The organism is Streptomyces humidus, from assembly GCF_014649655.1.
GTDB classification, from domain to species: domain Bacteria; phylum Actinomycetota; class Actinomycetes; order Streptomycetales; family Streptomycetaceae; genus Streptomyces; species Streptomyces humidus.
On sequence record NZ_BMTL01000028.1, the window covers coordinates 1 to 57,671 of the forward strand.

Annotated in this window: 47 protein-coding genes, 1 pseudogene and 1 riboswitch (1 of these 49 running past the window's edge); of the genes and pseudogenes, 14 read left to right on the plus strand and 34 right to left on the minus strand. The window is 71.6% G+C overall.

Annotation, left to right across the window (positions count from 1 at the left end; genetic code table 11):
• A pseudogene (locus IE239_RS28910) lies at positions 1 to 102 on the plus strand (IS481 family transposase); the annotation flags it as partial.
• Positions 103 to 408: 306 nt separating this feature from the next.
• On the plus strand, positions 409 to 1,362 hold the full coding sequence (locus IE239_RS28915; RefSeq protein WP_190152365.1) for a M28 family metallopeptidase: 954 nt from the start codon (positions 409 to 411) through the stop codon (positions 1,360 to 1,362).
• 169 nt (positions 1,363 to 1,531) lie between these two features.
• Here IE239_RS28915 and IE239_RS28920 read toward each other — a convergent pair whose 3' ends face one another.
• Positions 1,532 to 3,133, minus strand: a complete 1,602-nt coding sequence (locus IE239_RS28920) for a tetratricopeptide repeat protein (RefSeq protein ID WP_190152366.1) — start codon at positions 3,131 to 3,133, stop codon at positions 1,532 to 1,534.
• Between the two features lie 217 nt (positions 3,134 to 3,350).
• Between IE239_RS28920 and IE239_RS28925 the strand changes: the two genes are divergently transcribed.
• Together IE239_RS28925 and IE239_RS28930 are read left to right on the plus strand one after the other, a co-directional pair.
• Positions 3,351 to 3,884 carry a DUF6668 family protein gene (locus tag IE239_RS28925; protein WP_190152367.1) on the plus strand — a complete coding sequence of 178 codons (534 nt, stop codon included), beginning with the start codon at positions 3,351 to 3,353 and terminating at the stop codon, positions 3,882 to 3,884.
• A gap of 160 nt (positions 3,885 to 4,044) precedes the next feature.
• On the plus strand, positions 4,045 to 5,241 hold the full coding sequence (locus IE239_RS28930; protein ID WP_190152368.1) for an amidase: 1,197 nt from the start codon (positions 4,045 to 4,047) through the stop codon (positions 5,239 to 5,241).
• Positions 5,242 to 5,352: 111 nt separating this feature from the next.
• Here IE239_RS28930 and IE239_RS28935 read toward each other — a convergent pair whose 3' ends face one another.
• From IE239_RS28935 to IE239_RS28950, 4 genes are all read right to left on the minus strand, one after another.
• On the minus strand, positions 5,353 to 6,303 hold the full coding sequence (locus tag IE239_RS28935; RefSeq protein WP_373308163.1) for an ABC transporter permease: 951 nt from the start codon (positions 6,301 to 6,303) through the stop codon (positions 5,353 to 5,355).
• A gap of 136 nt (positions 6,304 to 6,439) precedes the next feature.
• Positions 6,440 to 7,384: an ABC transporter ATP-binding protein gene (locus IE239_RS28940; protein ID WP_190152473.1), complete on the minus strand. Its 945-nt coding sequence runs from the start codon at positions 7,382 to 7,384 to the stop codon at positions 6,440 to 6,442.
• Positions 7,385 to 7,480: 96 nt separating this feature from the next.
• Positions 7,481 to 8,803: a LolA family protein gene (locus tag IE239_RS28945; protein ID WP_190152369.1), complete on the minus strand. Its 1,323-nt coding sequence runs from the start codon at positions 8,801 to 8,803 to the stop codon at positions 7,481 to 7,483.
• 549 nt (positions 8,804 to 9,352) lie between these two features.
• Complete coding sequence (locus IE239_RS28950; RefSeq protein ID WP_190152370.1) at positions 9,353 to 10,363, minus strand: polyprenyl synthetase family protein; 1,011 nt, start codon at positions 10,361 to 10,363, stop codon at positions 9,353 to 9,355.
• A gap of 937 nt (positions 10,364 to 11,300) precedes the next feature.
• Positions 11,301 to 11,503: riboswitch (cyclic di-AMP (ydaO/yuaA leader) on the plus strand.
• A gap of 3 nt (positions 11,504 to 11,506) precedes the next feature.
• Between IE239_RS28950 and IE239_RS28955 the strand changes: the two genes are divergently transcribed.
• Positions 11,507 to 11,986, plus strand: coding sequence for a transglycosylase SLT domain-containing protein (locus IE239_RS28955; RefSeq protein WP_190152371.1), 480 nt, complete (start codon positions 11,507 to 11,509; stop codon positions 11,984 to 11,986).
• Positions 11,987 to 12,064: 78 nt separating this feature from the next.
• On the opposite strand, the gene IE239_RS28960 is transcribed toward IE239_RS28955, so the two are convergent.
• Positions 12,065 to 12,889: an HAD family hydrolase gene (locus IE239_RS28960; RefSeq protein WP_190152372.1), complete on the minus strand. Its 825-nt coding sequence runs from the start codon at positions 12,887 to 12,889 to the stop codon at positions 12,065 to 12,067.
• Between the two features lie 500 nt (positions 12,890 to 13,389).
• On the opposite strand from IE239_RS28960, the gene fahA reads away from it, so the two are divergent.
• Both fahA and IE239_RS28970 read left to right on the plus strand, forming a co-directional pair.
• Entirely contained in the window at positions 13,390 to 14,601 is a 1,212-nt protein-coding gene (gene fahA, locus IE239_RS28965) for a fumarylacetoacetase (protein ID WP_190152373.1), read from the plus strand.
• 671 nt (positions 14,602 to 15,272) lie between these two features.
• Positions 15,273 to 16,211 carry a M56 family metallopeptidase gene (locus IE239_RS28970; protein ID WP_190152374.1) on the plus strand — a complete coding sequence of 313 codons (939 nt, stop codon included), beginning with the start codon at positions 15,273 to 15,275 and terminating at the stop codon, positions 16,209 to 16,211.
• Positions 16,212 to 16,258: 47 nt separating this feature from the next.
• On the opposite strand, the gene recQ is transcribed toward IE239_RS28970, so the two are convergent.
• From recQ to IE239_RS29045, 15 genes are all read right to left on the minus strand, one after another.
• A complete protein-coding gene (recQ, locus tag IE239_RS28975; RefSeq protein ID WP_190152474.1) occupies positions 16,259 to 18,310 on the minus strand; it encodes a DNA helicase RecQ in 2,052 nt (683 codons plus the stop codon).
• A 332-nt stretch (positions 18,311 to 18,642) separates the two neighbouring features.
• Positions 18,643 to 20,301 (minus strand): NADH-quinone oxidoreductase subunit NuoN, encoded by a 1,659-nt coding sequence (gene nuoN, locus IE239_RS28980; RefSeq protein WP_190152375.1) that lies wholly within the window; start codon positions 20,299 to 20,301, stop codon positions 18,643 to 18,645.
• Positions 20,298 to 21,869: an NADH-quinone oxidoreductase subunit M gene (locus IE239_RS28985; RefSeq protein WP_190152376.1), complete on the minus strand. Its 1,572-nt coding sequence runs from the start codon at positions 21,867 to 21,869 to the stop codon at positions 20,298 to 20,300. The genes nuoN and IE239_RS28985 overlap by 4 nt, the downstream gene beginning before the upstream one ends.
• A 5-nt stretch (positions 21,870 to 21,874) precedes the next feature.
• Positions 21,875 to 23,839: an NADH-quinone oxidoreductase subunit L gene (nuoL, locus tag IE239_RS28990; protein WP_190152377.1), complete on the minus strand. Its 1,965-nt coding sequence runs from the start codon at positions 23,837 to 23,839 to the stop codon at positions 21,875 to 21,877.
• 15 nt (positions 23,840 to 23,854) lie between these two features.
• Positions 23,855 to 24,154, minus strand: a complete 300-nt coding sequence (nuoK, locus tag IE239_RS28995; RefSeq protein WP_020130147.1) for an NADH-quinone oxidoreductase subunit NuoK — start codon at positions 24,152 to 24,154, stop codon at positions 23,855 to 23,857.
• Positions 24,151 to 24,993 (minus strand): NADH-quinone oxidoreductase subunit J, encoded by an 843-nt coding sequence (locus IE239_RS29000; protein ID WP_190152378.1) that lies wholly within the window; start codon positions 24,991 to 24,993, stop codon positions 24,151 to 24,153. Before IE239_RS29000 ends, nuoK begins: the two co-directional genes overlap by 4 nt.
• Entirely contained in the window at positions 24,990 to 25,640 is a 651-nt protein-coding gene (gene nuoI / locus IE239_RS29005; protein WP_190152379.1) for an NADH-quinone oxidoreductase subunit NuoI, read from the minus strand. The genes IE239_RS29000 and nuoI overlap by 4 nt, the downstream gene beginning before the upstream one ends.
• A complete protein-coding gene (nuoH, locus tag IE239_RS29010; RefSeq protein WP_190152380.1) occupies positions 25,633 to 26,994 on the minus strand; it encodes an NADH-quinone oxidoreductase subunit NuoH in 1,362 nt (453 codons plus the stop codon). The genes nuoI and nuoH overlap by 8 nt, the downstream gene beginning before the upstream one ends.
• A complete protein-coding gene (locus IE239_RS29015) occupies positions 26,991 to 29,489 on the minus strand; it encodes an NADH-quinone oxidoreductase subunit G (protein ID WP_190152381.1) in 2,499 nt (832 codons plus the stop codon). The genes nuoH and IE239_RS29015 overlap by 4 nt, the downstream gene beginning before the upstream one ends.
• Complete coding sequence (gene nuoF / locus IE239_RS29020) at positions 29,486 to 30,838, minus strand: NADH-quinone oxidoreductase subunit NuoF (RefSeq protein WP_190152382.1); 1,353 nt, start codon at positions 30,836 to 30,838, stop codon at positions 29,486 to 29,488. The genes IE239_RS29015 and nuoF overlap by 4 nt, the downstream gene beginning before the upstream one ends.
• The gene (nuoE, locus tag IE239_RS29025; RefSeq protein ID WP_190152383.1) at positions 30,835 to 31,773 is read right to left on the minus strand and encodes an NADH-quinone oxidoreductase subunit NuoE; all 939 of its coding nucleotides are present in this window, start codon (positions 31,771 to 31,773) and stop codon (positions 30,835 to 30,837) included. Before nuoE ends, nuoF begins: the two co-directional genes overlap by 4 nt.
• Entirely contained in the window at positions 31,770 to 33,146 is a 1,377-nt protein-coding gene (locus IE239_RS29030) for an NADH-quinone oxidoreductase subunit D (protein WP_190152384.1), read from the minus strand. The genes nuoE and IE239_RS29030 overlap by 4 nt, the downstream gene beginning before the upstream one ends.
• Positions 33,143 to 33,907, minus strand: coding sequence for an NADH-quinone oxidoreductase subunit C (locus tag IE239_RS29035; RefSeq protein ID WP_190152385.1), 765 nt, complete (start codon positions 33,905 to 33,907; stop codon positions 33,143 to 33,145). Before IE239_RS29035 ends, IE239_RS29030 begins: the two co-directional genes overlap by 4 nt.
• Positions 33,904 to 34,458: a NuoB/complex I 20 kDa subunit family protein gene (locus IE239_RS29040; protein WP_069769172.1), complete on the minus strand. Its 555-nt coding sequence runs from the start codon at positions 34,456 to 34,458 to the stop codon at positions 33,904 to 33,906. Before IE239_RS29040 ends, IE239_RS29035 begins: the two co-directional genes overlap by 4 nt.
• 14 nt (positions 34,459 to 34,472) lie before the next feature.
• On the minus strand, positions 34,473 to 34,832 hold the full coding sequence (locus IE239_RS29045) for an NADH-quinone oxidoreductase subunit A (RefSeq protein WP_007383963.1): 360 nt from the start codon (positions 34,830 to 34,832) through the stop codon (positions 34,473 to 34,475).
• 742 nt (positions 34,833 to 35,574) lie between these two features.
• On the opposite strand from IE239_RS29045, the gene IE239_RS29050 reads away from it, so the two are divergent.
• On the plus strand, positions 35,575 to 36,378 hold the full coding sequence (locus tag IE239_RS29050; RefSeq protein ID WP_190152386.1) for a C40 family peptidase: 804 nt from the start codon (positions 35,575 to 35,577) through the stop codon (positions 36,376 to 36,378).
• Between the two features lie 457 nt (positions 36,379 to 36,835).
• On the opposite strand, the gene IE239_RS29055 is transcribed toward IE239_RS29050, so the two are convergent.
• Complete coding sequence (locus IE239_RS29055; RefSeq protein WP_370745778.1) at positions 36,836 to 38,143, minus strand: geranylgeranyl reductase family protein; 1,308 nt, start codon at positions 38,141 to 38,143, stop codon at positions 36,836 to 36,838.
• A gap of 97 nt (positions 38,144 to 38,240) precedes the next feature.
• Between IE239_RS29055 and IE239_RS29060 the strand changes: the two genes are divergently transcribed.
• Positions 38,241 to 38,747, plus strand: coding sequence for a GNAT family N-acetyltransferase (locus tag IE239_RS29060; RefSeq protein WP_190152387.1), 507 nt, complete (start codon positions 38,241 to 38,243; stop codon positions 38,745 to 38,747).
• A 441-nt stretch (positions 38,748 to 39,188) separates the two neighbouring features.
• Here the strand turns inward: IE239_RS29060 and IE239_RS29065 are convergent, their stop codons facing one another.
• Positions 39,189 to 39,884, minus strand: a complete 696-nt coding sequence (locus IE239_RS29065; RefSeq protein WP_190152388.1) for a demethylmenaquinone methyltransferase — start codon at positions 39,882 to 39,884, stop codon at positions 39,189 to 39,191.
• 812 nt (positions 39,885 to 40,696) lie between these two features.
• Here IE239_RS29065 and IE239_RS29070 point away from each other — a divergent pair.
• On the plus strand, positions 40,697 to 41,773 hold the full coding sequence (locus IE239_RS29070; protein WP_190152389.1) for a chitinase: 1,077 nt from the start codon (positions 40,697 to 40,699) through the stop codon (positions 41,771 to 41,773).
• 17 nt (positions 41,774 to 41,790) lie between these two features.
• On the opposite strand, the gene IE239_RS29075 is transcribed toward IE239_RS29070, so the two are convergent.
• From IE239_RS29075 to IE239_RS29095, 5 genes are all read right to left on the minus strand, one after another.
• Positions 41,791 to 42,396: an amidohydrolase family protein gene (locus IE239_RS29075; protein WP_190152390.1), complete on the minus strand. Its 606-nt coding sequence runs from the start codon at positions 42,394 to 42,396 to the stop codon at positions 41,791 to 41,793.
• A 7-nt stretch (positions 42,397 to 42,403) separates the two neighbouring features.
• Positions 42,404 to 43,603, minus strand: coding sequence for a cyclic dehypoxanthinyl futalosine synthase (gene mqnC, locus IE239_RS29080; RefSeq protein ID WP_190152391.1), 1,200 nt, complete (start codon positions 43,601 to 43,603; stop codon positions 42,404 to 42,406).
• Between the two features lie 91 nt (positions 43,604 to 43,694).
• On the minus strand, positions 43,695 to 44,645 hold the full coding sequence (locus IE239_RS29085; RefSeq protein WP_190152392.1) for a prepilin peptidase: 951 nt from the start codon (positions 44,643 to 44,645) through the stop codon (positions 43,695 to 43,697).
• A 176-nt stretch (positions 44,646 to 44,821) separates the two neighbouring features.
• A complete protein-coding gene (locus tag IE239_RS29090) occupies positions 44,822 to 46,771 on the minus strand; it encodes a serine/threonine-protein kinase (RefSeq protein WP_190152393.1) in 1,950 nt (649 codons plus the stop codon).
• A 125-nt stretch (positions 46,772 to 46,896) separates the two neighbouring features.
• Positions 46,897 to 47,754, minus strand: coding sequence for a menaquinone biosynthetic enzyme MqnA/MqnD family protein (locus IE239_RS29095; protein WP_190152394.1), 858 nt, complete (start codon positions 47,752 to 47,754; stop codon positions 46,897 to 46,899).
• Positions 47,755 to 48,041: 287 nt separating this feature from the next.
• On the opposite strand from IE239_RS29095, the gene IE239_RS29100 reads away from it, so the two are divergent.
• Both IE239_RS29100 and IE239_RS29105 read left to right on the plus strand, forming a co-directional pair.
• A complete protein-coding gene (locus tag IE239_RS29100) occupies positions 48,042 to 48,245 on the plus strand; it encodes a cold-shock protein (protein ID WP_003974443.1) in 204 nt (67 codons plus the stop codon).
• Positions 48,246 to 48,425: 180 nt separating this feature from the next.
• Positions 48,426 to 49,112 carry a class I SAM-dependent DNA methyltransferase gene (locus tag IE239_RS29105; RefSeq protein ID WP_190152395.1) on the plus strand — a complete coding sequence of 229 codons (687 nt, stop codon included), beginning with the start codon at positions 48,426 to 48,428 and terminating at the stop codon, positions 49,110 to 49,112.
• Positions 49,113 to 49,312: 200 nt separating this feature from the next.
• Here the strand turns inward: IE239_RS29105 and IE239_RS29110 are convergent, their stop codons facing one another.
• The 3 genes from IE239_RS29110 to IE239_RS29120 all read right to left on the minus strand — a co-directional run bounded on the left by IE239_RS29110 (position 49,313) and on the right by IE239_RS29120 (position 53,339).
• On the minus strand, positions 49,313 to 49,798 hold the full coding sequence (locus tag IE239_RS29110; protein ID WP_229878377.1) for a hypothetical protein: 486 nt from the start codon (positions 49,796 to 49,798) through the stop codon (positions 49,313 to 49,315).
• A 73-nt stretch (positions 49,799 to 49,871) separates the two neighbouring features.
• Positions 49,872 to 51,794, minus strand: a complete 1,923-nt coding sequence (locus IE239_RS29115; RefSeq protein WP_190152397.1) for an AMP-dependent synthetase/ligase — start codon at positions 51,792 to 51,794, stop codon at positions 49,872 to 49,874.
• 210 nt (positions 51,795 to 52,004) lie between these two features.
• Complete coding sequence (locus tag IE239_RS29120) at positions 52,005 to 53,339, minus strand: acetyl-CoA C-acetyltransferase (protein WP_229878378.1); 1,335 nt, start codon at positions 53,337 to 53,339, stop codon at positions 52,005 to 52,007.
• Between the two features lie 102 nt (positions 53,340 to 53,441).
• Between IE239_RS29120 and IE239_RS29125 the strand changes: the two genes are divergently transcribed.
• Positions 53,442 to 54,785, plus strand: coding sequence for a 3-oxoacyl-ACP reductase (locus IE239_RS29125; RefSeq protein ID WP_190152476.1), 1,344 nt, complete (start codon positions 53,442 to 53,444; stop codon positions 54,783 to 54,785).
• 248 nt (positions 54,786 to 55,033) lie between these two features.
• Entirely contained in the window at positions 55,034 to 55,999 is a 966-nt protein-coding gene (locus IE239_RS29130) for a MaoC family dehydratase (RefSeq protein WP_190152477.1), read from the plus strand.
• Between the two features lie 122 nt (positions 56,000 to 56,121).
• On the opposite strand, the gene IE239_RS29135 is transcribed toward IE239_RS29130, so the two are convergent.
• From IE239_RS29135 to IE239_RS29145, 3 genes are all read right to left on the minus strand, one after another.
• Entirely contained in the window at positions 56,122 to 56,802 is a 681-nt protein-coding gene (locus IE239_RS29135) for a TetR/AcrR family transcriptional regulator (RefSeq protein ID WP_190152398.1), read from the minus strand.
• A gap of 73 nt (positions 56,803 to 56,875) precedes the next feature.
• Positions 56,876 to 57,265: an SgcJ/EcaC family oxidoreductase gene (locus IE239_RS29140; RefSeq protein ID WP_190152399.1), complete on the minus strand. Its 390-nt coding sequence runs from the start codon at positions 57,263 to 57,265 to the stop codon at positions 56,876 to 56,878.
• Positions 57,266 to 57,375: 110 nt separating this feature from the next.
• A protein-coding gene (locus IE239_RS29145) for a DUF4229 domain-containing protein (protein WP_190152400.1) crosses the window boundary here: on the minus strand, positions 57,376 to 57,671 show its 3' portion. Its footprint extends 13 nt past the window's final position; the window shows 296 of its 309 coding nt (coding positions 14-309); the start codon falls outside the window, past its right edge; it ends in the stop codon at positions 57,376 to 57,378.

Sequence of the window (57,671 nt, forward strand, 5' to 3'; positions counted from 1 at the left end):
GCAGACTTCCTGCACACCTACAACCACCATCGCTGCCACACCGCACTCGGCGGCCAGCCACCCATCAGCCGTGTGAACAACCCTGCGGGTCAATACACCTAGACCGTCGGGCAGCTTCCCCTCCGTCCGTCGGCTGGATCCGGCGGGCGGATTCCGCCGGTTGCGCCGGTGGGCGGATTCCGTAGGTGGACCCGGTGGGCGGAACCGTAGGTGGATCCGGTGGCGCCTTCCGTAGGTGGACGCGGCAGGCGGAACCCGTGGGTTGACCCGCGGATGGATCCCCTAGGTGGACCGGGTGTCCGGTTGACGCTCTTGACGTGAAGTCAGTGGCCAGTTCACCATCCTGGAACCCCACTCACCGTGGATCACCGCGACCCGGTGATTCCCGAGCCATTCGGAGCACCCCACATGAAGCTCCCCTTCTCCCGGCGTACGGCGGTCGCCGGCGGCGTCTCGATTGTCATGCTCCTGACTGGAGGATCCATAGCAGGGGCGGCCTCCGCGCCCGAGTCCGCCGCGCTCGCCGCCGCTCCCGACATCCCCCTGGCCAACGTCAAGGCGCATCTGGCCCAGCTGCAGTCCATCGCCACCGCCAACGGCGGCAACCGCGCCCACGGCCGCGCCGGCTACAAGGCCTCGCTCGACTACGTGAAGGCCAAGCTGGACGCGGCCGGCTTCACCACCACGGTCCAGCAGTTCACGTCGTCCGGCCGCACCGGCTACAACCTGGTCGCCGACTGGCCCGGCGGCGACGCCGACCACGTCGTCATGGCCGGCTCACACCTCGACAGCGTCACGGCCGGTGCGGGCATCAACGACAACGGCTCCGGTTCGGCGGCGGTGCTGGAGACGGCCCTCGCCGTGTCCCGGGCCGGCTATCACCCGACCAAGCATCTGCGGTTCGCCTGGTGGGGAGCGGAGGAGCTGGGCCTGGTCGGATCGCGCTACTACGTCAACAACCTGTCCTCCGCGAACCGCGCCCGCATCAGCGGCTACCTCAACTTCGACATGATCGGCTCGCCGAACCCCGGCTACTTCGTCTACGACGACGACCCGACCATCGAGAAGACGTTCAAGGACTACTTCACCGGCCTCGGCATATCAACGGAGATCGAGACCGAGGGCGACGGCCGTTCCGACCACGCCCCCTTCAAGAACGCGGGCGTTCCGGTGGGCGGCTTGTTCAGCGGCGCCGACTACATCAAGACGGCGGCGCAGGCGGCCAAGTGGGGCGGCACGGCCGGCCAGGCCTTCGACCGCTGCTACCACTCCTCCTGCGACACCAGCGCCAACATCAACGACACCGCCCTGAACCGCAACGCGGACGCCGTCGCCTACGCGCTCTGGACGCTGTCCTCCTGAGCCCCGGTTTCTGCCCCCGGCCAACCCAACCGACCACCTGACCAACCGCCCCCTGGCCAACGCCCTCCTGGCCAACCGGCCTCATGAACACAGGCCGGGGGCAGGGGGGACAGGGCGGGCAGGGCGGGCAGGGCGGCCGAGGGTCCCGGCCGCTTCGGGGTCTCGGGCCCTACGCGCCTGCCTTGCGGGCGCGTTCGGCCAGCCGGAGCATGCGTGCGCGGGCCGAATCCAGTTCCTCGACGTCGTCGGCGGCGGGCCCCTCCTCGGCGGTGAGCTCCGTCCACAGGCCGAGGAGTTCGGTCCCCAGGTTCAGCCCCTGCAGCGGGTCGCGCACGGCACGCCAGGCCGTCGCCGCGCTCTGGACGTTGCCGTACGCCGCCTCCGCGTCGCAGGCCCGGCGACGGATGCGTGCCAGATCGAGGGAGACGTGGAAGGCGCGCACCGGGTCGCCTCCCAAGTAGGCGATGTACGCCATGAGTTCACGCAGCCGGAGCACTTCGGGGTGCTCCGGCCCCAGCGTCCCTGACGCCTCCAGCACGGTGCGCTCCGCGAGCGCGGCCGCGACGTCCGTCCGGCCCGCCCGCACCGCCTCGTTGATCTGCGCCATCGGCTCCCCGAGAAGAGGGGGCGCTACCCCGACGCCGTGCAGGGTACGCGGATCGTCCCCCAGCACCGCCTCCGCGACGGCGTCGAAGCCGCGGGCGGGCGTGGGCTTGAAGTCCGGGTCGGGCTCGGAGACGAGCCCTTCGGGAAGGAACGGGGTGGGAGCGGGTGCCGGAGCGACCACGAGGGCGGCGGCCGAGGCGGAGAGGGGGGCGGAGGCCGACGCGGCCGGGGTGCCGGGTCCCGGTACGGGCAGCGGGAGCGGAGTCGGGTCGCAGACGGGGGGCGTCGGGGGCGGAGTCGGGGTCGAAACCGGGGTCGGGGTCGCGGTCGGGATCCGGGTGACGTCGGGGGTCGCATCGGGGTAGGGCTGCTCGTCCATCGCCGGGGGCGGACCGAACACGCCGGTCGGGGCGGAGACCGTACCGAGCGCGAGCATGCCGTCCTGGACGGCTGGTTGCGACGCCTGTGACCGCGTCGGCTCCGGTGCCTGTGCCTGTGCCGGCTCCGGTGCCGGTGCCGGTGCCGGTGCCGGTGTCGCGCCGGGTGCCGGTGCCTGCTCCGGTGCCGTCTCAGGCACCGCGCGCAGCGGAAAGGTCGGGGTCGCGTCCCGCACCGGGTCGGACACCTGACGCAGGAAGTGCGTGGGCTCGTCGTGGCGCGGCTGGGAGAGCTGGGAGAGCTGGTCCTGCTGGGGCAATGAGGGCTTTTGGGGCACAGGGGGCTGCTGGGGCAGCTCGTCGGAGACGGCGGCCACGGGGTGGACGCTTCGCCCGTCCGAGACCGTCTCCCGCGCGTCGGCATGCGCCGGAGCGGGAGGCGTGGCCAGAGCCGGGGGCGTGACCGGAGCGGGAGGCGTGACCGGCGTGGGGAGGGGCTCTGCGGTGAAGTGGCTGGAGCCGTCGGTTTCCACGCGCAGGGGAACGACGTAGCCGATGCGTTCGTCGCGGACCGCGGCGAGGACCGGGTGGCCGGTGGCGAGGGCGATGCGGTGGAGGTGGTCCAGCACGGCGCGCTGGATCTCCTCACCTTCGGCCGCCACGACGGGTACGCCGCCTATGGTCGCCGTCCCGCCCCCGCGGACGTGGACGTCGAGCGGCGCCACCACGGCGGCCGTACGGCCGGCGTGCTTCAGTTCCCGCTTCTTCTCACGGCTGAGTCGAGACATCGGTTCCTCACTCGGATGCGTCGTCACGATCCGGTCGTCCGTTTCCGTGTACCTGTACACGTAGTGTTGAGTCTCTCCGAGCGCTCCCGGTCCTCACGTCACCGCGACGTCACAGCCTCGTTCCAGGAACCGACGTCCCTGTCCCGGGGGCCTTCCGGGAAGCGCCGGGATCAGGGGGCGTCCCGCAGGGACGGCGACGACTGGGAGGAACACCGGGATGGGCGCGACGGACGGGCTGCGGGGACCGGAGATCTGGATCCGCGGACCGGTCACCGTACCGGATCCCGGCCCGGCGCCGACACCGGCGCCGTACGCCTCCACCACCGCGACGCCCCGGAGGTTCTCGTGGGTGGCCGCGCACGGCGGAGCCGGCAGTTCCACGCTCGCCGCGGTGTACGGGGGCCACGACAGCGGCCGTGCGTGGCCCGGCGCCGGCGATCCGCCCTCCGTGCTGCTGGTCGCCCGCACCCATGCGGCCGGGCTTGAGTCCGTCCTGCGGACCCTGGAGGTCTTCCGGCGCGGCGAGGCCCCGGCAGGGCTCGACCTGGACTCGGTGGTGCTCGTGGCGGACGCGCCGGGCCGGTTGCCCAGGCCGCTCGCGCAGCGGGTCCGGACGATCGAGTCCATCATCGACGTGTACCGGGTCCCGTGGGTGACCGACTGGCGCCTCGGCGACCTGGGCGGAAGCCCGCCGCGAGAGACGGCCCCGCTGACCCGGCTCACCGGAGCGGCGGGCGGAACGGCGCGCTGACGGCCGGGAACACGGACCAGGACAACGTCGGGGGCGGGGTCGGGGTGAGGGCAGGGGTGGGGCAGGGGTGGGGGCAGGGGTGGGGGCAGCAGGAGGGGACGCGATCGGGGGCGGGTCAGGGCCGGTGATTCGGACGGGCTCCCTGGAGTGGCCTCCGGCCGTGCACATCGCCGCGGACGTGCGAGCGGGACGCCTGCGCGCCGTGGACGTCGTCGACGAGGCACTCGTGCGGATCGCCCGGGTCGACCCGCTCCTGTGCGCCTTCGCCGAGGTGTGGGAGGAGCGGGCGCGCGGATGGGCCCGCGAGGTCGACCTCCGGGTCGCCGCGGGCGAACGGCTGCCGCTGGCCGGTGTGCCGATCGGTGTGAAGGGACGTCACGGGCTACGCGAGGCGGGGCCGTTGGCCGCCGCCGGATGCGTTCCCGTGGGGGCGACCTCCGTGCCGGGACCGGGCACTTCCTGGCAGACCTGGGGCCTGGGCGCCCACGGCCGAACCGTCAACCCCTGGCGCGCCGACCGCACACCGGGAGGCTCCTCGGCCGGCTCGGCGGCAGCGGTGGCCGCCGGCCTGGTCCCCCTGGCGACCGGCAGCGACGGCGCGGGCTCGGTGCGCATCCCGGCCGCCTGGTGCGGTGTGCTCGGCCTGAAGACCACGAACGGACGTCCGGCGCCCCCGAGCCCGGCGAGCGCAGCGAGCCCCCCGGCCCCGGTGACCCCTGCGGACCGTACGGGACTGGCCTCGGCCGGTGTGCTGGCACGGCACGCGGTGGACGCTGAGGCGTACTGGCAGGTCATGGCCCCGAAGGGCGAGCGCCCGGAGCGGGAGACCGCGGGGCCGCCCACCGCCGTCTTCTCCCCCGACCTCGGTTTCGCCGATGCGGATCCCGAGCCGCTCGCCCTCGCCCGCGTCGCCGCCCGGCGCCTCGCCGACGCCGGGGTCGTCAGGCTGCTGCCGCTGTCCGACCCGCCGCTGCGGCTGGAGGATCCGGCGCCTGCCTGGCTGGCACTGCGCACCCCGGGCGCGGACCTCCGTGCGGCAGAACGGGTGCGGGAGGTGAACGACCGTGCGCTGGCCGGGTTCTTCGCCGGCGCGGATCTGCTGCTGACGCCCACGACACCGAACGCGGCGCACGGCCACGAGGGTCCGGGCGACCGCTTCTCGACGGCGCTGACCTGGGCGTTCAACCTGAGCGGGCACCCGGCGCTCAGCGTCCCGGCAGGGCTCGGCGCGGACGGCTGTCCGGTGGGACTGCAGATCGTCGCACCCTGGGGCGAGGAGATGTCGCTGCTGACGACCGCCCGAGCCGCCGAGACGACGTGCCCGGTCGGAGGGCAGCCGAAGCCTCGTGACCCGTGACCCGTGACCCGTGACCTGTGACCTGTGACCTGTGACCTGCGACCACGGATAAGTGCTTGAATGCACGGTCCCGAGATCCACAGGTCCCGACGGCCGCAGTCAGCCATGCCGCTACGCCATGACGTCCTTCGCGGTGAAGCGCGCCCAGGCCGCCGAGCCGAAGACCGCCGCGTAGAGGGCCTGAAGGCCGAGGTTCTTCTGCAGGTCGTCCCAGTAGACGGGCTCGCGCATGAGGTCGGCGAAGGACAGCCAGTAGTGCGGGAAGAAGTACGGTTGCAGGGCGTGGAGCTGCGGGATCTGGTCGAGGATCTGAACCGTGATCAGCAGGCCGACGGTCGTCGCCATCGCCGCGATGCCGCTGCTCGTGAGCGTGGAGACGAACAGCCCGAGCGCGGCGACGCCCGTCAACGACGCGGCGACGACCAGGGCGATCAGCAGTGCCCGGAGCAGGCCGTCCGCGAGGTCGATCCGGGTGCCGGAGATCGTCGTCAGGTCGCCCAGCGGGAAGAGCAGCGCCCCCACGGTGAGTGCCGAGAGCGCGACCACGAGCGTGGCCGCCAGACAGAAGCTCATGACGGTCGCGAACTTGGCCAGCAGCAGGCGGGTGCGGCCGGCCGGGGCGGTCAGGAGGTAGCGCAGGGTGCCGGCGTTCGCCTCACCGGCGATCGCGTCACCCGCGACGACGCCGATGGCCATCGGCAGGAAGAACGGCAGGGTCACCGCCAACGCGGTGAAGACCAGGAACAGGCCGTTGTTGGTGACCTGCGAGATGAACGCGGGTCCCGCGCCGCCGCCTCCGCCGCGCCCGGTGGACGATCCGTCGCTCGTCTCGATCTTCACGGCGATCCCGACCAGGATCGGCACGGCCGCCAGCACCCCCAGCAGGGCGAGGGTGCGCCAGCGCCGGAAGGTGGTCAGCAGTTCGCTGCGCAGGATCCCGAAGGTCCAGGTCCAGGTCAGGGTCCGGATCCGGGTCCAGGCCCGGGTCGGGGTCGGGGGCCCGGCCGGGGTCGGGGGCCCGGTCGGGGTCGGGGGCCCGGTCGGGGTCGGGGTCCGGGAAATCGGGGGAGTCTGGGGGATCCCGGCGGCCCCGGAGGTCGTCCCGGAGGTATCGGGACCGGGTCCGGGACCGGGTCCGGGTCCGGGACCGATCCCGGTCGACGCCGAGGACGTGTTCCCGTCGTCCGCCACCGCGGCTTCAGCCCGCGACATCGAATCCCTCCCCGGTGAGAGCCACGAACGCGTCCTCCAGGGAGGCGCGTTCGACGGAGAAGCCGCGCACGCGCACGCCCGCCTTCACCAACGCACTGTTCAGATCGGCGAGTTCGCGGTCCGCGGACGGCGCCTCCGCGCTGACCCGTTCCTCCGCCAGGACGACATCGGCCACGCCCTGTTCCTTCAGCACGCGGGCCGCGTCCGCGGGGTCCGGAGTCGTCACGACCAGCCGGCCCCGGGCGCCGGCCGCGAGGTCCGCCACCGGACCCTGGACGATCAGCCGGCCCTGCGCCATCACGGCCGCGTGCGTGCACACCTGCTCGATCTCGTCGAGCAGGTGAGAGGAGAGGAACACGGTCGTGCCCTCCGCTGCCAGCTCACGGACCAGCGAGCGGATCTCCCGCATGCCCTGCGGGTCCAGGCCGTTGGTCGGCTCGTCGAGGACGAGCAGGCGGCGGGGCCGGAGCAGGGCGGCGGCGAGGCCCAGCCGCTGTTTCATGCCGAGCGAGTACGCCTTCGCCTTCTTCCCGGCGGCGGCCGTCAGCCCCACCCGTTCCAGCGCGGCCGTGACCCTCGCCCGGCGCGTGCGAGGGTCGGCGGTCGGGTCGGCGGCGTCGTAACGGAGCAGGTTGTCGCGACCGGAGAGGAAGCCGTACAGGGCCGGGCCCTCGATGAGCGCCCCGACGTGCGGCAGTACGGCGCGCGCGGCCCGCGGCATGGGGTGTCCCAGGACGCGGGCCGAGCCTGCCGTGGGCTCGATGAGCCCCATCAGCATGCGGATGGTGGTGGTCTTGCCCGAGCCGTTGGGACCGAGGAAGCCGAAGACACTGCCCGCCGGGACGGTCAGGTCGAGGCCGTCGACGGCGAGCTGGCCGCCGCGGTAGCGCTTGGTGAGGGCGCGGGTGCGGATCACGGCGCCGTCGTCCACGGACTCCACCACGGACTCCACCGTGGACTCCACCACGGGCTCCCGCACCGACCCCGTCACCCTCTGCCTCCCTTCACCGGACCTCCGGTCCGGTCGTCACTTGCCGGTGTTCGCCGCCTTCACGAGCGCGTCCTTGGTGACCGCGCCGGCGTAGACCTTGCCGTCGTCCGTGATCAGGGCGTTGATCAACCGGGTGGAGAAGACGGTTCCGGAGCCGAAGTCGCCGCTCACCTTGTCGCCGAGGGAGCCCAGGAAGCCGCCGAAGCCACCGAGGTCGCCGCCGGCCCCGGAGCCCGAGGGCGCGCCCTCGCCGCCCGTGTCGAAGGTCGCGACGGCCGTCCAGCCCTCGCCGATGACATTGAGGCCCTCGGGACCGGCCGAGCCGCCGAAGCCCTCGCCGAAGCCCTCGGCCCCGCCGTGGCCGGGAGCCTTCCCGGCTCCCTTGTCACCCTTGGCGCCCTCGTCGTCGCCCTCGCCGGCCGTGTCGCCCTCGGTGACCTTCGCTCCCTTGGGGGCGGTGAAGTCGAAGGTGGACGCGGCGGGCTTGGCGAAGCTGACCTGGGTGAAGCCAGCGTCGACAACCGCGGAGCCGCCGCTCGCCGGGGTCAGCGTGAACTTCAGCGGCAGGCCCGTCTCGGCGTCCACGGCCACGCTGATCGCACCGACCGTGGAGCCGGACTGCTTCGGCTTGACGAGCAGCTTGTAGGCGTCACGGCCCGCGACCTGGACGGTCCCGTCGACGGTCACGGAGGTCGTGCCGTCGACCGCCTTGAGGGCGTCCTCGGTGAGGTCCTTGGGCGTGGCGGGGACCGGGGTCCCGTCCTTGCCGGAGCCCATGCCGAAGCCCTCGCCCGAGCCCTTGCCGGAGCCCTGGCCCGGGGTCTCGTCGACGGTGGAGTGGTAGACCTCGTTGGAGGCGCTGTCGTACCCCCACACGTTCTTGCCGTTGTGGATGACGCTGTACTCGGCGGCGTGCTCCAGCAGCGAGACCTTCTGCCGGTCCGGTCCGTCGGCGGCGACGCGCAGGGTGTGTGTGCCGGAGGCGAGCTCGGTGAGCTTGGCCGAGGGGTCGGCGGACGAACCGTCACCGCCCTTTGCGGCTCCGGAGAGCAGCCCGCTCTCCAGCCCGCCGAGGTCGGGCAGCCCGAGGTCGGTGGTGATCTTCACCGTGCCGGACAGCTGCTCCACGTCCGAGGCGGCGATCTTGTCGAGGAGCTGCTGTGCGGTGATCTTCGGCAGGTCGGGGTCGCCGGAGTCGGCGAGCGCCGGGACGAGCCCGATCGTCGCCGCCGCGACACCGATCACGGTGACCGGAACGACGTACCGTGCCGCCTTGCGGCGTCGGAGGCGCGGGTCGTCGGCTTCCCCGACGGTCGCCTCCCCGCCGGTCATGGTGTCGTCGGATGCCTTCGGTGCCATGTGTGCCTTACCTCCGTCGTCGGCGGCGGCTGGTCATCTCGGGCTGCGTTTTCCCCGCCCCGAGCCGCCATTCTCACCCGAATCGGTGAGGAGTGGTGTTTTTCCGTAGTCCCCATCTGACCAAATCAGCCGGTCGTAAGCGTCAACCCGAGGGCTCAACTCCGCCTACGCCTACGGTATGACGCGACCCCGACGCGACAGCGCCCACCCGTAGGGGTGCCGAGGGAGAGGACGCCCCGGCGGCCCAGGGACATACGGAGAGGCGCACCGAGAGGCACACCGAGAGGCGTCCTCAGGGAGGTGCGGAGGTGGACAGGGAGGAGAAGCGGGAGGGGGAGGCCAAACCGGGAGGTCGGGCAGGGGAACGGGAGGTCAGGCAGTCGCGGGAGGTCGGGCAGGGGACCGGCGAGCCGGAGCCCGCGCGGCCACCCCGAGTGAGTCGGTTCGCACCCCAGCCTCGGCCAGGCTCAGCCCGCGCGGCCACCACCCGGCAGGCTCAGCCCGCGCGGCCACCTCGGCGGCTCAGCCCGCGCGGCCCCGACCGGCGGGTCAGCCCGCCCGGTGGACCACCGCGTCGCAGAGCTCCATCAGCGCGGCCTTCGCGTCGCACTCCCGCAACGGCGCCAGCGCGGCGCGTGCGTCCTTGGCGTACCGCACCGTGTCCTTACGGGCCTGCTCCAGCGCCGGGTGGGCCCGGAGCGCCTCCAGTGCCTCGTCGAGCCGGGCGTCGTCGCTCAGGTCGGAGTCCAGCAGCTCGCACAGCGCGATGTCCTCGGGCAGCGCCAGCCGCGCCGCCCGCTCCCGCAGCCGCAGCACCGGCAGCGTGGGGACGCCCTCGCGAAGGTCCGTGCCGGGCGTCTTGCCCGACTCGCGCGAGTCGGACGCGATGTCCAGGACGTCGTCCGCCAGCTGGAACGCGACGCCCAGCCGCTCGCCGTACTGCGTCAGGACGTCGACGACCGTCTCGTCGGCGCCCGACATCATCGCTCCGAACCGGCAGGCCACCGCGACCAGCGAGCCGGTCTTGCCGGCCAGGACGTCGAGGTAGTGCTCGACCGGGTCTCGGCCGTCGGTCGGGCCCGCCGTCTCCAGGATCTGGCCCGTGACCAGCCGCTCGAACGCCTCCGCCTGCACCCGCACCGCCTCCGGACCGAGGTCGGCCAGGATGTGGGAGGCGCGGGCGAAGAGGAAGTCGCCCGTGAGGACGGCGACGGAGTTCCCCCAGCGCGCGTTGGCACTGGGCACCCCGCGCCGGACGGCCGCCTCGTCCATCACGTCGTCGTGGTACAGGGTGGCCAGGTGGGTCAGTTCCACCACCACGGCCGACGGGACGACACCCGGCGCGTGCCTGTCCCCGAACTGGGAGGCGAGCACCACGAGCAGCGGCCGGAACCGCTTCCCGCCCGCCCGCACCAGGTGCTGGGCGGCCTCCGTGATGAAGGGGACCTCGCTCTTGGTGGCCTCGAGCAAGCCTTCCTCGACAGCCGCCAATCCGGCCTGGACATCGGCTTCCAGAGCCTGGTCCCGCACGCTCAGCCCGAACGGCCCGACGACGGTCACGAGGGGTCTCCTGTCTGCTGGTGTCTACTGGCGATTACGCGGTTTGTCGATAGGTCGCTGCCCTCACTCAAGTCAGCGTATCCGGTCACGTTTCGATCACCGATAGCCCCCAGGTCCCCCGGGCTCGAATGGGCTCGCCCGGGAGGCGTCTCCATCAGGCCAGGGCGTGTCGGATTCCACCCGCCGAGTTCCTGATCAGCTCACATCGTCGGACATCCACCGGATTACCCGGGGGTAGCGTTTCATGCTCCCGGACCCCGCACACAGCCTGCCGACCCCCGGCCTGGCCGACGCCGGGCCGGGCAGGCCGCGAAACCCGGCATTCCACGCCGACGCAGCCTCCGGGCAGGACCCCCATCCACGGAGACCCGGCACGCCTGCACGCCCGGTCGCCCGTCCGCCCGACCCCGCGCACCCCCGACCAGCACGGCCCCCCACCCCCTCGCCCCACCCGACCCGAACCCGACCCGACCCGGACCTCACCCGACCCGGACCTCACCCGACCCGGACCCACCCGGGCTCCACCCGACGTGACGACCGTCACGTGCACCACCCCAGGGGCTTGCCCCCTGGGGAGCGGGACGAGCGTGACGAGGCCGCATGTCGCGTCCACCGGACGGGCGGCGCGAGACGCCGGCGCGGACGGCGACCCATCCACGCTCCTTTGACTATGAGTTGGGCTTAATGCCCGTTTCGCCACCCTTGTGAACGCGGGTGAGTTGGCTCACTCCCCCGGACCGGCCGCCGCCGATCCGGCCTTCACCGATCCTCCGTATTCCTCAAGCAAGTTGACCCTTTGCACCCACAAAGGATCAAGCGCCCCATAGGCCACAGACCAAGGTCAATAGGGGTGATCTGTGAATCCGCCACTTGTTCTGGACATGTGCTCTCGCATACGTTCCCGGCCTGTCGGGCGGACGCCTAATCCTGCCGCCGCCCATGACACCCACCGAGAACGCACGGCAGGAGCGGGGGAACCAGGTAGGTCGCCGCAACGGATGCTCCTGACGTCACGGTCGTTTCCTGACGTTTCGGACAGTCCGTCGCGGCTTGGGGTGAAGTCGCGCCCGTCAGGACGCGACCGGGCAGCTCCCCGCCCGAACCCGACAGCTCACCTCGCAGGCGCTGGAGAGGAAAACAGTCATGCCCGCTGCCGCTCACCGCCGCACCCGCACCGCCCGCCTCGCCCGCAAACTCGCCGTCGCCGGCACCGGAGTCGCCGTACTGGCGCTCCCGCTGATCGGCGCCACCAGCGCCTCCGCCGCGACCCCGACCGTCGTCACCGCCACCAGCCTGGGGTACGCCAACAACCTCGACGGGTGGATCCGCGCCTCGCTCCAGGTCATGGGGCAGCACGGCATCCCGGGGACGTACAACGGCATCTACCGCAACGTCATCCGTGAGTCCTCCGGCAACCCCTACGCCATCAACCTCTGGGACTCCAACGCTGCCGCGGGCATCCCGTCCAAGGGCCTGCTGCAGGTCATCGACCCCACCTTCCGCGCCTACCACGTCGACGGCACGTCATGGGACTCGTACGACCCGGTCGCGAACATCACCGCCGCCTGCAACTACGCGGCCGACCGCTACGGCTCCATCGACAACGTGTTCAGCGCGTACTGAGCCGTCCCGCGCTCAGCGCGCTGAGCGCAGCGCACAGCGCGTGCCGAGCGCGCTGAGCGTCCGGGATCGGGATCGGGCTCACGGAAACAGTCTTTCGAGGACGACGGCCACGCCGTCGTCCTCGTTCGACGTCGTGACCTCGTCGGCCACCGCCTTGAGTTCCGGGTGCGCGTTGGCCATCGCGACACCACGCGCCGCCCAGTCGAACATCGGGATGTCGTTGGGCATGTCCCCGAAGGCGACGGTGTCCTCGGGCCGCAGGCCCAGGTGTTCGGCGGCCAGCGCCAGCCCCGTCGCCTTGGTGATCCCGCAGGGCTGGAGCTCCACCGTCCCCGGCCCGGACATCGTCACGGTGGCGAGCGAGCCGACCACCGAGCGGGCCGTCGCCGCCAACTCGTCGTCGGACAGGAAGGGATGGCGCAGCAGCACCTTGCTGACCGGCTCGCACCACAGGTCGTCGCGCCGGTCGACGCGCAGAGCGGGCAGCGTGGGGTGCGGCATCCGGTAGCCCGGCTCGATGAGCGTCAGCCCGTCGACGCCGTCCTGGTCGACGGCCGCGTACAACTGTCCGACCTCCGCCTCGATCTTGCCGAGCGCGGTCTCGGCCAGCTCCCGGTCCAGGGTGACCGACCACAGGAGACGATCCGCGCCGGCGTCGTACAGCTGCGCGCCCTGTCCGCACACGGCGAGCCCCCTGCTGTGCAGACGGTCGAGCAGCGGCCGCACGCGGGGGGCTGGGCGTCCCGTCACCACCAGATGGCGTGCGCCGGCGACCGCCACCCGCGCGAGCGCGTCGAGCGACCGGTCGGAGAAGGTGTCGTCGCCGCGAAGCAGCGTTCCGTCCAGGTCGGTGGCGATGAGGGAGTACGCGGTGCGCGCGGCATATGCGGTGGGTGCGGCCATGATCAGAGAATACGGATCCCGTACCCCTGGGGTTCGACGAGAACCGAACAGCGGCCAGGTCCCGCCCGGTTCTGCCAACTCCCCTTCGGCTGCTGACTGACGGTGGTTGACGACTGGCTCAAAGAAACGGCTTTCTGGCCCACCACCTCGTAGGAGAGGCTTGAAGGCTTCCATGCGGGTTGGGCGCTTCTTGACACGTCGTCTGCCGTAATGCCGGGATGGGGAGTTATCACCCGAATACCCCTAGGGGGCGCGACCGGGGGGGCAGGTCGAACAGCGGGCGCGTTCGCGATCCTCCGTACACGCAGCGCCGCCATCCTGACCGCCCCGACGGCCCCGCCCCCGTGTCGCTTCCCCGAGGTCGGCCGTAACGTGTGGCGCGGCTCGGCGCACCCGCGCGACATCCGCTCGGCGCCGACGAGCACACCTGGCGAGCACACAGGCACACAGGCACACAGGCACACAGGCACACAGAGCGCACGAAAGAGAGGCAGTACCCGATGCCCCCCTTCGACCTTGCCGAGAGCGATCCCTTCGGTCCGCACAACCTGCCGTACGGCGTCTTCTCGCTGCCGGGCTCCGTCGAGCGGTCCGTGGGCGTCCGGCTCGGCGACCACGTCCTCGACGCGGGCGCTGCGGCCCGCGCGCTCGGCTCGCCCCACGCCGGGCTGCTCGCGGCGCCGACCCTCGGCCCGCTGCTGGCGGCCGGCCGTACGGTCTGGACGCAGGTGCGCCGCGAGCTGAGGGAGTGGGTGACGAGCCCGTCGCACCGGGCCACCGTCGAGCCGCTCTTCCGTCCCCTCTCCGCGGTGACGCTGCACCTCCCCTTCGAGGTCGCCGACTACGTCGACTTCTACTCCTCCGAGCACCACGCCCGGAACGTCGGCGCGATCTTCCGCCCGGACACGGCCGACACCCTGCTGCCCAACTGGAAGCACCTGCCCATCGGTTACCACGGACGGTCCGGCACGGTCGTCGTCTCCGGCACGGACGTCGTACGGCCCTCGGGGCAGCGCAAGGCGCCCTCCGACCCGGCCCCCGTCTTCGGCCCGTCCGTGCGGCTCGACATCGAGGCGGAGGTCGGTTTCGTGGTCGGCGTGCCCTCGCGGCAGGGCAGTCCGGTCGCGATGAGCGACTTCCGGGAGCATGTGTTCGGCCTGTGCCTGCTCAACGACTGGTCGGCCCGTGACCTCCAGGCGTGGGAGTACGTGCCTCTCGGGCCGTTCCTCGCCAAGTCGTTCGCCACCTCGGTCTCGGCGTGGATCACCCCGCTGGAGGCGCTGGACGACGCGCGAGTGGCTCCCCCGGCCCGCACCCACGCACTCCTCCCCTACCTGGACGACGCGTCCGCCGAGCCCGCCGGCTACGACCTGCGGATCTCCGTCGCGATCAACGGCCACACGGTCTCCGAGCCCCCCTTCGCCACGATGTACTGGACGGCAGCCCAGCAACTCGCCCACCTCACCGTCAACGGCGCGTCGCTGCGCACCGGCGACCTGTACGGCTCGGGCACGGTGAGCGGCCCGGAGCCGGACCAGCGCGGTTCCCTCCTGGAGCTGACCTGGAACGGCCGCGACCCGCTGGAACTCCCCGACGGCAAGAGGACGTTCCTGGAGGACGGCGACGTGGTGACCCTCTCGGCCTGGGCCCCCGGACCCGACGGCGTGCCGGTGGGCCTGGGCGAGGTGAGCGGCCGCGTGATCGCCGGATGACGCCACGGGGCTGATCCCCTGGCCCGACGCCCGGGCGGTGATCCCCGGATGCGGTGCCGAGACGATGGGCCCCGCGGCACGGCGGCAGCTGCTCCGACGCCCGGACGGCACCGAACCCGGCGGCACCGGAACCCGGCAGCACCCGTGTCCGAGCGGTCTCGGCGTCCATACGCCACGGGGAACCAGGCAGCACCGGTGCGGGCGGAACCCGGAAGGCCAGCGGCACAGACGGCCGGGCAGCGACGGAGACCGGGCGGCACCCGGAACCAGGCAGCGACGACACCACGCAGCACGGGAACCGGGCAGCACCGGAGCCAGGCTGCACCGGGACCGGGCAGTCTAGGAACCGAGCGGCACAGGTGACCGTTCGACTCCGGGCCAGGCAGCTCCCGGGCCATGCAGCTCCCGGCCCGGGCATCCGGGGCCCGGCCGATCCCGGGCCGGGCCGGGGCCGGTCCGCTCCGGGGCCGGCTGTCCAAGCCCCGCCGGGGCTGAATCGGAGCGCCGTCGTGGGCTGACTCCCGGAGTAACCGCCGTCATACTGGCGGCGGGCACGGTCCTCGGGCCGAGCCCGCCGCCCGTGGCGGAGCCGCGCGTATGTGAGCGGGCGGTACGCCTCGCGCGCGAACGGCACACCCCTTCCCGACCGACCAGGATCCGGAGCCCGTGGGATGACCCTCTGCCTGCTCCTGCTGAGCGTCGTCGCCCTGACGGCCGCCGTGCCGGTCCCGCGTGCGCTCACCCGTTCCGCCTGGCCGGAGCGGGAGCCGGTGCTGGGACTGTGGGTGTGGCAGTGCCTGGTCGCCACCGTGCTGCTGTGCTGCCTGACCGCCCTGGTGCTGGGCGCCGCGGCCGTCTTCCACACCGTCCGCGCGCGGGTCTTCGCTCCCGCGCCGCCCTCGGTCACCGAGGCGTACGACTTGTCCGCCACCCCGCTGTGGGCGGCGGTGCTGACCCTGCTGCTGGCCTGCGGGGCCGCCTGGACCACCGCGATGCTGGCCCGCGAGCTGTTCGAGGCACGCCGGCGTCGTAGCCGGGCCAGGGCGCTGCTGCGGGAACGCGCCCCCGACCTGCCCGCCGGGCTGCCGTCGGCCCGCGGCCCGCTCCTCGTCCTGGAGGACGAGTACCCCGACGCATGGTGGATGCCCGGCAGCCCGGCCCAGTTGATCGTCACGACCGGCGCCCTGCACCGCCTCACCTCCCACCAGCTGGACGCCGTCCTCACCCACGAGCGTGGCCACGCCCGCGCCCACCACGACTGGCTGCTCCATCTGTCCACCGCCCTCGCCACCGGCTTCCCCCGCATCCCGCTCTTCTCCCACTTCTGCGACCAGACCCACCGCCTGGTCGAGCTCGCCGCCGACGACACGGCGTCGCGGCGCTGCGGTCACCTGACGACGGCGCTGGCCCTCATCGAGCTGAACCAGCACCGGGGCGTGCTGTCCTGCGCCTCCAGCCGCCGTCTCCTCGGAGAGCGGGTCGACCGCCTCCTCCAGCCGCCCCCGCGCCTGCTGCGCAGACAGCGCGCGCTGACGACCACGGCGGCCGCGCTGGTGCCCCTGCTGCCCCTGCTGATCACGTTCGTCCCCGGCCTGGCCGCGCTGTCCTGAGCCGACGGAGCACGGTCCCGAGCCAACGGAGCGCGCTCGACGATCCGCTATATCCAGTCCTCGGGCTCCGGCTCCCCGTCCATCTCGGGCCAGTGGTCAGGATCTCCTGGATCGCCCGGAGCGCCCGAATCCGTGTGCACGCGAGCCTCGGCTTCGGGACCGGGTCCCGCGGCGGGGGGTACGGCGGCCGTGTCGGGTGGGCCGGCCAGCGAGGCCAGCACCGCGAGGACGCCCTCCCCGTACGTCACCAGCTTCTTCTCGCCGACGCCGCTGACACCGCCGAGCTGCTCCACGGACGTCGGCCACGCCGTGGCGATCTCCCGCAGCGTCGCGTCGTGGAAGATGACGTACGCCGGGACGCCCTGCTCACGGGCCTGCTCGGCACGCCAGGCGCGCAGCGCCTCGAAGGCGGGCAGCAGCTTCTCGGGCAGCTCGGCCACGGCTGCCTTGCCCTTGCCGCGGCCGGACGAGGAGGAGCCCGACGCCTTCGACGTCACCGGCTTCTTCGGCTCCTTGCGCAGCGGGACGTCCCGCTCCCGGCGCAGCACGGCCCCGCTGGCCTCTGTCAGCACCAGGGTGCCGTACTCCCCCTCGACCGCCAGCAGCCCCTGGGCCAGCAACTGCCGGACGACTCCGCGCCACTCGCCCTCGGTGAGTTCCTCGCCGATGCCGAACACCGACAACTGGTCGTGGTCGAACTGGATCACCTTCGCGGTGCGCTTGCCCATCAGGATGTCGATGATCTGCACCGCGCCGAACTTCTGACCGCGCTCCCGCTGCAGCCGCACGATCGTCGACAGCACCTTCTGGGCGGCCACTGTGCCGTCCCAGGTCTCCGGCGGGGTGAGGCAGGTGTCGCAGTTGCCGCAGCCCGCCGCGTCCGGCTCCTGGCCGAAGTAGGCGAGGAGCTGTCCGCGCCGGCACCGGACGGTCTCGCACAGCGCCAGCATCGACTCCAGGTGGGCGCCGGCCCGCCGGCGGAACGCCTCGTCGCCCTCACCGGTCTGGATCAGTTTGCGCTGCTGTATGACGTCGTTGAGGCCGTAGGCCATCCATGCGGTGGAGGGCAGGCCGTCGCGCCCGCCACGCCCCGTCTCCTGGTAGTAGCCCTCGATCGACTTGGGCAGGTCGAGGTGGGCGACGAACCGGACGTCCGGCTTGTCGATGCCCATGCCGAACGCGATGGTCGCGCACACGACCAGGCCGTCCTCGCGGAGGAACCGCGACTGATGCGCCGCGCGCGTGCCCGCGTCCAGACCCGCGTGGTAGGGCACCGCCTCGACGCCGTTGCGGGAGAGGAACTCGGCCGTCTTCTCCACGGAGTTGCGCGAGAGGCAGTACACGATGCCCGCGTCGCCCGCGTGCTCCTCGCGCAGAAAGCTCAGGAGCTGCTTCTTGGGGTCCGCCTTGGGCACGATGCGGTACTGGATGTTGGGCCGGTCGAAGCTCGCCACGAAGTGCCGGGCCGTCGGCATGTTCAGCCGCTGGGTGATCTCCTGGTGCGTGGCATCGGTGGCCGTCGCGGTGAGCGCGATCCGCGGGACGTCCGGCCAGCGCTCGCCGAGCAGGGAGAGGGACAGGTAGTCGGGGCGGAAGTCGTGACCCCACTGGGACACGCAGTGCGCCTCGTCGATCGCGAACACCGCGATCTTGCCGCGGGCGAGGAGGTCGAGGGTGGACTGGAGCCGCAGTCGCTCCGGCGCCAGATACAGCAGGTCCAGCTCGCCTGCGAGGAACTCGGCCTCGACCACGCGCCGCTCGTCGAAGTCCTGCGTCGAGTTGACGAAGCCCGCGCGCACGCCGAGCGCCCGCAGCGCGTCCACCTGGTCCTGCATCAGCGCGATCAGCGGGGAGACGACGATGCCCGTGCCGGGTCTGACCAGGGCGGGGATCTGGTAGCACAGCGACTTGCCGCCGCCGGTGGGCATGAGGACGACCGCGTCCCCGCCGGCCACGACGTGCTCGATGACCGCTTCCTGCTCGCCGCGGAAGGCGTCGTATCCGAAGACCCGGTGCAGCGCGGCCAGGGCCTCGCTCTCGGTCCGCTCCGGTGTCCCGGTGATACCTGTCATCTCGCTGATCCCGCCCGTCCCGCCCATCGACTGGTCCCCCGTACGTCGTCCCTCGACCACTGCCTCCACGATAGGGGTCCGGACTGACAGCGCCGGAGTTGTCCACAGGCTCGTTTCGGTGACGTCACGTGACGACCCGCGACTTCTCGTGGCATCCCGTGATGGCCCGTGATGGCCCGCGGAAACCGGCTGCCGGGCCCGGGCGCGGGAAGACACCGGTCAAGTCGCCCGTGGGCGCAGGCGGGCTCCCACGCCGGTGGGCCCGGCCCCCCTCTCGGGGATGCTGTTGTTCGATCAGCATCCCGCTCGGGGAACCGGGCCCACCCTGCGAACCGGCCGCAGGCCGGCGGCGCTGCGGCTCAGCGCACGAACACTCCCGCCTGGTTCGCCAGGTCCAGGAAGTACTGCGGTGCCACGCCGAGCACCAGCGTGACCGCCACTCCCACTCCGATCGCCATCACCGTCAGCGGCGACGGAACGGCGACGGTCGGGCCGTCGGGCCTCGGCTCGCTGAAGAACATGAGCACGATCACCCGGATGTAGAAGAAGGCGGCGATCGCCGAGGAGATCACGCCGACCACGACGAGCGGGGCCGCGCCGCCCTCCGCAGCCGCCTTGAAGACGGCGAACTTCCCGGCGAACCCGGAGGTCAGCGGGATGCCGGCGAAAGCCAGCAGGAACACCGCGAGCACGGCCGCCACCAGGGGCGACCTGCGCCCGAGCCCCGCCCACTTGGACAGGTGCGTGGCCTCGCCGCCGGCGTCGCGCACGAGCGTGACCACGGCGAACGCGCCGATCGTCACGAACGAGTAGGCGGCCAGGTAGAAGAGGACCGACGAGACGCCGTCCGGGGTGGTCGCGATGACGCCCGCGAGGATGAATCCGGCGTGCGCGATGGACGAGTACGCCAGCAGCCGCTTGATGTCGGTCTGGGTGATCGCGACGATCGCGCCGCCCAGCATCGTGATGATCGCGACGCCCCACATGACCGGGCGCCAGTCCCAGCGCAGCCCCGGCAGGACCACGTAGAGGAGGCGCAGCAGCGCGCCGAAGGCGGCCACCTTGGTCGCCGCGGCCATGAAGCCGGTCACCGGGGTGGGCGCGCCCTGGTAGACATCGGGCGTCCACATGTGGAACGGCACCGCGCCCACCTTGAACAGCAGTCCCATGACGATCAACGCGGCGCCGACGAGGAGCAGCGCGTCGTTGCCCATGGTGTCGGCGAGCGCCGGGTTCACGTTCTGGACGGTGCCGTCGACGACCTGCGCGATCGTGCCGTACGACACCGAGCCCGCGTACCCGTACAGCAGGGCGATGCCGAAGAGGGTGAACGCGGAGGCGAACGCGCCGAGGAGGAAGTACTTGACCGCGGCCTCCTGCGACATGAGCCGCTTGCGGCGGGCGAGCGCGCACAGGAGGTACAGGGGCAGCGAGAAGACTTCCAGGGCGATGAAGAGCGTCAGCAGGTCGTTGGCCGAAGGGAAGACCAGCATCCCCGCGACCGCGAACAGCAGCAGCGGGAAGACCTCGGTCGTCGTGAACCCGGCCTTGACCGCGGCCTGTTCGCTCTCGCTGCCGGGCACGGAGGCCGCCTGGGCGGCGAAGGAGTCGACGCGGGTGCCGTGCGCCTCGGGGTCGAGGCGCCGTTCGGCGAAGGTGAACAGGCCGACCAGGGCGGCCAGCAGGATCGTGCCCTGGAGGAAGAGGGCCGGTCCGTCGACCGCGATCGCGCCCATGGCCGCGATGCGCGCCTTCGTGGTGCCGTAGCCGTCCGCCGCCAGCATGACCACGGCGACGAACGCGACGATCAACGCGGCTGTGGACAGGATCAGTTGGGCGTGGTAGCGGTACTTGCGCGGCACGAACGCCTCGACCAGCACCCCTGCGATCGCCGCGCCCACGACGATCAGTGTGGGCGACAATTGCCCGTATTCGATCTTCGGTGTGTCGATCTTCGAGATCGGGTCGGCCGCAGTTGCCGCCGTTGTCCACAGGCTGTGGACGGCTGATGCGCTCACTTGGCCGCCTCCACCTCGGGCTTGGGGTCCTTCTTGTGTACGTCGGACAGCGTCTGCTTGACCGCCGGGTTCACGATGTCGGTGACGGGCTTCGGGTAGACGCCCAGGAAGATCAACAGCACGATCAGCGGGGTGACCACCACGAGTTCACGGGCGCGCAGGTCCGGCATCGCCGAGACCTCGGGTTTCACCGGACCCGTCATCGTCCGCTGGTAGAGCACCAGCGTGTAGAGCGCGGCGAGCACGATGCCGAAGGTGGCGATGATGCCGATCGCCGGGTAGCGCGCGAACGTGCCGACCAGGACCAGGAACTCGCTCACGAAGGGCGCGAGTCCCGGCAGCGACAGCGTCGCCAGACCGCCGATCAGGAACGTGCCGGCGAGTACCGGAGCGACCTTCTGCACTCCGCCGTAGTCGGCGATGAGCCGCGAGCCGCGCCGCGAGATCAGGAACCCGGCGACCAGCATCAGGGCGGCCGTCGAGATGCCGTGGTTGACCATGTACAGCGTCGCGCCCGACTGGCCCTGGCTGGTCATCGCGAAGATGCCCAGGATGATGAACCCGAAGTGCGAGATCGACGCGTACGCCACCAGCCGCTTGATGTCGCGCTGGCCCACGGCCAGCAGCGCGCCGTAGACGATGCTGATCACCGCGAGGACGAGGATGACGGGCGTCGCCCACTTGCTGGCCTCCGGGAAGAGCTGGAGGCAGAAGCGGAGCATCGCGAAGGTGCCCACCTTGTCGACGACCGCCGTGATGAGGACGGCGACGGGCGCGGTGGCCTCGCCCATGGCGTTCGGCAGCCAGGTGTGCAGCGGCCACAGCGGCGCCTTCACCGCGAAGGCGAAGAAGAACCCGAGGAACAGCCAGCGCTCGGTGCTCGTCGCCATGTGGAGCGTGCCGTCGGCGCGGGCCTGGGCGATCTCCGCGAGCGAGAAGTTCCCCGCGACCACGTAGAGGCCGATCACCGCGGCCAGCATGATCAGACCGCCGACCAGGTTGTACAGGAGGAACTTCACGGCCGCGTACGACCGTTGCGTGGACGCCGCCTCCTCGCCGTGCTCGTGGGCGCGGTCCCCGAAGCCGCCGATGAGGAAGTACATCGGGATGAGCATGGCTTCGAAGAAGATGTAGAAGAGGAAGACGTCGGTGGCCTCGAAGGAGAGGATCACCATCGCCTCGACGGCCAGGATCAGGGCGAAGAAGCCCTGCGTCGGCCGCCAGCGCTTGCTGCCCGTCTCCAGCGGGTCGGCGTCGTGCCAGCCCGCGAGGATGACGAACGGGATCAGCAGCGCGGTCAGCGCGACGAGTGCGACCCCGATGCCGTCCACACCCAGCTCGTACCTGACGCCGAACTCCGCGATCCAGGAGTGGGATTCGGTGAGCTGGTAGCGGGCGCCGCCCGGGTCGAAGCGGACCAGGACGACGATCGCGAGGGCCAGCGTCACGAGGGAGAACAGCAGGGCCAGTGCTTTGGCGGCGTTGCGCCGGGCGGCCGGGACGGCGGCCGTGGCGACCGCCCCGATCGCGGGGAGCACCGCCGTCGCTGTCAGCAGAGGAAAGGACATCGGTATCAGACCGCCCTCATCAGCAGGGTCGCGGCGACGAGGACCGCCGCACCGCCGAACATCGAGACCGCGTACGACCGCGCGAAGCCGTTCTGCAGTCGGCGCAGCCGCCCGGAGAGGCCGCCGACCGAGGCCGCCGTGCCGTTGACGACGCCGTCGACCAGGGTGTGGTCGACGTAGACCAGGGAGCGCGTGAGGTGCTCGCCGCCGCGCACCAGGACGACGTGGTTGAAGTCGTCCTGGAGCAGGTCCCGCCGGGCGGCCCGGGTGAGCAGCGACCCGCGCGGGGCGACGACCGGGACGGGACGGCGGCCGTACTGCGCGTAGGCGATGCCGACACCGATGACCAGACAGACCATGGTCGCCCCGGTGACCGCCGCCACGCTGAGCGGGGAATCGCCCTCGCTGTGCCCGGTGACGGGCTCCAGCCAGTGCAGGAAGCGGTCGCCGATGCTGAAGAACCCGCCGGCGAAGACCGACCCGAACGCCAGGACGATCATGGGGATCGTCATGACCTTGGGCGACTCGTGCGGATGCGGTTCCGCATGCTCGCCGTGGTGTGCGGCGGCGGGCTCCGCGCTCGGCGCCTCGGGCGAGCGGGTGGGCTGGTTCTTCCAGCGCTCCTCGCCGAAGAACGTCATCAGCATCACGCGCGTCATGTAGTACGCGGTGATGGCCGCGCCGAGCAGGGCGCAGCCACCGAGGATCCAGCCCTCGGCGCCGCCCTTGGCGAACGCCGCCTCGATGATCTTGTCCTTGGAGAAGAAGCCGGACAGTCCCGGGAAACCGATGATCGCCAGGTAGCCGAGGCCGAAGGTGACGAAGGTGACCGGCATGTACTTGCGCAGGCCGCCGTACTTGCGCATGTCGACCTCGTCGTTCATGCCGTGCATGACCGAACCGGCGCCGAGGAACAGTCCGGCCTTGAAGAAGCCGTGCGTCACCAGGTGCATGATCGCGAAGACGTAGCCGATGGGGCCGAGGCCCGCGGCCAGCACCATGTAGCCGATCTGCGACATGGTCGAGCCGGCCAGCGCCTTCTTGATGTCGTCCTTCGCGCAACCGACGATCGCACCGAACAGGAGCGTGACCGCGCCGACGACCGTGACGACCAGCTGCGCGTCGGGAGCCCCGTTGAAGATCGCGGCGGACCGGACGATCAGGTACACGCCCGCGGTCACCATCGTGGCCGCGTGGATGAGGGCCGAGACCGGGGTCGGGCCCTCCATCGCGTCCCCGAGCCAGGACTGCAGCGGCACCTGGGCGGACTTGCCGCAGGCGGCGAGCAGCAGCATCAGGGCGATGGCCGTGAGCTTGCCCTCCGAGGCGTCACCGGCGATGCCCTGCTGCCCCTCCGCCCCGAGCAGCGGGCCGAACGCGAACGTGCCGAAGGTGGTGAACATCAGCATGATCGCGATGGACAGGCCCATGTCGCCGACGCGGTTGACCAGGAAGGCCTTCTTCGCGGCGGTGGCGGCGCTGGGCTTGTGCTGCCAGAAGCCGATGAGCAGATAGGACGCGAGACCCACGCCCTCCCAGCCGACGTACAGCAGAAGGTAGTTGTCGGCGAGGACGAGCAGCAGCATCGCCGCGAGGAACAGGTTCAGATAGCCGAAGAAGCGGCGGCGCCGCTCGTCGTGCTCCATGTACCCGACCGAGTACAGGTGGATCAGCGAGCCGACGCCCGTGATCAGCAGCACGAACGTCATCGACAGCTGGTCGAGACGGAAGCCGACGTCCGCCTGGAAGCCCTCGACCGGGATCCAGCTGAACAGGTGCTGCGTCAGCGTCCGGTCCTCGGCGCTCCTGCCCAGCAGGTCGCCGAACAGGACCAGACCGAGCACGAAGGACACGGTCGACAGGAGCGTGCCGACCCATTGGCCGACGGCGTCGAGCCGACGGCCGCCGACCAGCAGGACGGCCGCTCCGAGCAGGGGCGCCGCGATCAGCAGCGCGATCAGGTTCTCCACGATTCTTCCGACCCCTTACAGCTTCATCAGGCTGGCGTCGTCGACCGAGGCCGAGTGGCGGGAACGGAACAGCGACACGATGATCGCGAGTCCGACCACGACCTCCGCGGCGGCGACGACCATCGTGAAGAAGGCGATGATCTGGCCGTCGAGATTGCCGTGCATCCGGGAGAAGGTGACGAACGCGAGGTTGCAGGCGTTGAGCATGAGCTCGATGCACATGAAGACGACGATCGCGTTGCGCCTGATCAGCACGCCCGTCGCACCGATCGTGAACAACAGGGCCGCCAGATAGAGGTAGTTGACGGGATTCACTTCGACGCCTCCTCCGTCCGCTTCAGGTGCGGCGGCTCGATCGCGGCCCGCTCCAGGCGCTCCTCGGCGCGCTGCTCCAGGGCCTTGAGGTCGTTGAGCGCCGCGGCGGACACGTCCCGGATCTGACCGCGCTCACGCAGCGTCCTGCTGACCGTGAGCTCCGAGGGCGTGCCGTCGGGCAGGAGACCCTGGACGTCCACGGCGTTGTGCCGCGCGTACACGCCCGGCGCCGGCAGCGGCGGCACGTGCTTGCCTTCGCGCACCCGCCGCTCGGCCAGCTCGCGCTGGGTCGGGGCGTGCTCGGTGCGCTCGCGGTGGGTGAGCACCATGGCGCCGACGGCGGCCGTGATGAGCAGCGCGCCGGTGATCTCGAAGGCGAAGACGTACTTGGTGAAGATGAGGGCGGCGAGGCCCTCCACGTTGCCTTTCGCGTTCGCCTGGGTGAGACCGGTGAACTCCGTCAGGGAGGCGTGGCCGATGCCGGCGATCAGCAGGACGCCGAAGCCGAGGCCGCTGAGAAGGGCCAGCCAGCGCTGCCCCTTGATGGTCTCCTTCAAGGAGTCCGCCGCGGTGACGCCGACCAGCATCACCACGAACAGGAACAGCATCATGATCGCGCCGGTGTAGACGACGATCTGCACGATGCCCAGGAAGTAGGCGCCGTTGGCGAGGTAGAAGATCGCCAGGACGATCATGGTTCCGGCGAGACAGAGCGCGCTGTGCACGGCCTTCTTCATGAAGACGGTGCACAGGGCGCCGATCACCGCGACGGTGCCGAGCACCCAGAACTGGAAGGCCTCACCGTTGGAGGTGGAGTAGGCGGCGAGCTGCGCGCTCATCGGCGGCTCACCTCCTCCGAGGCGGGCTCGTCCCCACCGGACGTGGAGGCGGCCTCCTGCGGGGTCTCGCCCTTGGAGAGGGCCACCTGGCGCTCCGTGCCGGGCGCGGCCTCCGTCACCAGGCCCCGGTAGTAGTCCTGTTCGTCCGTGCCGGGGTAGATGGCGTGGGGGGAGTCCACCATGCCGTCCTCGAGGCCCGCGAGCAGCTGCTCCTTGGTGTAGATCAGGTTGGCGCGGCTGGAGTCGGCGAGCTCGAACTCGTTCGTCATCGTCAACGCGCGTGTGGGGCACGCCTCGATGCACAGGCCGCACAGGATGCACCGGGCGTAGTTGATCTGATAGACCCGCCCGTACCGCTCGCCCGGCGAGTAGCGCTCCTCGTCGGTGTTGTCGGCGCCCTCCACGTAGATGGCGTCGGCGGGGCAGGCCCAGGCGCACAGCTCACAGCCGACGCACTTCTCCAGGCCGTCCGGATGGCGGTTGAGCTGATGCCGTCCGTGGAACCGGGGAGCCGTGGTCTTCTCCTGCTCCGGGTACTGCTCGGTCAGCCGCTTCTTGAACATGGCCTTGAAGGTCACGCCGAAGCCGGCCACCGGGTTCTGGAAACCGGGCGTCGTCTGCCCGGCCTCCTTGGGCTCCTCAGCCATCGGACGCCTCCTTTCCATCCATCGATCCGTCACTCACAGTGTCCACCGCACCACTGACAATCAGCTCCCGATCCCGGCGCGGGCCGCGCCTGGGCACCGGCGGAAGCTCCTGGCCCGGCAGCGGCGGGACGGGGAACCCGCCCGCCATGGGGTCGAACGCGACCGGCTCGGCCGGCGCCTGCGCGCTCTTCTCGCCGCCGCGGAACGTGTCCACGACGAAGGAGAGCAACAGCAGGAGCAGAACGCCGCCGCCGACGTACAGGAAGATGTCGGCGAAGTCGTAGTGCTCGTTACGCAGCGTCCGTACGGTCGCCACGAGCATCAGCCACGTCACCGAGACGGGGATCAGGACCTTCCAGCCCAGCTTCATCAACTGGTCGTAGCGGACACGGGGAAGCGTGCCGCGCAGCCAGATGAAGAAGAACAGCAGCAGCTGCACCTTGACGACGAACCAGAGCATCGGCCACCAGCCGTGGTTCGCGCCCTCCCAGAAGGTGCTGATCGGCCAGGGAGCCCGCCAGCCACCGAGGAAGAGCGTGGTCGACACGGCGGAGACCGTCACCATGTTCACGTACTCGGCGAGCATGAACATCGCGAACTTGATCGACGAGTACTCGGTGTTGAAGCCGCCGACCAGGTCGCCCTCGGACTCCGGCATGTCGAAGGGAGCACGGTTGGTCTCGCCGACCATCGTGACGATGTACAGGATGAAGGAGACCGGCAGCAGGAGGATGTACCAGCGGTCCTGCTGCTGCTCGACGATCGTCGACGTCGACATCGACCCCGAGTAGAGGAAGACCGAGGCGAACGCGGCGCCCATGGCGATCTCGTACGAGATCATCTGCGCGCACGACCGCAGGCCGCCCAGCAGCGGGTACGTGGAGCCGGAGCTCCACCCCGCGAGGACGATGCCGTAGATGCCGACCGAGGCGACCGCGAGGATGTAGAGCATCGCGATCGGCAGGTCGGTGAGCTGCATCGTGGTGCGCTGACCGAAGATCGAGATCTCGTTGTCGGCCGGCCCGAAGGGGATCACCGCGATCGCCATGAAGGCCGGGACGGCCGCGACGATCGGCGCGAGGACGTACACCGCCTTGTCCGCGCGTTTGACGATGAGGTCTTCCTTCAGCATCAGCTTGATGCCGTCGGCGAGCGACTGCAGCATGCCCCAGGGGCCGTGCCGGTTGGGGCCGATGCGCAACTGCATCCAGGCGACGACCTTGCGCTCCCACACGATGGAGAACAGCACGGTCACCATCAGGAAGGCGAAGCAGAACACCGCCTTGACGACGACCAGCCACCAGGGGTCGCGGCCGAACATCGAGAGATCTTCAGCGGCGAGGTACGGGCTCATGCCTCCACCTCCTTGGGGGCGCCGGGCGTCGCCGGGCCGATGCGGACGAGGGAACCGGGCGTGGCCCCGGCATCGGACGCGACGCCCCCGCCGGTGGAGTTCAGCGGCAGCCAGACCACCCGGTCGGGCATCTCGGTGATCTCCAGCGGCAGTTCGACCGCCCCGGCGGGACCGGTGACGGCGAGCAGGTCGCCGTCCTCGACGCCGGCTTCGGCGGCCGTGGCGGCCGACACACGCGCGCGTGCGGCGTGCCGGGTGCCGGCGAGCGCCTCGTCGCCCTGCTGGAGGACACCCTGGTCGAGCAGCAGGCGGTGCCCGGCGAGCACCGCCTCCCCGGCAGCGGGTCGCGGCAGCTGAGCGGCCGTCTCCACCGGTTCGGCGGCACGCGGGCCGTCCCAGGCTCCGAGCCGGTCGAGCTCCGCGCGCGTCGTGCGCAGGTCCGGCAGGCCGAGATGGACGTCCATGGCGTCCGCGAGCATCTGCAGCACGCGCGCGTCGGACGGCGCCGCGCGGCGGGTCATCTGGTCGGGCTTCAGCGCCGCCTCGAAGAAGCGCACCCGGCCCTCCCAGTTGAGGAACGCGCCGGCCTTCTCGGCGACCGCGGCCACCGGCAGGACGACGTCGGCGTGCTCGGTGACCTCGCCGGGCCGCAGCTCCAGCGACACCACGAAGCCGGCCTCGGCCAGCGCTGCACGCGCGCGTGCCGGGTCGGGCAGATCCGCGACCTCGACGCCCGCGACGAGCAGCGCCTGGAGTTCGCCGGACGCCGCGGCCTCGACGATCTGCCCGGTGTCACGGCCGTAGCGGTGCGGGAGCTCGGCCAGGCCCCAGGCCGCGGCGACCTCGCCCCGCGCGCGGGGATCGGTGGCCGGGCGGCCGCCCGGCAGCAGCGACGGCAGTGCGCCCGCCTCGATCGCGCCCCGCTCGCCCGCCCGGCGCGGGATCCACACCAGCCGGGCGCCGGTCGCCGAGGCGGTCCGCACAGCGGCGGTGAGAGCGCCGGCCACTCCGGCGAGCCGCTCCCCGACGACGATCACCGCGCCCGGGGCCCGCAGCGCCTCGGCGGCCGTGCCGCCCGCGTCCTGCAGGCCGACACCGCTCGCGAGCGCGTCCAGCCACTCCGTCTCGGTGCCCGGAGCGGCCGGCAGCAGCGTGCCGCCCGCCTTCTGCAGACCCCGGGTGGCGTAGGTGCCCAGCGAGAACACCCGCTGTCCGTGCTTGCGCCAGGCCTTGCGCAACCGCAGGAAGACGCCGGGCGCCTCCTCCTCCGACTCGAACCCGGCCAGCAGGACCGCGGGCGCCTTCTCCAGGAGGGCGTACGTGACGCCCTCGCCGTCGAGGTCACGGCCGCGGCCGGCGACGTGGGCGGCCAGGAAGTCGGCCTCCTCACTGCTGTGCACCCGCGCGCGGAAGTCGATGTCGTTGGTGTCGAGCGCCACGCGCGCGAACTTGCTGTACGCGTACGCGTCCTCGACGGTGAGACGGCCGCCGGTCAGCACGCCGGTCCTGCCGCGCGAGGCCAGCAGCCCCTGAGCGGCGATCTGCAACGCCTCCGGCCAGGAAGCCGGCACGAGGTCTCCCTCGGCGTTGCGCACCCGGGGCGTCTCCAGCCGGTCGCGCTGTTGCGCGTACCGGAACGCGAACCGCCCCTTGTCGCAGATCCACTCCTCGTTGACCTCGGGGTCGTTGGCGGCCAGACGCCGCATGACCTTGCCGCGCCGGTGGTCGGTGCGCGTGGCGCAGCCGCCGGAGCAGTGCTCGCAGACCGACGGCGAGGAGACCAGGTCGAAGGGGCGCGAGCGGAACCGGTAGGCCGCCGAGGTCAGCGCGCCGACGGGGCAGATCTGGATGGTGTTGCCGGAGAAGTACGACGCGAAGGGGTCACCCTCGCCGGTGCCGACCTGCTGGAGCGCGCCCCGCTCGATCAGCTCGATCATCGGGTCGCCCGCCACCTGGTTGGAGAACCGGGTGCAGCGGGCGCACAGCACGCACCGCTCGCGGTCGAGCAGCACCTGGGTGGAGATCGGGACGGGCTTCTCGTACGTGCGCTTGCGGCCCTCGAACCGGGACTCGGCCTGGCCGTGCGACATCGCCTGGTTCTGCAGGGGGCACTCGCCGCCCTTGTCGCAGACCGGGCAGTCCAGCGGATGGTTGATGAGGAGCAGCTCCATCACGCCGTGCTGCGCCTTCTCGGCCACCGGCGAGCTGAGCTGGGTCTTCACCACCATGCCGTCCGTGCACGTGATCGTGCAGGACGCCATGGGCTTGCGCTGGCCCTCGACCTCGACGATGCACTGCCGGCAGGCGCCGACCGGATCGAGGAGGGGATGGTCGCAGAAACGGGGGATCTCGATGCCGAGCTGCTCGGCGGCCCGGATGACCAGGGTGCCCTTGGGCACGCTGATCTCGGCGCCGTCGATGCTCAGCGTGACGAGGTCCTCCCGCGGGACCGCCGCCTCGCCGCCTCCGGAGGGAGCGCTGGTGGTCACCGTCATGCGTTCACCTCCGTGTGCTTGTCCGCCCAGGCGGTCGACCTTGCGGGGTCGAAGGGGCAGCCTCGGCCCGTGATGTGCTCCTCGTACTCCTCACGGAAGTACTTCAGCGAGGAGAAGATCGGCGAGGCCGCGCCGTCGCCGAGGGCGCAGAAGGACTTGCCGTTGATGTTGTCGGCGATGTCGTTGAGCTTGTCGAGGTCGGAGAGGGCTCCCTTGCCCGCTTCGATGTCGCGCAGCAGCTGCACGAGCCAGTAGGTGCCTTCGCGGCACGGCGTGCACTTGCCGCAGGACTCGTGGGCGTAGAACTCGGTCCAGCGGGTCACGGCCCGCACGACGCACGTCGTCTCGTCGAAGCACTGCAGAGCTTTCGTGCCGAGCATGGAACCCGCGGCGCCCACTCCTTCGTAGTCAAGAGGGACGTCGAGGTGCTCGTCGGTGAACATCGGCGTCGAGGAGCCGCCCGGCGTCCAGAACTTGAGCCGGTGCCCCGGTCGCATTCCGCCGCTCATCTCCAGGAGTTGGCGCAGCGTGATGCCGAGCGGGGCCTCGTACTGGCCGGGGCTGGCGACATGGCCGCTGAGGGAGTAGAGCGTGAAGCCCGGGGACTTCTCGCTTCCCATCGACCTGAACCATTCCTTGCCTTTTTGCAGGATCGCGGGAACTGACGCGATCGACTCGACGTTATTCACCACAGTCGGGCACGCATAGAGGCCCGCGACCGCAGGAAAGGGGGGACGAAGCCGCGGTTGACCACGGCGGCCTTCGAGCGAGTCGAGCAGCGCGGTCTCCTCACCGCAGATGTAGGCGCCGGCGCCGGCGTGCACGGTGAGTTCGAGGTCGAGTCCGCTGCCCAGGATGTTCTCGCCGAGGTAGCCGGCCGCGTAGGCCTCGCGCACGGCCTCGTGCAACCGCCGCAGAACAGGGACGACTTCACCCCGCAGATAGATGAAGGCATGAGACGACCTGATGGCATAGCACGCGATCACGATGCCCTCGATGAGGCTGTGCGGGTTCGCGAAGAGGAGCGGGATGTCCTTGCAGGTCCCGGGCTCCGATTCGTCGGCGTTGACAACTAGATAGTGCGGCTTTCCATCTCCTTGCGGAATGAACTGCCATTTCATTCCCGTGGGGAATCCCGCGCCGCCCCGCCCTCGCAGACCGGAGTCCTTGACGTACGCGATCAGGTCGTCCGGCGACATGGCGAGCGCCTTGCGAAGGCCTTCGTATCCTTCGTGCCTGCGGTAGACGTCGAGGCTCCAGGACCTGTCCTCGTCCCAGAAGGCCGACAGCACGGGTGCGAGCAGCTTCTCGGGGCTGCTGCCTTTCAGTTCGGGTGCCAAGGTCATCACTCCCCCTCCTCGGCGGTAGGCCCTGCCGCATCCAGGCCGCGGGGCGAAGTCCCTCCATCACGGGTGGTGGTGGGTGACGGGTGGGACGGGTCGGAGGCCGACGTGTCCTGCGGCGCGTCGTGCGAACTCAGGTGCTCGGTGGGCGACGGGTCGTGCGGTGTCGCGTCGCTCGGCGCCCTGTCCTGCGCTTCGTCGTGCGGCCCGCCGTCGCGTGGGTGGACCACGCGCGCGGGTGCGGTCTCTCCCCTTGCCAGGCGAAGACCCACCAGCGACGCCGGTCCGGCGCCGCCGCTCGCCTCGACGGCCCCCTCCCGCTCGTCGGGGAAGCCCGCCAGGATCCGGGCGGTCTCCTTGAAGGTGCACAGCGGCGCACCTCGCGTGGGGGAGACGGTGTGCCCGGCCCGCAACTCGTCGACCAGGCGCTTCGCGCTCTGCACGGTCTGGTTGTCGAAGAACTCCCAGTTCACCATCACGACCGGCGCGAAGTCGCAGGCCGCGTTGCACTCGATGTGCTCCAGAGTGATCTTTCCGTCGTCGGTGGTCTCACCGTTGCCGACACCCAGGTACTCCTGGAGCCCCTCGAAGATCGCGTCGCCGCCCATCACCGCGCACAGCGTGTTGGTGCAGACGCCCACCTGGTAGTCACCGCTGGGGCGGCGGCGGTACATGGTGTAGAAGGTGGCGACCGCCGTGACCTCGGCCGTCGTCAGGTCCAGCACGTCCGCGCAGAACCGCATCCCGGTGCGCGTGACGTGGCCCTCCTCCGACTGCACGAGGTGCAGCAACGGCAGGAGCGCGGACCGGGAGTCGGGGTAGCGGGCGATGATCTCGCGCGCGTCCGCCTCCAGCCGGACTCGGACGTCGTCCGGGTAGGCGGGCGCGGGCAGCTCGGGCATGCCCAGGCTGACGCCCCGCTCGGAAGAAGAGGTGGTCACCGGTCGACGCCTCCCATCACGGGGTCGATGGACGCGACGGCGACGATGACGTCGGCGACCTGGCCGCCCTCGCACATCGCCGCCATGGCCTGCAGGTTGGTGAAGGACGGGTCCCGGAAGTGGACCCGGTAGGGACGGGTGCCTCCGTCGGAGACGGCGTGCACCCCGAGTTCGCCCTTGGGGGACTCGACCGCCGCGTACGCCTGTCCCGGCGGCACGCGGAAGCCCTCGGTGACCAGCTTGAAGTGGTGGATCAGGGCCTCCATGGAGGTGCCCATGATCTTCTTGATGTGGTCGAGGGAGTTGCCGAGACCGTCGGGGCCCAGGGCGAGCTGGGCGGGCCAGGCGATCTTCCGGTCGGCGACCATGACCGGGCCGGGCTGCAGCCGGTCCAGGCACTGCTCCACGATCCGCAGCGACTGCCGCATCTCCTCCAGACGGATGAGGAAACGGCCGTAGGAGTCGCAGGAGTCCGCGGTCGGCACGTCGAAGTCGTACGTCTCGTAGTCGCAGTAGGGCTGCGTCTTGCGCAGGTCGTGGGGCAGGCCGGTGGAGCGCAGGATCGGGCCGGTGGCGCCGAGGGCCATGCAGCCGGCCAGGTCGAGGTAGCCGACGTTCTGCATACGGGCCTTGAAGATGGGGTTCCCGGTGGCGAGCTTGTCGTACTCGGGAAGGTTCTTCTTCATCTTCTTCACGAACTCGCGGATCTGGTCCACCGCGCCGGGCGGCAGGTCCTGGGCGAGTCCGCCGGGGCGGATGTACGCGTGGTTCATCCGCAGGCCCGTGATGAGCTCGTAGATGTCGAGAATCATTTCACGATCGCGGAATCCGTAGATCATGATCGTGGTGGCGCCGAGCTCCATGCCGCCGGTGGCGATGCACACCAGGTGGGAGGACATCCGGTTCAGCTCCATCAGGAGCACCCGGATGATCTTCGCCCGCTCGGTGATCTGGTCCTCGACGCCCAGGAGCTTCTCGACGGCGAGACAGTAGGCGGTCTCGTTGAAGAAGGACGTCAGGTAGTCCATGCGCGTCACGAACGTGGTGCCCTGGGTCCACGTGCGGTACTCGAGGTTCTTCTCGATGCCGGTGTGGAGGTAGCCGATGCCGCATCGGGCCTCGGTGACCGTCTCGCCGTCGATCTCCAGGATGAGGCGGAGCACTCCGTGGGTGGAGGGGTGCTGGGGGCCCATGTTGACGACGATGCGCTCGTCGTCGGCGCGGGCCGCGGACTGCACGACCTCGTCCCAGTCGCCACCGGTGACCGTGTATACCGCGCCCTCGGTGGTCTCACGGGCGGATGCCATCGAGGAGGCGGTCCCGGAGGGACTCGATGAGGGGTGGTGGCCGGGCGACGGGTTGGGAGTGCTCATGAGTACGACCTCCGCTGGTCCGGAGCCGGGATCTGGGCGCCCTTGTACTCGACGGGGATGCCGCCGAGGGGGTAGTCCTTGCGCTGCGGATGGCCCGGCCAGTCGTCGGGCATCATGATCCGCGTCAGAGCCGGATGACCGTCGAAGACGATTCCGAAGAAGTCGTAGGTCTCGCGCTCGTGCCAGTCGTTCGTGGGATACACGGAGACCAGGGACGGGATGCGCGGCTCGCCGTCCGGGGCGCTGACCTCCAGCCGGATCAGCCGGTTGTGGGTGATCGAGCGCAGGTGGTAGACGGCGTGCAGCTCGCGCCCCTTGTCGTTGGGGTAGTGGACGCCGGCGACGCCGGTGCACAGCTCGAAGCGCAGGGCCGGGTCGTCGCGCAGCGTGCGGGCGACGCGCAGCAGGTGCTCGCGTTCGATGTGGAAGGTCAGCTCGCCGCGGTCGACGACCGTCTTCTCGATCGCGTTCTCGGGGAGCAGACCCTGCTCCTCGAGCGCTCCCTCGAGTTCGTCGGCGACCTCGTCGAACCAGCCGCCGTAGGGGCGGCTCGCCGCGCCCGGAAGCCGGACCGAGCGGACCAGGCCTCCGTAGCCGGAGGTGTCGCCGCCGTTGGCGGCGCCGAACATGCCGCGCTGGACGCGGATCTCCTCCCCGCCCTGGCCGCGCCGGCCGGGGAGGTTGGAGGCGGAGAGGTCCTTCTCGGGGTTCACCCCGTTCGAGGAGCCGTTCGCGCCGTGGGTGCCGTTCGCGTCGCTCACCGCAGCAGCCCCTTCATCTCGATCATGGGCAGGGCCTTGAGCGCCGCTTCCTCCGCCTCGCGGGCCGCCTCCTCGGCGTTCACGCCCAGCTTGGTGTTCTGGATCTTCTGGTGGAGCTTGAGGATCGCGTCCATCAGCATCTCGGGACGCGGCGGGCAGCCCGGCAGATAGATGTCGACGGGGACGATGTGATCGACGCCCTGGACGATCGCGTAGTTGTTGAACATGCCGCCGGAGGAGGCGCACACGCCCATGGAGATGACCCACTTGGGGTTCGGCATCTGGTCGTAGACCTGCCGCAGCACCGGCGCCATCTTCTGGCTCACCCGGCCGGCGACGATCATCAGGTCCGCCTGGCGGGGCGAACCGCGGAAGACCTCCATGCCGAAGCGCGCCAGGTCGTAACGGCCCGCGCCGGTGGTCATCATCTCGATGGCGCAGCAGGCGAGGCCGAAGGTGGCGGGGAAGACGGACGCCTTGCGCACCCAGCCCGCGGCCTGCTCGACGGTGGTCAGCAGGAAGCCGCTCGGCAGTTTTTCTTCGAGTCCCATGACTTAAAGGCCCCTCAGTCCCATTCCAGGCCGCCGCGCCGCCATACGTACGCGTACGCCACGAAGACGGTGAGCACGAAGAGCAGCATCTCCACGAGCCCGAAGACACCCAGGGCGTCGAAGGTGACGGCCCAGGGGTAGAGGAAGACGATCTCGATGTCGAAGACGATGAAGAGCATCGCCGTCAGGTAGTACTTGATGGGGAAGCGCCCGCCGCCGGCCGGCGTGGGGGTCGGCTCGATTCCGCACTCATAGGCCTCGAGCTTGGCGCGGTTGTAGCGCTTCGGCCCGATCAGCGTGGCCATGACCACGGAGAAGATCGCAAAGCCTGCTCCGAGGGCTCCCAGTACGAGGATGGGCGCATAAGCGTTCACCGCTCCTCGCTCCTCTCAGTCGGCACTGACTGCTGGCGATGGTGTCGGACCCGCGGCCGGCCCCCCGGCGCCGCTCACCCCGTCGGTTCTGACGAAGATCGCGAACATGTGAAGCAGGTCACAAGCCCAACTGCCTCGCATCCTATGCCCGCCGCTCTGTGATCTGCGACACGGGGTATTACACAAGCTTTGTGATCTCCACCACCTGACGAAGGATCATGAAGTCACATCAGCGGTGATCTTCACACGCGAAGCGCCAGAGTGATCACAAGAAGTGACATTTTCGCTCGTCATCGCAGGCGGCAGGGGGCGTCTCAATATCAAGAGGGTTCCCTTGCATGCAAATTGGAGGTGGACACAGCACCCTGATAGTGGCTCGCGTTCACACATCAGAGGGAGCCCGGCTCGGGACGTGGACGTGTGCGCGCGTTCACGAGCGGAACGAATCGCACCGCGTGCGCGCGACGCCGCCGCCCCGGTAATCGTTCCGTGACCTCCGCCACACCGGGAGGGCCGTCCAAGAAGCGGGCTTGGCCAACGGTCGCGACCGATGGTAGGCGGCGGGCAATCCGGACGTAACGACGAAAGCCCATGATCACAGGCATGATCACCTGCGTCCGCAATGTCCGTTACGGCGTCAATAAAGAGCCGGAGAACAGGAATTTGGGGCATCCGTTGAACAACTGTGGCGCAGCACACGTTTCTTGAAGGTATGGAGGAGCCCCTGATACCGGTTGTACCCATGTCCCACACCGCTCACATACGCAGCCACCGGAAACCCCGCCGCAGCGCGTCGACGATCGCGATGCGGGCCGGAGTCGCCAGTGGTGTCCTCGGCACGCTGGCCGTCGCCACGGCAGCAGGCACGGCCAACGCCGCCGAGCCGGTGACGCAGACACTCGAACTGCCCGTGCTCACCGGCGACCTGGCCGCCCAGGTCGCGCAGTCCGCGCAGGCCACACAGCAGGCCGCGGCGAACTACCAGCTGCACGCCGAGCGTGACGCTGCCGCCGCGGCGGCCGCCAAGGAGGCCAAGAAGGACCTCGCGCACGCCAAGGCCGAGGCCAAGCAGAAGGCCGAGGCCGCCCGCAAGGCCGCCGCCGAGCGGGCCACGCGCGCCGCCGAGCGGACCACGCTCTCCACCCCGGCGAGCAGCAACAGCTTCACCAGCACGAGCAGCTCCACCGCGACCGGTTCGGCCGCGGCCGTCATCGCCTTCGTGAAGGCGCAGATCGGCGACGCCTACGTCTCCGGCGGCACCGGCCCCAACTCGTGGGACTGCTCGGGGCTGATGCAGACCGCCTTCAAGCAGGTGGGCATCGACCTGCCGCGCGTCTCGCAGGACCAGTCGACCGCCGGCACCCAGGTCTCCCTGGACAACCTGCAGCCGGGCGACATCCTGTACTGGGGCAGCGCGGGCAGCGCGTACCACGTGGCGGTGTACGTCGGCGACGGCATGTTCGTCGGCGCGCAGAACCCCTCCACCGGCGTGGCCGAGAAGCCGCTGTCCTACGACCCGCCGACCGGCGCGGTGCGGGTGCTCTGACACCCCACTCGGCGCGCCCCGGAAGGCGCTTCACGCACGCAAGGGCCGCAGCCGCTCGGGGGCAGCGGCCCTTCGGGCTCCCCCGACGCGGCCCTGCACGGCCCTCGGCGGGCCCTGAGCGGGCCGGAACGGCCCGGGCGGCCCCCGGGGCCGCCGAGCGGGCGCAGGCGGCTCTGAGCCGGACGAGGCCTGCGGGACTTACGGGGCTTACGGGGCTTCCCGGTGCTCCGAGTTGAGCAAGTGACCCAAGTCGGACATGAAGCACCGTTGTTCACAAAAGCCCTGACGCGCCGAGTCGGCGCCTATTCAGGGACATTCACCCCCAGTGCCGTCTGGCGAGAGTGTCCGACATGTCGGATGCATCGTCAGTGCAGCGGAGCGGGGGCCCGGCCCGGCGGGAGGAAGTCCTCGCGCGCCGGGCCGCCGGGCGACGGGTCCGCGTCGCCTCGTCGCGAGGTCAGGCCTTGGGGGCCACCTTGCTCAGGCCGTTGATGATGCGGTCCATCGCGTCGCCGCCCGTGGGGTCCGTCAGGTTGGCGAGCATCTTCAGGGTGAACTTCATCAGCAGCGGATGGGTCAGACCACGCTGGGCCGCGATCTTCATGACCTTCGGGTTGCCGATGAGCTTCACGAACGCGCGGCCCAGCGTGTAGTAGCCGCCGTAGGTGTCCGCGAGGATCTGCGGGTAGCGCTGCAGGGCGAGTTCGCGCTGGCCGGGGGTGGCCCGGGCGTGGGCCTGGACGATGACGTCGGCGGCGATCTGACCCGATTCCATCGCGTAGGCGATGCCCTCGCCGTTGAAGGGGTTCACCAGGCCGCCGGCGTCGCCGACCAGCAGCAGCCCCTTGGTGTAGTGCGGCTTGCGGTTGAAGGCCATCGGCAGGGCCGCGCCGCGGATCGGGCCGGTCATGTTTTCGGGGGTGTAACCCCAGTCCTCCGGCATGGACGCGCACCAGGCCTTGAGGACCTCACGCCAGTCGAGCTCCTTGAAGGAGTCGGAGGTGTTCAGCACGCCCAGGCCGACGTTCGACGTCCCGTCGCCCATGCCGAAGATCCAGCCGTAACCGGGCAGCAGCCGGTCCTCGCCCGGGCCCCGGCGGTCCCACAGCTCCAGCCAGGACTCCAGGTAGTCGTCCTCGTGGCGCGGAGAGGTGAAATAGGTGCGGACCGCGACGCCCATCGGCCGGTCCTCACGGCGGTGCAGGCCCATCGCCAGCGAGAGGCGGGTGGAGTTGCCGTCGGCGGCCACCACGAGGGGGGCGCGGAAGGTGACTTCGCGCTTCTCCTCCCCCAGCTTGGCGTGCACGCCGGTGATACGGCCGGTGCGCTCGTCCAGGATCGGAGCGCCGACGTTGCAGCGCTCGTACAGGCGGGCGCCCGCCTTCTGGGCCTGCCGGGCGAGCTGCTCGTCGAAGTCGTCCCGCTTGCGGACGAGGCCGTAGTCGGGGAAGGAGGCGAGATCGGGCCAGTCGAGCTGCAACCGCACCCCGCCGCCGATGATCCTCAGACCCTTGTTGCGCAGCCAGCCGGCCTCCTCGGAGATGTCGATGCCCATGGCCACGAGCTGCTTGGTGGCGCGCGGGGTGAGGCCGTCGCCGCAGACCTTCTCGCGCGGGAACTCGGTCTTCTCGAGGAGGAGTACGTCGAGTCCGGCCTTGGCGAGGTAGTAGGCGGTCGTGGAACCGGCCGGTCCCGCGCCGACGACGATCACGTCGGCGGTGGTCTCGGAGAAGGGCTCGGCGTGGGGCTCGTTCACGGCGGTCACGGCGGGATCTCCCCAAGTTCGGAATCTGCGTGCCGACCGGCACTGGACATGGGCAGTCTATTCAGCAGAATTGATCACCCGGCTGAAGGGCTGCCCCGTGAACCGAGCTCTGCCCGTAGTACGGCTGCGCGTTCCGACGGACGAGGACGCGGTCGCCTGGCACAGGGTCTTCGACGACCCGGACGTCATGGAGTTCCAGGGGGGCAGATCCGCGGAGCTGTCGGTCTACGAGGAACTCACCGCCCGCCAGCGCCGGCACGACGCCGAGCGCGGGTTCTGCCTGTGGACGATCCTGGACCGCGACGACCGGGTGCTCGGCTTCACCGGCGCCCAGCCGTGGCCGCGCGAGTGGGGTCCCCGGGGGGAGATCGAGATCGGGTGGCGGCTCGGGCGCGAGCACTGGGGGCAGGGGTATGTGACGGCAGCCGCGCAGATGACCCTGGAGCGGGTGCGGGCGGCCGGGCCGTCGGGGGTCGTGGCGATGGTCGACGCGCGCAACGCGCGGTCCATCGCGGTCGCGGAGCGGCTGGGGATGCGGCTCGCGGAGGTCTTCACCACCCCGGAGTCGAACAGAGAGGGGCGCTGCTACCGCCTCACCTGGTGATCCGGGTGATCCGGGTGATCCGGGTGAGGCTGGGTATTCAGGTGATCCCGCTGATCCTGGTGGCGTGCTGCCGGTCGCTTCGGCGCGGCCCGGCTTCCGCCACGCCGTCGGCGACCACGTCGTACGGCGCTGTCCGCCGCCGGGCCTCGGGGGGGGGCGCGCGGCGCCGTGGTCACCGTGTGGTTCGACTTCTCCGAGGGGGAGGGCGGCGGAGTCGCGGGCGCGCGAGCCGCGCGTTCCGAGTCCGGGCGGGGCGGGGCGGGCTGGAGCGCGAACTCGACCGGTCCCGGAACCCCTTCGAGTCGATCGTCCCCTGACGCGGGACCGCCGGGGCCGGCCCTTCCGGACGAACCCACCGGGGCCGAACCCTTCGGGCCCGACCCGTCGGGACGAGCCGCTCGGGACGAGCCGCCGAAGCCTGAACCGCTCGGGTCGAGCCGTTCAGGCCGCTTTGAAGCCTCGGTGCAGGGTGACCACGCCGCCCGTCAGGTTGCGCCAGGCGACCTTCGACCAGCCGGCCTTGCGCAGGTGCTCGGCGAGGGCGGGCTGATCGGGCCATGCCCGGATGGACTCGGCGAGGTAGACGTAGGCGTCGGGGTTGGAGGAGACCGCGCGGGCGACCGGCGGCAGGGCCCGCATCAGGTACTCGGTGTAGACGGTCCGGAACGGCGCCCAGGTGGGGTGCGAGAACTCGCAGATGACGACCCGGCCGCCGGGCCTGGTCACCCGGTGCATCTCGCGCAGCGCGGTGTCGAAGTCCTGCACGTTGCGCAGGCCGAAGGAGATCGTGACGGCGTCGAAGGTGTCGTCCTTGAAGGGCAGCTTCGTCGCGTCCCCGGCCGTGAACGGCAGCCAGGTGTGCTTCCTCTTGCCGACCTGGAGCATCCCGAGCGAGAAGTCGCAGGGGACGACGTAGGCGCCGGTCTGCGCGAAGGGGAGCGAGGAGGTGGCCGTACCGGCGGCGAGGTCCAGGACCTTCTGCGCGGGCCGGGCGTCGACCGCCTTGGCGACCTCCTTGCGCCACCTGCGGTCCTGACCGAGGGACAGCACGTCGTTGGTCACGTCGTACCGTTCCGCCACGCGGTCGAACATCGAGGCGACTTCATTGGGCTGCTTGTTCAGGGAAGCGCGGGTCACCCGCCCATTGTGGCAGCCCGGCCCCCGGCCGTTCACGGCAGGAGCCTCGGCTCCCTCCGTGCCGCGACGTCCTCGCCCCACCCGCACAGCAGCGCATCACACCGGTGAGCCGAGCAGAAGCAGCAGCGCACAGGTGACGCGCGGTTCCTGCAGTGCCACGGCCCCGCCGGGCGCCCGCTCGATGCGGGTCGTGCCGGTGGCCGACACCGCCGTGCGGCCGGATGCCGCCGGGGCCGGGGTCGCGGGCGCCTCGGGGGTCTCCGTGGCCGAACGGCAGCAGCGAGGACGGGGGCGACGAAGCGCCCCGGCCCAGGGACGCGGCGTCGAGGACGGCGGCCTACGCGAGAGAGCCGACGGCCGGCAGGAGACCGATCCGCACGGCAGCCTCGGCCTGCGTACGGAGCCGTCCACGAGCTCGGGCGCCTCGGCGCAGGCGTCGTCGCCCTGGCGGCCGCGACGGCTGCCGCGCGCGGCGGCACGGCTTCGGGCGGCGAGGCTCGGATTGCGTTCCCGGATATCAGGGAGCCTTTGTGCAGCACGAAGTCTGCGCTGTTCGTGAGGGGCCGGCGAGAAACGCGTGACTCCTTCCTTCGGCCGAGAGATCCGGCGAAACAGTGCGCACCCCCGCCCACCACGGGAGGGCCGATTGCCCCTTTGGGGCGGACGGCCATCACGTTTTGCGCGCTTGCGTCCATGAACCGACTGTGTGGCCACAGTTCCCGCGTGATCCGTCCGCATGTGGGAGATTCCCCTTTCGGAAACGCGCGTCGTTTCCGGCCGAGAGGGAAGTCACGAGAGTGGGTGCAGACGCGATGAGGGGTTCACTGCTGCCGACGGCCGGGGTGGCCTGCCTGTTCGCCCTGACCGTCACGGGATGCTCCGCGGGCTCCGGCAGCGCGTCGGACCCGGCGCCCCCGGCCACCGGGCGGACCGGCGGCCGTCCTGGAGGCCACTCACCCTCGGGCCACTCACCCTCGGGCGGCGCCGCGTCGTCGGACGCCGGAGCCGCCGGCACCTCCTACGCGCCGTATGTGAGCGCGGTGGATGCCTCGGACAACGACTCGGCCGGCTCGCCGACGGCGTACAACCTGGCGTTCGTCATCGCGGACGGCAGCGCCTGCACACCGACCTGGAACGGCACGAACGCCGTCGACGACCCGGCCGTGAAGTCGCGCGTCGCGAAGCTGACGAAGTCGGGCGCCACGGCGCGCGTCTCCTTCGGCGGCGCCTCCGGCAAGGAGCTCGCGGCCACCTGTGACAGCGTCTCCGCACTGGCGCGGGCGTATGGCGCGGCGCTCGACGCGGTCGGCTCCACCCAGGCCGACTTCGACATCGAGGGCGACGAGCCGGCCGACTCCGACTCGGTGGCCCTGCGCTCGCGGGCGATCGCGGCGCTGCAGAAGGAACGCCCCGGCCTGGAGGTCTCCTTCACACTCGCGGTGATGCCCTCCGGGCTGGACTCCGCCGGCCTGGCGCTGCTGGACTCCGCGAACACGTACGACGTCCAGGTCTCCACCGTCAACCTCATGACGATGAACTACGGCGAGTCGTACGCCGGCGACATGGGCGGATACGCGATCACCTCGGCGACGGCGGCCCAGGCACAGCTCAGGAAGGTCTTCGGCACGACGGACGCGGGTGCGTGGAAGGGCATGGCGCTCACGTCGATGATCGGCGCCAACGACGTCGCCGGCGAGACGTTCTCCCTGGCGGACGCGGCCCAGGTGCGGGCGTTCGCCGTGGAGAAGGGGGTCTCCTGGGTCTCCATGTGGTCGGCGTTCCGGGACCAGCAGTGCTCGGCGGCCGACCCGGCGAAGGGCGACGCCCTGACGAACTGCAGCGGGGTGCCACAGAGTTCGGGCGCGTTCGCGAGGGCGTTCTCGAAGTAGCGGGGGCGGGAGCGGCTCTACCGGCGCCTGTGGACGAGGCGGCCGTCCACCACCGTCGCGACGCACGTTCCCGCGCCGCGCTCCGCGAGCTCGGCCTCGTCCCGTACGTCGAACACGGCGAACCGGGCCGCGCTGTGCCGCTCGCGCGGGGCCGCGAACTCCACCGGCAGCCCGGCGGCGCACGGGTCGAGGGAGGGAGTGCCGCCGGGACGTCCGATCCGGCCCATGAGGGCCAGGCCGGTGCGGCGCACGGCGTCCCGCACAGCGCGGTTGTGCAGTTCCTCGCAGGCCGCCCGGACCGTGCCGTGCGCCAGCATGCGCTGCACCCCGCGCCGGGCGCTCGCCCCCCAGCGGACGTCGTCCATGACGAGCGCCGCCAACGCGTCCCCGGTCAGCGGCTCGACGCCCAGTTCGTCGGCCTCGCGCGGATCCGGGTGGTACGCCTCCTCCAGCAACTCGTTGCCGTGCAGGTTGACCAGACCGGGCGTCAGGATGCCGGGCCATGTCCGCACCCGTGCGCCCGGGTGGGCGGCGAGAAGTTCCTCCGGCGGTCCGGCGTCGGCGATCCACGCGCCCTTGACGGCGAGCGCCCGGCCCCGGGAATCCACGTGAACGGTCAGCATGTGAAGGCTAGTTGGACGTCAGGAGCTTCAGCTCGGGGTGAGCCGTGCCGCCCGCGATCGCCGTCGAGGAGATGTGGGACATGACCCGCTCGTCGACGGGGTCGTTCGCGGGGTCGTCGTGGACGACGAGGTGCTCGTACGTCGTCGCCCGCTGCGCCGGAACGCGGCCCGCCTTGCGGATCAGGTCGATGATCTCCATGCGGTTGGAGCGGTGTCGGGCGCCTGCCGAGGAGACGACGTTCTCCTCCAGCATGATCGAACCGAGGTCGTCCGCGCCGTAGTGCAGCGAGAGCTGGCCGACCTCCTTGCCCGTCGTCAGCCACGAGCCCTGGATGTGGCGCACGTTGTCGAGGAACAGCCGGGCGATCGCGATCATCCGCAGGTACTCGAAGAGGGTCGCCTGCGTGCGGCCCTTCAGGTGGTTGTTCTCGGGCTGGTACGTGTACGGGATGAAGGCCCGGAAGCCGCCCGTGCGGTCCTGCACCTCACGGATCATCCGCAGGTGCTCGATGCGCTCGGCGTTGGTCTCGCCGGTGCCCATCAGCATCGTGGACGTCGACTCGACGCCCAGCCCGTGCGCGATCTCCATGATCTCCAGCCAGCGCTCGCCGGACTCCTTGAGCGGGGCGATGGCCTTGCGCGGACGCGCGGGGAGCAGCTCGGCGCCGGCGCCCGCGAAGGAGTCCAGACCGGCGGCGTGGATGCGGGTGACGGCCTCCTCGACCGTCACCTTCGAGATGCGCGCCATGTGCTCGACCTCGGACGCGCCCAGCGAGTGGATCACCAGCTGGGGGAACGCCTCCTTGATGGCCGCGAAGTGCTTCTCGTAGTACTCGACGCCGTAGTCCGGGTGGTGTCCGCCCTGGAACATGATCTGCGTGCCGCCCAGTTCGACGGTCTCGGCGCAGCGGCGCAGGATGTCGTCGAGGTCGCGTGTCCAGCCCTTCTCCGTGTCCTTGGGGGCCGCGTAGAAGGCGCAGAACTTGCACGCCGTGACGCACACGTTCGTGTAGTTGATGTTCCGCTCGATGATGTACGTCGCGATGTGCTCGGTCCCGGCGTACAGCCGGCGTCGCACGGCGTCGGCGGCGGCGCCGAGCGCGTGCAGGGGCGCGTCGCGGTAGAGGTCGAGCGCCTCCTCCGGGGTGATCCGCCCACCGGCGGCGGCACGGTCGAGGACGGACTGAAGGTCGGCCTTCTCGGTCACCGGGAGCGTCCCTCTCGTCAAGTTCGTCGGGTTCGTCAAGGGTTGTGGACGGACCGAGCCAGCCTACGCCAGACGTTCCGACGCCCCGACCTCAGGCCGCGTACGCGCCGATCAGCAGACCCGCGAGCGTCCCGACGAGCATGAACGGCCCGAACGGGATCAGCGTCTTGCGTCCCGCCCGTCCCGTGAGGACCAGCGCGCCCCCGTACAACGCGCCGGACAGGAAGGCCGCGAACGTGCCCAGCATGACCGTGGGCCAGCCGTACCAGCCGAGGACGGCCCCCGCCCCGAGCGCCAGCTTCACATCTCCGAAGGCCATGCCGCCGGGGTTGACCAGGTGCAGGACGAGGTAGCCGGCGCCGAGGGCGAGCGCGCCCGGCAGCGCCGTCGTCCAGTCTCCCGCGTGCTCGGGCAGCAGCGCGGCGGGGCCCAGCAGGGCCAGGGCGGCGGCCGCGAACGGGAGGGTGAGCGGATCGGGCAGCCGGCGCACCCGCACGTCGACGACGCCGAGCAGCACGCCGACCGGCGCGAGCGCCAGCCACACGGCCAGTTCGGGCCGGATACCGGTGGCGAGGGCCAGCGCGGCGCAGACGACGGCGGTGAGAAGGGGCAGCAGGACGCCGCCGGGTGCGTAGGAGCGGCCGGCGCCGTGGGTGGCACGGGAGGCGGCCCCGCCGCCGTCGTGTGCGGTGGATGCCGCGGGCGGTGCGGGCGCACGAGGTGAGGCGGATGGCGGAGGTGACACGGGTGGGGTGGGCGAGGCAGGGGCAGGAGCCGGGCGGGACGTGCAGGCAGGGTGAGCGGTCGCCGGCGTGTCCCGCGGGGCATCCGGCTCGGCGCACCGGGAACACCGGGGACACCGCGCCCGTCCGAGCCACCCGCGGACCGGATGGCCGGCCGGGCAGTCCGTCCGCCAGCCGCCGTCCGCCTCCTCCCACGGCGTGGAGAAGCGGTAGGCCGCCCGCGGCAGCAGCGCCCCGGTCACGGCGCCCCACAGTGCGGCGACGGCGGCCGGAGTCAGGGCGTCGGGAGGTGTGCTCATCGTCAGCGATCGTAGGGACCCGCACGGGACGCGGTCACGGGATCCGCCCCGAAAGGCGCTCCAGCGCCTGACCCTGTGACCCTGGCTCCGTTCCCTGTTCCTGGCCCTGTTCCTGGCCCTGTTCCGGCCCTGGCCTGGTCGACCCGGGTCGACTCGTGGTCGACTCGTGATCGTCTCTAGTCGACCCGCGACATGCGGGCCACCGGATTGCCTTCGGCCGGGCTGTCCGAGGCGTACGTCAGGTCGTCGCCGGTGGGGGTGAGCCGGATCGTGTGGGCCGTCGGGTTGCAGCCGCCGTGGTTGCTCTTCGCGCCGACCGACGTGGCGACGACCTCCTTCTCCGTCACCCGCTTCAGCGTCAGGACGTCGAGGCAGACCCCGCCGAGCACGTCCGTCTGCCGCAGCTCGCCCAGCTTCTGGCCGACGTCGGCCCGTTGGACGGTCACCCGGAACGTGCCCATCGGGAGGGAGCCGTCGAGGCCGGTGCCCTGGCCCTCCCAGGTGCCGACGTAGCGGGCCGGGAGCGCGGCGGGCGTCCCGCCTTCGGAGGGGGCCGGCGTCCCGGCGGCCGCCGACGGGGAGGAGCGTGCGTCGCTGCCGGAGGCGGAGTCGTGGTCCCCGTCGGTCGGCAGCAGGCGGTACAGGAAGACCGAACCGACGGTCACCGCTGCCAGGGCTCCCGCGACCGCGAGCGCGACGCTGCAGCTCAGTCGTCGTCCCCGGCCGCCCTCGCCCGGCGTCGCCGCGGCCGCCACGGTGACGGACACCCGGCCGGGACGTCCGCCCCCGCCCACCGTCGGCTCGGCGTCACGCGGCACGGGCACGGGCACGGCAGCCGGCGCGTCCCCCGGAGCGGCGAGGACCCGGTCCATCACCGGCGGCGGCCCGAACTCCCCCGGGAACGCCGAGGCCCCGCCCGCCGACGCCGCGAAGCCGCTCCCCGGTCCGGAGGAGGACGCCGCCACCGGCCCCGTGGGCCCGCCTCCCGACCCCCTCGGCTCACCGCTCGTCCCCGACGGTTCGCCCGACCGCACCGCCGGGCTGCTGAACTGCACAGGGCCGGAGGCCGACGGGCTCGCCCCGCCGCCCTCCCGCGCTCCCCCGATCGGCCCCGAGCCCGAGCCTGAGCCCGAGCCCGTCACCGCCTCCCGCCCTGCCTCTGCCTGCCCCTCCCCGCTCGACCCCAGCGTCGGTTCCAAGCTCGGCCCCGACGCCGTTCCCTCCAGGTTCAGGAGGTGGACGGCGCTGCGGCCGACCTGTGCCACGAGGGGGCCCGGCAGCCAGCCGGAGGCCACCAGTGCGGCCGCGCCCTGGGGGGCGAGGCGCGCGGCCAGTTCGGCGGGGGCGGGCCGGGCGGCCGGGTCCTTGACGAGACAGGCCTCGACCACGGCCCGCAGTTCGCCCCGCAGGGCGCCCCGCGGAGCTCCCAGTTCCGGCGCCTCGTGGACGACCCGGTAGAGGAGGGCGGCCGAGGAGTCGCCCGGGAACGGGGGCCGGCCGGTGGCCGCGAACGCCAGGACCGCGCCGAGGGAGAAGACGTCGGCCGCGCCGGACGCGCCCTGGCCGAGGATCTGCTCGGGGGCCATGTAACCCGGCGAGCCGACCGAGACGCCGGTCGAGGTGAGCGAGGCCGTGCCGTCGATCGCGCGGGCGATGCCGAAGTCGATGAGCAGCGGGCCGTCGACGGTCAGCAGCACGTTGGACGGCTTCACGTCCCGGTGCACCAGCCCCAGGGCGTGCACGGTCGCCAGCGCCTCCCCGAGGCCGGCGCCCAGCACGCGCACGGAGTGTTCGGGCAGCGGCCCGCCGCCGGAGGCGACCGCCGCGGCCAGGGAGGGGCCGGCCACATAGCCGGTGGCGACCCAGGGCACGGCGGCCTCCGGGTCGGCGTCCAGGACCGGCGCGGTCCATGCCCCGCCGACCCGTCGCGCGGCCTCGACCTCACGCCGGAAGCGGGCGCGGAACTCCTCGTCGAGCGCGAGGTGCGGGTGCACGATCTTGACGGCGACCGTACGGCCCCCGACGCTCCGGCCGAGGTAGACGCGGCCCATCCCGCCGGAGCCGAGCCGGCCGAGCAGCCGGTAGGGCCCCACGGCCGTGGGTTCGTCTTCTCCGAGCGGCTGCATGGGCGTCCACCCCTCCCCCGTGAGGACCTGTGAGGACCCGTGAGGACCCGTCAGGACCCGCGGGCCACGTCGGCCGCGAGTCGCGACCCGTGGCCGGATTCCGTGCTCACGGGCTGTGCAGCAGACTACGCAGAACCGGGCTGGAGCAGTTCCACCCTGACGTCCGCCGGGAATCCCGTCGTGGGACCGACGCGGCGGGCGAACTCGGTCACGGCCGCCAGCTGGGCCGGGCCGAAGCGGAAGTCCAGGGTGGTGAAGTACTGCTCCAGGACCTGCTCGTCGAACTCCTCCCAGCGGGCCGCCTGCTCCGCGACCTTGCCGACCTCGTCCAGGGAGAGGTTGCGGGAGTCGAGGAAGGCCTGGTGGACCTGGCGGGTGATGGCGGGCTCGCGCTCCAGGTACTCGCGCCGGGCCGCCCACACGGCGAAGACGAAGGGCAGGCCGGTCCACTCCTTCCACAGCGCGCCGAGGTCGTGGACCTCCAGGCCGAACCGGGGTCCGTCGAGCAGGTTGGCGCGCAGGGCCGCGTCGCCGATGAGGACGGCGGCCTCGGCCTCCTGCATCATCAGGCTGAGGTCGGGCGGGCAGGTGTAGTACTCGGGCCGGACGCCGAAACGATCCGCCAGCAGGAGCTGTGCCAGGCGCACCGAGGTGCGGGAGGTGGAGCCGAGGGCGACCCGCGCGCCGTCCAGCTCCTCCAGCGGGACCTGGCTGACGATCACGCAGGACATCACCGGGCCGTCGCAGCCGACGGCGATGTCGGGGAACGCCACGAGGTCGTCGGCGTTCTTGAGGAACTCGACGAGGGTGACGGGCCCGATGTCCAGCTCGCCGCGCACCAGCCTCTCGCTGAGCTTCTCCGGAGTGTCCTTGGTGAGTTCGAAGTCGAGGAGGGTGCCGGTTCTCGCGAGCCCCCAGTAGAGGGGCAGGCAGTTGAGGAACTGGATGTGGCCGACGCGCGGCCGGGTGCGAGAATTGTCCACATCGCGAGGCTAGACCCCTTCGAGTACGCTCGGGACTCCACCCCCGAGTCAACCTCTTTCCGGGATCTTCAAACATCCGGGTGACGTGATCTTGACCTCTATTGCTTTCGGGTGCCTGCATGCTAGGCTCGCCGCAAGTTGCAGTTTGGTTTCCCTTGCAGTACAGAGCCTGCGGAGCATGTAACCGCGGGCTCTCGTCGTTTTCAGACGTATGCAGTTGTGCGGCACTTGCTTTCACGCTTGCAGGGTTCTGGAGCAGGGCAACCCTTTGGGCCCAAGGAGGGCTTATGGCTACCGGAACCGTGAAGTGGTTCAACGCCGAAAAGGGCTTTGGCTTCATCGCCCAGGAAGGCGGCGGCCCCGACGTCTTCGTCCACTACTCCGCGATCAACGCGCAGGGTTTCCGTTCGCTCGAGGAGAACCAGCAGGTTTCCTTCGACGTGACGCAGGGCCCGAAGGGTCCTCAGGCGGAGAACGTCACCCCCGTCTGATCTTCACACCCTGAGATCGCAAGTCTCTGAGAGCAGTACCCAAGGAGCCCTGTGCCTTTCGGCACGGGGCTCCTGCCTTGTCCCGCCCGCCCGCTGCCGGGGCGCCGGACGGCGCGGACGCGGCGGACGGTGGCCGGGAACCGCCCCCGCCGTCGGTGACAGCTCCTAGGCTCCCCGCCCATGACCGACATCACCGCGTCGCCGTCCGGAGCCCCGGGCCCCGCCCCCGCCTTCCTCACCGCCACCCGCGTCTTCTACGACGCCGTCGCCGAGGACTACGCCGAGCACTTCCGTGAGGAGCTCGTCTCCAGGCCGCTGGAGCGGGCCCTGCTCGCCGTGTACGCCGAGCTCGTCGGGGCCGGCGGCCGGGTGGCCGACCTGGGGTGCGGGCCCGGCCGGACCACCCGACGCCTCGCCTCGCTCGGGCTCGACGTGTCCGGGCTCGACCTGTCGGAGTCGATGCTGGCGATCGCCCGGCGCGAGAACCCGGGGATCCGCTTCGAGCACGGCTCGATGCTGGAGCTGGACTTCCCCGACGGGGCTCTCGCCGGGGCCGTCTCCTTCTACTCCACCATCCACACCCCTATGGACGAGCTGCCGGCCCTCTTCGCCGAGCTCCACCGCGTCCTGGCCCCCGGCGGTCATCTGCTGCTGGCCTTCCAGGTCGGCGACGAGCCCCGCCGCCACGAGCACCCCTGGGGCCGCCCGGTCACCCTCGACTTCGAGCGCCGCCGCCCCGAACAGATGGAGAAGCTGCTGGCCGGAGCCGGTTTCGCGATGCTGTCCCGCACGGTGCGGGAACCGGACGCCGACCTCGCCGAAAAGGTCCCCCAGGCCTTTCTGATCGCCCGCCGGCCGAGCGCCTGACCGGCTCGGCGGGTGCCGGGCACGTACAACGACGACCCGCCGGCGTCAGCGCATCGCCTCCCACACCCCCGTCGCCCGCCACACGCCCGTCGCCCGCCACACGCCCGTCGCCCCCACGCACACACGTCCCGCCGCCCCTGGCACGCCGCCCGCAGCCCGCCCCGCCCCTCCCCCTCACGCCCGGTCGTCCGCCGCTCCCCTCACACTCCGAGCCCGGCAGGGACCGGGGCCGGCGGGTCCGCGGTGAGGGCCGCCGGCGAGCTGAGGGCCGCCTCGTACGCCGTTCGGCCGAAGACGAACGGGCCGACCGGCAGGTCGCCCCACCGCTCGCGTTCGGTCTGGCGGAAGGCGGACCATGTGACCGTCACGGGAGACGTCTCCACCCGTGCCGTGAGGGGCCAGCACCGGGGGATGCCGCAGGGGCAGCCGAGGAGGGGGATCCGGCCCGCCGTGCGCAGGAACGGCGGTTCGGCGACGTCCACGACGGCCAGGCCGTCGTGCTGCCGCCAGATCAGTTCGGCCGACTCGCGCTCCTGGTCCTCGAACTGGTCCTCCAGCTCCGGACGCCACAGCTCGCGCGTCGCCCAGGCCGTGTGGGCGCGCAGGTCGACGCCGTCGACGCGGACGCCCCAGGCGAGCGACGGGCCGCCGTCGAAGGGGTAGTGGAAGAACTCGATGCCGTTCACGGTCCGCATGCTTCCCGGGACCGGCCGCGCCCCGCCATCCCTTTACCCCGTACCCCGGGTGGCGGCCCTGCGCTCACCCCGGGTACAGGCCCTCCACCTGGTCCGCGAAGTCGCGCATGATCGTCTCGCGGCGCAGTTTCATCGAGGGGGTGAGGTGGCCGGCGTGTTCGGAGAAGTCGGTCGGCAGGATGGCGAAGCGGCGGATCGACTCGGGGCGGGAGACCAGTTTGTTGGCCTCGTCCACGGCGCGCTGGAGCACGGCGTTGAGGTCCGGGTCGTCGATGAGCAGCTCCGCGGGGACCGGGTGCCTGCCGTGCATCTGACGCCAGTGGGTGAGACCGTCGGGGTCGAGGGTGAGCAGGGCGGTGACGTAGGGACGGCCGTCGCCGAGGACCATGGCCTGGGAGATCAGGGGGTGCGAGCGCAGCCAGTTCTCCAGGGGCGCGGGGGCGACGCTCTTGCCGCCGGCCGTGATGATCATCTCCTTCTTGCGGCCGGTGATCGTCAGATAGCCCTGGTCGTCCAGCTCGCCGAGGTCGCCGGTGGCCAGCCAGCCGTCGGGGGCCGCGGGGACGACTCCGCCGGCCGACGGGTCCCAGTAGCCGCGCAGGACGTGCTCGCCGGCCACGAGGATCTCGCCGTCCGACGCGATGCGGATCCTGGTGCCGGGCAGGGGCCAGCCCACCGTGCCCAGACGGGGTTTCATCGGCGGCGTCACCGTGGTCGCGGCCGTCGTCTCGGTGAGGCCGTAGCCCTCGTAGATCTCGATGCCCGCGCCGAGGTAGAACGAGGAGAGGCGGCGGCCCAGCGGGGAGCCGCCGCAGATGGCGTGCCGCACCCGCCCGCCCATGGCGTTGCGGATTCGGCGGTAGACGAGCGGGTCGTAGAACGCGCGGGCCGCCCGCAGCGTGGCGGCAGGGCCGGATCCGGTCCCGGTCTTGTGCGCCTCGACCGCCTCGCCGTAGCGGCGGGCCACGCCGACCGCGCGGTCGAAGGACGACACCCGGCCGCTCGCCTCCGCCTTGGCGCGGGCCGTGTTGAAGACCTTCTCCAGCATGTACGGAATGGCCAGGAGGCAGGTGGGTCTGAAGGCCGCCAGATCCGGCAGGAGGTCCTCGGACTTGATGCTCGGGGCGTGGCCGAGACGGACGCGGGCCCGGACGCACGCGATCGCGACCATCCGGCCGAAGACGTGGGACATGGGGAGGAAGAGCAGGACGGAGAGCTCGTCGTCCTTCGACTTGAAGACCGGGTAGAGGAGCTCGATCGCGTTGTCGACCTCGGCGAAGAAGTTGCCGTGGGTGAGCGCGCAACCCTTGGGGCGGCCGGTGGTGCCGGAGGTGTAGATGAGGGTCGCGAGCGTGTCGGGGACCAGCATGCCCCGGCGGATCTCGACCTCGGCGTCCGGGACCCGCTCGCCCGCCTCGATCAGCCGGTCCACATGGCCCTTGCCCATGACCCACAGGTGGCGCAGGTCGGGCAGCCGGTCGAGTTCGGGGCCCAGGGCGGCCGCCTGGCCGGCCGTCTCGGTGACCAGCGCGGCCGCGCCGGAGTCCTGGAGGATCCAACGGGTCTGGAAGGTCGAGGAGGTCGGGTAGATGGGGACGGTGACCAGGCCCGCCGCCCAGGCCGCGAAGTCGAGCAGCGTCCACTCGTAGGTGGTGCGGGCCATGATGGCGAGCCGGTCGCCGGGGACCAGCCCCTCCGCTATCAGCCCCTTGGCCGCCGCGTGGACCTGGGCGGCGAAGCCTGCCGCCGTGATGTCCGTCCAGTCGCCGTCCGGTCCCTTGCGGCTGAGGACGACGGCGTCGGGTGCGGTGGCCGCGTTGTCGTAGGGCAGGTCGGCGAGCGAGCCGTAGGTCACCGGGCGCGCCAGGGCCGGTACGGACGCCTCCCGCACCGCGCCGTCCAGCCTGCGCGTCTCGGGGACCACGAGGGCCGGGGGAGCGTCGAAGTCGGCGAAGGCCGCGCCGGCGGCTGAGGACGGGGTGGACACGGGCGGCTCCCTGGGCGTGCAGCGACGAAACTGCTTGCTGCATGACGTACGTGCTTCGCGCACCGACGCGTTCAACCGGGATGCCCGCCAAGACGATGGTTACCACCGGTTAGGCAGGAGATCGTACGGCCCGCAGGTGTGGGGCTTGTGCGTGTTCCGGGATGTTCCGGGGTCGGGGCTGTGCAACCTCGGGGGTGATGTGAGGGACGTTCACGTTCGCTCCAGAATCGCGGTGACGCCCTGTCCGCCCGCCGCGCAGATCGAGATCAGTCCGCGTGCGGGGCCGCCCTGTTCGGCGAGGAGCTTGGCGAGCGTCGCCGTGATGCGGGCTCCGGTGGCCGCGAAGGGATGGCCGGTGGCGAGGGAGGAGCCGGCCACGTTCAGCTTGTCCCGGTCCACCGGGGCCAGACCCTGCTTCTCCCAGGCCGCGAGAGTGGCCAGCACCTGGGAGGCGAACGCCTCGTGCACCTCGACCAGGTCGAAGTCCTCGATGCCCAGGCCGGCTCGCGCCAGCATGCGCGGGACCGCGTACGCGGGGGCCATCAGCAGGCCGTCCTCACCCCCGGCCGCATCGCCGCGCACGAAGTCCACGGCCGCCGTCTCGTACGCGGTCAGGTAAGCGAGCGGCTCCAGACCGCGCGCCTCGGCCCACTCCTCCGAGGCGAGCAGGACGACCGCCGAACCGTCCGTCAGCGGGGTCGAGTTGCCCGCCGTCATGGTCGGCTCGGGCCCGTCGGTCCCGAACACCGGCTTCAGGCGTGCCAGTTGCTCGACGGTCGAGCCGGGGCGCAGGTTCTGGTCGCGGGTCAGGTCGCGGAACGGGACCACCAGGTCGCCGAAGAACCCGCGCTCGTACGCGGCGGCGAGCCGCTGGTGGCTGGCAGCCGCCAGTTCGTCCTGGGCCTCGCGCCCGACGCCCCAGGCGCGGGCGGTGACCGCCGCGTGCTCGCCCATGGACAGGCCGGTGCGCGGTTCGGCGTTGCGCGGGATCTCGGGGACCAGGTGGGAGGGGCGGATCTGCGCGAGCGCCTTGAGGCGGTCCCCGGTGGACTTCGCCCGGCGGGCCTCCAGGAGGATGCGGCGCAGCCGGTCGTTCACGCCGAGGGGGGCGTCGCTCGCGGTGTCCGCGCCGCCCGCGATCGCGGATTCGGTCTGACCGAGGGCGATCTTGTTGGCGGCGGCTATCACGGCCTGCAGACCGGTGCCGCAGGCCTGCTGGACGTCGTAGGCGGGGGTGCGGGGGTCGAGCTTCGAGCCGAGGACGGTCTCGCGGGCCAGGTTGAAGTCCCGGCTGTGCTTGAGGACGGCCCCGGCGACGAACTCGCCCACGACGCCGGGCACGTCGAGCGCGTACCGGTTCACGAGCCCGTTGACGGCCGCCGTCAGCATGTCCTGGTTGGAGGCGGTGGCGTAAGGGCCGTCGGAGCGGGCGAACGGAATGCGGGAGCCGCCGACGATCGCCACCCGACGGGCGCGCGGGGGTTCCAGGGGGCTCTTGCGGGCCCCTCTCAGATAGGTCACCTTCGACGGCTCCGAGGTACTCATCTCGACCTGCTCCTCACCCTTGACCTAGACTTACCGCCGGTAACCTTACTCCGGAGTAAGTAAATTTTCCTGTGCGTCAAGCCCGTGGGAGACGAGACGAACATGGCCGACCGTTATCTGAGCCTCACCGCCACCGCCCCCGGCCGGTTCCTCGCCCGGCGGCTGGGCCTTCCCCAGCCGGCGGCGCTCAGACGCTGGTCGCCCGAACAGCCCTGCCTCCCCGGCGTCTTGCTTCACCTTACGGCCGGCGAGACCGCCGTCTGCGACCTCGCGCCGGTCCTCGCCCGCACCGGGCTCCCCCTGGCCGGCCCCGCGCACCCCGGCCCCGCCGCGGACCCGGCGGACCCCGGCGTCGCAGCCGTCGTCCTCGACGCCACCGGCGTCCATGACGTCGACTCGCTCGCCGAGGTCCACGCGGCCCTGCATCCGGTCGTGCGGTCGGTCGCGGCGAGCGGACGGGTCGTGGTGCTCGGCTCGCCCCTGGAGGACGGGCCCGACCATCACCGGGCGGCCGCGCAGCAGGCCCTGGAGGGGTTCGTGCGCTCCCTCGGCAAGGAGATCGGCCGCGGCAGGACGGTGAACCTGCTCAGACTGACCGACGCGGACGCCGCCGAGTCCACCCTGCGCTTCCTCCTCTCCCCCAGGTCCGCGTACGTCAGCGGTCAGGTGATCACGGTGACGGCCGACGGGTCCGGGGCCCCCGTCGACTGGTCGCTCCCCCTGGCCGGCCGCACCGCGCTCGTCACCGGCGGCGCGCGCGGCATCGGCGAGGCCGTCGCGCGGACGCTGGCACGCGACGGGGCCCATGTCGTCGTCCTGGACGTGCCGCAGGCCCAGGACGACGCCCGGCGGGTGGCCGGAGAACTGGGGGGAACCGCGCTCGCCCTCGACATCACCGCCGTCGACGCGGGCGAGCGGATCGCCGCCGAACTCCCCGGCGGACTCGACGTGCTGATCCACAACGCGGGCATCACCCGGGACCGACGGCTGGTCAACATGCCCGCCGAGCGCTGGAGTCCGGTGCTGGACGTCAACCTGGCGAGCGTGCTGCGCACGACGGACGCCCTGCTCGCCGCGGGGGCCCTGCGCCGGGGCGGGCGGATCGTGGCCACGGCCTCCATCGCCGGACTCGCCGGCAACGCCGGGCAGACGAACTACGGCGCGAGCAAGGCGGGGATCGCCGGTCTGGTCCGCTCCCTCGCGCCGTGCGCGCTCGCCGAGCACGGCGTCACGGTGAACGCGGTGGCCCCGGGCTTCATCGAGACGAGGATGACGGCCGCGGTGCCGCTGTTCATCCGCGAGGCGGGCCGCCGGATGAACTCCCTCGCTCAGGGCGGCCTGCCCGTCGACGTGGCCGAGACGACCGCGTGGCTCGCGCACCCCGCGTCCGGCGCGGTGAACGGACAGGTCGTGCGGGTGTGCGGCCAGAGCCTGCTGGGGGCGTGATGACCACACCGGACCCGCCCACACCGCCGAAGCAGACCCCGGACCCGGCCCCGGACCCGAACCCGAACCCGAACCCGAACCCGCCGCAGCCGACGCCCGCCCCGGCCCCACCGACCCCGGCCCCGTCGGAAGCCGCCGCGCCTAAGCCGTCGGAGCCCGCCGCGCCGAAGCCGTCGGAGCCGCCCCGGTCGGAGCCCGCTCCCTCAGGGGCTGCCTCGCCGGTCCCCCGGGCGCTCTCGACGCCCGGCATCGCTGCGACGCCGCCCGCTCCGTCCTCCCCCCGGCGGACGGTCCTGACCTCGTCTCCGGCCCTCGGCCCGCTGCTCGCCCTCGGGGCGCTGCGCTCCCCCCTCAAGCGGCCCCGGCCCGGCCTCGCCCTTCCCGGCGCGGGCGACCGTCTCGTCCTGCCCGGCCTGCGCGTGGACCTGGCCCGGCTCGCCGCCTACGAGCGGGTCTGCGCCTTCCCGACCGGCGAGGACGCGCTGCCGCTCACCTATCCCCATGTCCTGGGCTTCCCGATGGCCATGCGCATCATGGGCGGCCGGGACTTCCCCCTCCCGCTGCTCGGCCTCGTCCACACCTCGATCGAGATCACCCGCCGCACGGCGCTCGCGGCCACCGGGACCTACGAACTCACCGTGTACGTGGACCGGTTGGCGGCGCACCGCAAGGGGACGGAGGCGGTCGTCGTCACGGAGCTGAGAGCCTGCCCGGAGCACGGCACGGGTGACGGGCCCGACGCCGACGACGAGCCGGCGTGGACGTCCACGAGCACCTACCTGGCCCGCCACCGCACCGGGCCCGCCCCCGCCGACGACCGGCCGGCGGACACCACACGCCCGTCGGAGCCCGGTCCGCTTCCCGGGCTCGACGAGTGGCGGCTCGCCGGTGACGTGGGACGGCGTTACGGCTCGGCGTCCGGCGACCGCAACCCGATCCACCTGCACGCGCTCACCGCCCGCCTCTTCGGCTTCCCCCGGGCCATCGCCCACGGCATGTGGACCGTGGCCCGCTGCCTCGCCGCCCACAGGACGCCCCCGGCGGTGCGCGTGCGCGCGGAGTTCCGGGCCCCGGTGCTGCTGCCGGGCACGGTCGTCCACGCGGCGGACGCCGGCCGCTTCGAGCTGCGCGGAACGGGAGAGACGGGACGGGTCCACGTGAGCGGCCGGGTGGAGCCGCTCGGCGACGCCGCCACCGGGTCCCGCCCCGTCTAGGGCCCGCCCGGGACCCGCCCCGGCCTCACCTCCGTCCCGTCCCCGCTGTCCCCCCCCCGTCCCCGTCCCGCACACCGTCCCCGTCCAGGTCCTCGGGGGCGGTGTGCGGGAGGCGGTCCCGCTCAGTCCGGCGGTGGGGACCAGGGGCGGCCGTTCATCAGGTCGCCGAGGCCCGACCAGGCGAAGTTCATGAGGGTGGCGGCCGCCTGGCGGGAGGTGACGCCCGCCGTGGCGTTGGCCCAGGCGGCGAGCGACTCGGCGGCGCCCACCAGGGCCTCGGCGAGTCCGGCGACCTCGCGCTCGGCAAGGTCGGGGGCCGTGGGGGTCCCCCCGCACGAGCGAAGCCGAGGGTGGGGGAGGGCCTCCCGGGCCGCGACCACGATGAGCTGCGTCACGAACGCGACGATCTCCTCGCGCATCGCCGCGACCTCGGCGGCGAACGGCTCGCCGTGGGTGCGGGCCTGGAGGTGCAGGACGGACCAGGCGTACGGGTGCTGCGCGGTGTGCGCGAAGAACGCCCGCAGCCCGGCCCAGAGTTGGCGGTCGGCGGGCAGGTCCGTGCGGACGCCGGCCCGGACCGCCTCTACGAGCGACTTGGCCTCGCGCCGGATGCAGGCGGTGAAGAGGTCTTCCTTGGAGTTCAGGTACAGGTACACCAACGGCTTTGACACGCCCGCGAGTTCGGCGATCTCGTCCATCGACGCGGCCATGTACCCGCGGCGGCCGAAGGTCTCCACGGCGGCGTCCAGCATCTGCTGCTCACGGACCGCACGCGGCATCCGCTTGGTCTTCACGGCACCCATGGGCACAGCGTAACCAGGCACGGCGAACCCGGCCCCCGCCTCGACGGGAGCCGAAGGGCCGGGGCCGCGGGCGCTACGGCCGCACTTCGGTGTTCTGGCAGGCGTGCAGCAGCCACCGCCCGTCGTCCTGCCTGGTCATGACGTAGAGCGGGGTGCCCTCCGTGTCGCCCGCCGCCGAGCGGTAGGCCTGGCGGACCTTGACGGCGGCCACGTCGGGCCGCAGGAACCGGGTGTGCACCGCCTCGTAGGTGACCTCGCCGTCCCAGGTCGCGCCGGGCAGTACGGCGCGGGTGAACTCGGCGATCGCGTCGAGGCCGACGAGCACCTTGCCGTGGGCGGTGGTCCACAGAGCGTCGGGGTGGAACAGCGCGAGGAAGCCCTCCACGTCCCTGGCGCGCTGGGTGCGCTCGACGGCGGCCACGACCTCTTCGATTGCTTTGACGTCCGCGATTCGGGTGTCCATGCGGATCACCGTGCAACCTCAAGGGCACTTGAGGTCAAGACCGCGGCGGTGGAGGCCAGGAAGACGGACGGCAGGGGCGGACCCTGGCAGGGGTGCAGCACCAGGCAGTACTAGGAGGTCTGCGCCCGGTCCTGGGCGGGGGTGGCCGCGTCGACCGCGGCGTCCTCCTGGGACCGGTCGGCGTCCAGGTTGGCCTTCATCCGGTCGACCCGCTCCACGACCGTCGCCGAGGCGCGGTCGCGCTCCTTGCGCAGCACGACGAAGCTGATCGGGGCGGAGATCACCAGCGAGAGCAGCAGGATCCACATGAGGTTGGAGTCGCCGAGGCCGCGCGGGACGACACCGGAGTAGACGAGGCCCCAGACGACCACGAAGCAGCCGGCGAAGACACCGAGACGCATCAGTG

Bases quoted from the DNA above. Each gene is read 5' to 3' on its own strand.
- IE239_RS29000 (WP_190152378.1), bottom strand. From the start codon at position 24,993: ATGAGCGCGCAGCTCGCCGCCTACTCCACCTCCAACGGTGAGGCCTTC.
- IE239_RS29105 (WP_190152395.1), top strand. From the start codon at position 48,426: ATGACCGACATCACCGCGTCGCCGTCCGGAGCCCCGGGCCCCGCCCCC.
- IE239_RS28920 (WP_190152366.1), bottom strand. From the start codon at position 3,133: ATGTCTCGACTCAGCCGTGAGAAGAAGCGGGAACTGAAGCACGCCGGC.
- IE239_RS29120 (WP_229878378.1), bottom strand. From the start codon at position 53,339: ATGAGTACCTCGGAGCCGTCGAAGGTGACCTATCTGAGAGGGGCCCGC.
- IE239_RS29140 (WP_190152399.1), bottom strand. From the start codon at position 57,265: ATGGACACCCGAATCGCGGACGTCAAAGCAATCGAAGAGGTCGTGGCC.
- IE239_RS29125 (WP_190152476.1), top strand. From the start codon at position 53,442: ATGGCCGACCGTTATCTGAGCCTCACCGCCACCGCCCCCGGCCGGTTC.
- IE239_RS28915 (WP_190152365.1), top strand. From the start codon at position 409: ATGAAGCTCCCCTTCTCCCGGCGTACGGCGGTCGCCGGCGGCGTCTCG.
- recQ (WP_190152474.1), bottom strand. From the start codon at position 18,310: ATGGGCGGGACGGGCGGGATCAGCGAGATGACAGGTATCACCGGGACA.
- IE239_RS29090 (WP_190152393.1), bottom strand. From the start codon at position 46,771: ATGCAGCCGCTCGGAGAAGACGAACCCACGGCCGTGGGGCCCTACCGG.
- fahA (WP_190152373.1), top strand. From the start codon at position 13,390: ATGCCCCCCTTCGACCTTGCCGAGAGCGATCCCTTCGGTCCGCACAAC.
- IE239_RS29075 (WP_190152390.1), bottom strand. From the start codon at position 42,396: ATGCTGACCGTTCACGTGGATTCCCGGGGCCGGGCGCTCGCCGTCAAG.
- IE239_RS29135 (WP_190152398.1), bottom strand. From the start codon at position 56,802: ATGGGTGCCGTGAAGACCAAGCGGATGCCGCGTGCGGTCCGTGAGCAG.
- IE239_RS28925 (WP_190152367.1), top strand. From the start codon at position 3,351: ATGGGCGCGACGGACGGGCTGCGGGGACCGGAGATCTGGATCCGCGGA.
- nuoI (WP_190152379.1), bottom strand. From the start codon at position 25,640: ATGGCTGAGGAGCCCAAGGAGGCCGGGCAGACGACGCCCGGTTTCCAG.
- IE239_RS29050 (WP_190152386.1), top strand. From the start codon at position 35,575: ATGTCCCACACCGCTCACATACGCAGCCACCGGAAACCCCGCCGCAGC.
- IE239_RS29085 (WP_190152392.1), bottom strand. From the start codon at position 44,645: ATGAGCACACCTCCCGACGCCCTGACTCCGGCCGCCGTCGCCGCACTG.
- IE239_RS28955 (WP_190152371.1), top strand. From the start codon at position 11,507: ATGCCCGCTGCCGCTCACCGCCGCACCCGCACCGCCCGCCTCGCCCGC.
- IE239_RS29040 (WP_069769172.1), bottom strand. From the start codon at position 34,458: ATGGGACTCGAAGAAAAACTGCCGAGCGGCTTCCTGCTGACCACCGTC.
- nuoH (WP_190152380.1), bottom strand. From the start codon at position 26,994: ATGAGCCCGTACCTCGCCGCTGAAGATCTCTCGATGTTCGGCCGCGAC.
- IE239_RS29030 (WP_190152384.1), bottom strand. From the start codon at position 33,146: ATGAGCACTCCCAACCCGTCGCCCGGCCACCACCCCTCATCGAGTCCC.
- IE239_RS28960 (WP_190152372.1), bottom strand. From the start codon at position 12,889: ATGGCCGCACCCACCGCATATGCCGCGCGCACCGCGTACTCCCTCATC.
- IE239_RS29070 (WP_190152389.1), top strand. From the start codon at position 40,697: ATGAGGGGTTCACTGCTGCCGACGGCCGGGGTGGCCTGCCTGTTCGCC.
- IE239_RS28945 (WP_190152369.1), bottom strand. From the start codon at position 8,803: ATGGCACCGAAGGCATCCGACGACACCATGACCGGCGGGGAGGCGACC.
- IE239_RS28985 (WP_190152376.1), bottom strand. From the start codon at position 21,869: ATGTCCTTTCCTCTGCTGACAGCGACGGCGGTGCTCCCCGCGATCGGG.
- IE239_RS29100 (WP_003974443.1), top strand. From the start codon at position 48,042: ATGGCTACCGGAACCGTGAAGTGGTTCAACGCCGAAAAGGGCTTTGGC.
- IE239_RS28970 (WP_190152374.1), top strand. From the start codon at position 15,273: ATGACCCTCTGCCTGCTCCTGCTGAGCGTCGTCGCCCTGACGGCCGCC.
- IE239_RS29015 (WP_190152381.1), bottom strand. From the start codon at position 29,489: ATGACGGTGACCACCAGCGCTCCCTCCGGAGGCGGCGAGGCGGCGGTC.